The following is a 54,134-nucleotide window of genomic DNA, read 5'->3' on the forward strand; positions in this document are numbered from 1 at the left end:
TCCTTCTTCCCTCTTCCCTCCCCCTTCTCGCTCTTTTTTGCTTACTACCCCCCCCCCCCCCCCCCCCCCCCCCCCGCGGCAGCGGCCCCGACCCCGGCCATCGTCTGCAATTCCGCGACCGCTCGACGGTGCCCGCGCAACAGGGTGTCGCGATCGATCGCTTCAGTGCTCAACAATGGTTGGCCGGGTGCCCAGCGATGTCCGCGTTCGCCGCAGGCGCGGGTGTAGTCGATCACCGATTTCGGCACTCCGACCGCGGTGGCGATCGCTTCCAGGTTTTCCCGGGTGCGGCGCCCGATATCCAGATGAGCCAATGCCATCGGTGACAAGTCCTGATTGTCGCCGGTGCGAGATTGGTCGATCAGGTGCTGGTTGTCGCTGGCCAGGTTCTGCATGGCCTTGAGCAGCTTGGCCTGCACCGGATTCGGCTCGAACATCTCACCGGCCCCGTCCCATGTCGGCATCGCCGCGCCATATTTCGAGCTCGGTGCCTGTGGCGCGGGCAGGTGAGGGGTCTGCTCCCCCACTGGCCAAGCCAGGATCAGCAGCGGTGGGATCGACGTCGTGAACCGCAGTCGCCGAAACCGCGGCCTCGATCCATTCACCGTCCTCGACGATCTCCGCGTCGATAATCGCCTCAGCGGCCCGGCCGCTGGTCGGAGCGAGATAGCCCGCGAGGTAACCGAACTCGTGGTGCAGGTGCGCGTCCATGGTGAGATCGGCGGCTAGCCCGCTCACGTCGTCGACGCCGCGCGGTCTGCGTTGGGACTGATTCGCGGCGTTGCCAGCGAAGTACTCTTCGGGGTCCAAACCGGTGTCATCGATGAACCGCTCTTCATAGGCCCGGCTCGCGGCTTCGGCATCCGGGGACAGGTCGCGGGTGGCGTCGGCTGCGGCGAACTGGGTTGCGGCGGCCTTGGCGGCGCCGGTTCGTTCATCCGTGTGGTGCAGGGTGTCGGTGAATCCCGCTGCGCGGCGGCGAATCTCGATCATCAGCTCCTTGAGCTCGACATCGAGCTCGTGCAACGCCACCTCGCGGGCTTCGCGGTTGGTGTAGCCGGCGATACGCGCGGCATGCACCTCGCTGCACTGCTGCCGGGACAACTCACCGTCAAGCTCACGACGCGCCAAATCTTGTTCAGCCCTGCTGATCTGGCCCTCTTTGTGGCGAACGTCGACCTCGGTGATCTTGGCCGCGTTGTCGATGCGGGCGCGGACCTCGGCGATCTTGGCCATGGCCAGTTGTTGCTCGGTCCCCAGGTTGCCGAGGCGGGCCTGGTGCTCGATCCATGACCGTTGGTTCTTGGCCGCTTCGTTCGCAATCCGCTGGTCGGACTCCGCGCGTGAGCGCGACTCCCCTCCCCTGCTGCGGAACAACGCGTTGGTCGTGTGCGCGGTCTGCAACGCCTGCAGAAACCCCTGCCGGACCGCTTGCCCACCTTCCTCGACAGGATCCCCGCTCATCACAACACCCGCATTTCGGTGACCAACCATGCACGTTCGGCCCCCGCGCGAGTCGACCGCGCGAACACCGAGAAGACGATCGGTGCCCGGTCAGCCGGGGTAGGGGAGACAGAGAAGACCCGGCTCGACGCGGTTGCGGTATCCGGCGGATGGCCGTCGTCAATCGAGTAGGCGTCGGTGCGCAGCGACACTCGGGACTCGACCCAGTCCTGCCACACCTCGGGGGTGATCGGCGCCCACAGCGAGACCCCGATCCGGGCGTCGGTGGAGTACGCAGCCCACATCAGCGGTCGCGCGGCCTCGAACGTCGAACGTGCGTCCACTCCAGCATCCGGATCCAGCCGATACAGCATGGTCACCACGGCCTGGAGAACCGCGGACGCCGAACAGGGCTCGACCTCGGTGTGTGATGGTGGGAACGCCTCGGCGCGACAGCCCGGTTCGACCACCGGTGCATGAGCGGTCGAGCACCAACTCACCATCGTTGTAGTCGCTGTCAGCACGCTGAGGGCAATGCAGGTGAACAGGGCGGGTTTCATGACGCTGCGTCCCAGAGTTCGTGCAGGTCGACGGTGCGCCACCGGACTTGGTCGGGCCAGGTGCATTGCTCGGCGGCGGGGTTGCGCACCGGCACGGTCGCGATGTCGAGGACCAGGCTCGCGGTGGTAGCGATGCTGCGGAGACGCGCAAAGTCCAGGCCGCGGCTGCGCGCCAGATTCAGCCGCAAGACCCCAGCGTCGCCACCCCACTCGACCAGGGCGTGCGCGGCCAACTCGATCGCCTTCTCCGCCGAGAGGGTGGCCGCCTCGACCCCATCGACCATCTCGGCGCCGAAGCGTTCGTGCCAGATCATGCGGCCGGAGGCCCCGCACACGGTGAAGGCGTCCAGGGTCGCCGCCGACCACACCGTCAGCGCCGGGCCGGTCGCGGCCTTGCGCACAAGGTTGGCACCCGATGTGGCCCAGAGGATTTCAGACTGGCGCAGACCGTCGTAATCGATCCCGGCGACATCGAGCAACGCTTGAACGTATCGGTCCGACAAGTCCTCGGTGGTGAAACCGTATTCGGCTGCGAGACTGTCGAATTCGCTGGTGGTGGCGAAGGTCTGTAGTTCGGCTGTCCGGGCGCGGACCATGTCTTCGGGGGCGATGGGGGCGGTCGAGCCGCAGGTGGGCTTGGTCGTCATTGGGGTCTCCTCGCAGCGATCGGGTCAGAAATCTGGTTCGAGCTGGGGGTGCGCGCCCTCTCTGGGCGGGGGAAGGTCGAATAGGTCACCGTCTGCGATGCCGTAGCTGTCCTCGATGCCGGTGGCGGCGATCGCCGCGTCGATCCCGGCGCCACTGTCGGGTTCTAAAGGGGCGGTGTGCCAGGCGTTTTCGGCGGTGGTTTCGAGCAGGTGCGGGGCCGGGGGCAGTTGATGGGGTGCGCTGTCGGTGAGGTCGATGCCGACCATCCGCATCGACGCAACCCGGATCCGTCCTTCCCGCACCCGGCCCACGTGGGTGAGTTCGCGCCATTGACGCCCCTGATCGGGTGCCGACTGTCGCGAGACTTGGTCCAGGCGGGCTCGCCAGTCGGCAGCCTCGAGCGACCACCAACCGATGGTTTCGGCCTCGGTGACGTCCAGGGCGGTAGCGACCATCGCCACCCGCAACCACTGCAACCGCAGATGCTCGGCCAACTTGTCAGCGGCCTGCGGGGTCACCGTGGCATGGTCGCGGCGGACCGGTCGAACCGCGGCCAGGGCCGAGAGTGTGTCGATCTGGTGGTGGAGCTGGGCGATCAGCAGCGACCGTGCCACCGGACGGCGTGGCGGCAGCGAGGCTGCGTCGGTTGCTCGCCGTCCTTGCTGACCAGCCTTCTTCGCGTGAGCGATCCAGTCGGCGGGCACACCGATCGCCACCGCCTGTTCATGCACGACGCGACCGACGACCGACAGATCCCGAAAGGTCTTGGTGCGGTTGTGGGGTTCCCGCGCCAACTGCCTCAGATCGACACTGACGTTATGGATGAGCGCCGCCATCCGACGATGCAGCAGCACCGCACCCCGGCCATCAAGGTGGTGAGACGCCGGAGCCAGCACAGGACGGACCGGGTCGCGGGGTGTTGTGCGCTCAACCATGATCGGTCACCGAGGTGATGCGGTAGCTCGACATCCGCCACCCCTGCGGGGTTTCAGTAACCGTGACGGTCACCCGCATCCGCTGGTACATGGTGGTGGACCCGTCTCGGTGGAGCACCTGTTGGGTCACCGTCGCTGCGACCGTCTGTCCGGACCCGCCGGTTTCCGCTTGCTCGGTGTCGACCAGGGCGCTGACGATGTCGTTGCTGTCGCGCCAGCCCGCCCATTCCGGTAGCGGCGCCAGCACGCTCGCGGGACCGCTGCTCGCCGCCGAGGCGGCCAGTTCGCCGGTAAGCCACGGTGCGGCACGAACCAACCCGGCACCTGGGCCGGGATCGGTGCGAGGCTGCCAGGAGAACATTGCCGCCAAACCCATCTGGGTGACGGTCACTGCGTCGGCGTCCTGCGGCTCGGGTCCCTGCACGTGGGCGGCACCAGGGGTGTGCGTATCGGGCGCGGGCCCGGATTCCTCGGCGCCGCCTGTCAGTACCGTGCTGAGCGCAATCAGGACGGCCGCAATACCGACGATCACAGCGGCGAGAGGGAGACGCTTCATCATGGTGACCTCAGCTCAGCGTCGTCGACATTTCGGTGGCCAACGCGAGAATGCGGGCCACATACGGGCGGGTCTGAATCTCGTAATCCGGTGAGCCCGCAGGGAATCCACCCGAGCGCAGCACCGCGTGTTCGCCGGCGTTGTAGCCGGCGAGATAGAGCTCGGCGGGCCCGTTCGGGGCCACGACCTTGCCCTCTCTGATCCAGGTGTCGACCTTGTCGGCGATGTCGTACATGTAGCGGGCTTGGCCGATGATCGCGTCGCCGTCGTCCCACACCGACGCCACACCATTGCCGTCGGCGTCGATCACATACGGTTGCCCGTCCGAGGCGAGCGCGGTCGCGGTACCAGGCAGGAACTGGGCCAACCCTTGCGCACCAGCCGGGGAGGTCAGCCCTCGCCGGAACCCGGATTCCTGTTTGCCCTGCGCCGCCAGCAACGACGAGGAGATCTGCGGACACACGGTCCCACCCAGCTGATACCAGGCCAGCAGTTCCTCGGGGACCGTGCCGGGGTCCAGGTCGGTGTCGCCGAGGGCGGGCCCGCACACCGTCGCGGTCGCCGCCCCTGCGGAGTCCGTGGTGACCGGGCCGATCGGTGTGCCGTCGGGGTATCCGCCGCCCAGCGTGGTGACATGAACGTGATCGAAGTGGTTCGCCGTCACACTGCCGCGGTCCTCCATCAGGTTGGACTCGCCGGTGGCCGAACGGTAGGTCTGACGCCAGATCAGGTAATCGACGCGCAACGCGGCAGCGTTGGTGATCACGAAGTCGGCGATCCGATCACCGAGCGCTTTGCCCTGCCCCGACAGCGCGTCGGGGATCATGATGTCGATCGCCCGCCCGCTCGGGTGATCGGGCAACGGGTCCTCACGCTGCCCACCGATCTCACGCACCTGCGGAAACTGCTGAACGATGGTGCGGGCCAACCGGATCGTGTCGACCTGCAAACCGCGTTCGGACCCGATCGCCACGGGCATCGCGGGCAGTTCAGACCCTGCCTGTGTTGCGGCTTCGATCACCGAGCTCCCGCTCGGGCCCGGCGTCGTCGATGGGGCGGGGTCGGTCGATCCGACGGAGCTGGTCGGCGCCGACCCACTGTGCAGCCACGGCATCGGATCGACCGCGGTGCCGCCGCCGAATCGTCCTCCGCCGGTCCAGATTTCCAGGTGTAGATGCGCACCGTCCGGGCCTGCGGGGACGGTCTGACCGTTGTAGCCGACTCCGGCGATCAGCTGCCCGATCCGAACGGTTTGGCCTTGTTCGACCTCGATGTCGTCGGCGAACATGTGCCCGTAGACCGAGGACACGGTCTCGCCGTCGATGTTGTGGTCGATGACCACCCAGATCCCGAACCCACTGGCCTCGCCCACCCGCACGACGACCCCGTCGGCGACCGCGTAGATCGGGGTCTTGGGTGCGGCGGCGAAGTCTTGGCCTTGATGCATTGTGTCCCAACGCATTCCGAAACCCGAGGTCAGGGTGTAGGTGCCCTCAGTCATCGGCATCGTCCTCGCCGTACCGGATGAGGGCGCTTGATTCGTCGCTGTGGACGGTGCGCAGCCGCGCTCCTGGGCACTGCCGGCGAACAACAGCAGCACAACCAGCAACACGACTGCGCCGAGGACCGCAGTCGTTGCCCGCGCGGCGCCACTCATCGGCCCTCCAGGTCAGAGCGCGTGGCGCAAGTGCGGGCGGCGGGGGCGCGGTATCGACATGAGCCACGTTCAACGGTGCTCATCGCGAATTCTGTCAGCGTCGCCCGGACGGGATGTTCCACGCGGTGTTTCGTGCGCGAACCATGCCGTTCTCGCTGATGTGTCGAAATTTGGTTTCATTGATTTCTCACCTATCAATGGGTGTGCGAGAATTACTCGTCTACGGTGGCGAAGTGCCAGTTGGATTTCGTCAGGCGAAATCTGGGCCGATTGCGGTGTCGTGGGTAGATCCGGGCGGTGCTATGTCGGCCTCGGTGTGGTCGGGGGACTCGAAATCTGGGCCACCGTCGCCGAGTGCGGCATTCACGGCCTCCGCGATCTCCGGTTGGGGGTCGATAGCGTCAGCGGCGTCGGCTGGCCGGTCGCGTGCGCTCACCACGATGCTCGTGTGGGCCCTCACGGTCGGGCTCGTCTCCGAGGCTGTGGCGTAGGTGACCTCCCCACCGGCGGTGGTGACCACCTCGTTCACCAGCTCACGCACGTCGTCTGCGAAAGGTGCAGCGGTGTCGAATGGTTCGGTGCGTGTCGTGAGGGCGATCGGCCCGGTCCAGCCGGTCGGATCGCGGTATCCGAGGCGGGTCAGGATCTGCTCGCTGAGCGGGTTCGGCCCGTCCGCGTCCGGGACGTACCAGACCTGGGCCCGGTCGGCCAGGGACCATCGCATGCGCAGCCGGTCGACCTCGAGCACATCCATCATGTCCTCGACATCACCTCGCCCGTAAACGGCTGTGCGGTCTGTCTGCAATACGACGAAATCAACTGGCTCGTTCATCGAATTACCTCGTATGTAGTCGGGACGGTGTCGTACTCGTTGTGTGGGCGAAACAAACTGTCCTCCAATGTATTTGAAGTCGGGTAAACGATTTCGTGGCGCTGATATGCCAACCCGGGCCTGCGCCGAACTCGCGGGGCGACAAATGGAGGCCGGTGAATTGCCAGGTCGCCGCGAATCGTCGGACCGGTACTCATGGCGGGTTCACCGACCCGGCGGAGGTTTGGCCGAGGTTGTCGAAGCGGCGGTTGGTGTTGTGGATCTCGGAGTCGCGTTCGGTGGGGGTGAACACCATCCGGAACGGGATGCCGGGCTGTTCGGCTTCTCCGGTCTTGAGCAGGTAACACCCGGTGCCCGGCGGTATCTCGCGCCGAGAGGTGTCGAGGTCGTCGTCACTCGGTGGGCGCGGCGCCGCCCAGGAGGTGACCAGCAGTTTCTCAGTGTCGGTCATCCCCGCCACCGCGGCGATACGGTTCGCTTCTTCGGGGCCGACCGGGCCGATGATCTTCGCCCGGGCACGTTCGAAGAACCCGAGCGCCTTGGCTTGTGCGGCAGGGGAATCGAAGGCAGCGAGGTCTTTGATGGTGTGCGAGCACATGATCAGCCCCGTCGCCAGACCACGATTGAGCCGGGTCAGCGCGTCGACGCGGTCGACCATGAATTCCCCGACGCCGAGCACCCGCCAGATCTCATCCATCACCACCTCGAACGTCCGCGCAGGGGCCAGCCCAGCGTCGGCCAGGGCGTGGGCGGCGGCGACCGCGCCGAAACCGTCGGACCAGCAGGTCATCAGGACCGCGGCCAGCAGTTTGGTGTCGCCTTCGGGGATGCGGGAGATGTCGATGCAGATCGCGGGACTCGACACATCCAGCCGCGTCGAGGTGGGTCCGTTGAAGATCGCCCCGAAAGGGCCTTCGACCAAAGCCCGCATCGACCGGCGCAACGGTTTCGTCGCGGCCCGGTAAGCGAGTTCGTCATCTTCTTCGGCGAACGCACGCAACCGCTCCCCGCCCGCCGAGATCACCGCCAGCAGGTCTTCCAGCAGCGGCGGGTTCTGCTGGGTGAAACCACCGGCCGAGCTGTAGAGCTCGCGCAGACCGGCGGCGAGCAGCACTTCCTCGTAGTCCTCGACCCGCGCACCGCGCACCAGCTCGATCAACCCGGCGACGATGTTGATCTGTCCCGCTTCGACCCGGGCCATCACCTGACGGCGCTGATCGGCATCAGTCAGTGCGGCGATGACGGCGCCGAGGGCGCCGACGTCGAGGGGGTTGATGGTGCCGTGGCCGTAGCCGACATCGACGACTTGTCCGTCGAGGCGCTCGACGAGGTCGCGGTACTCGCCTTTGGTGTCGCCCATGCACAGCACGGTCTCCCCCGCCGCGACCGCGCCCGTCATGATGCGCCGGATCAGCGAGGACTTGCCGAACCCGTTGAGCGCCAACACGAACGCGATCGGCGCGGTGATGAACCCCCGCAGGAACCATGACATCGGGTCGAAATGCACCGGGGCACCGGTGATGTAGTGGCTGCCGACGGGCACACCCGCGGTCGGGGCGCTGGCCCCGACACAGAACGGCCACAAACCCGCCACCTGCACAGTCGTGCCGCGCCACTCCGGGGTGCGCGGCACCACCGACGCACGACCACCACCGGCACCGGCGTAGCCGCGGTCGGTCAACATCGGCGCGGTCAGATCGAACCCATCCCCGGCGTTACCGTCACGCCGCCGTGCCGCGGTCGCACGGCGATGATCGTCACTGGACAGCAGCATCCGTGCCCGCCGACCCCGCAATCCGGCCTGTGTGGCCGCGGCCTTGAGTTCTGCTCGGCGGGTTCTGCTCAGAACCCTGATGCCCTCGATGATTTCGGTTCTCGCGGGCTTGCCTCGGTCGGGCGAGCTGTTCGTGTGCTCGTTCATCCCGAGACCCGTTCGGAGATGGAGGCGTGTTCAGGCAGGATCAGCCCGATCCCGAGCGAGGCGGCGAAACCGGCGGCCTGATAGCCGTAGCAGCGGCGCACCGTCAACCGTGACGCCGCCGCCATCCCTTTGACCGAGGCCTCGATGCCCGGCAGGTCCGCGTCGAGGTGATCGGTCACCGTCACCAACACCCCGAACCGGGTCAACCCCGCCCCGCGAGCTTGCTCCTCCCGGGCGGCGGAGGTGTTGCCGACCCGGATGCGGGCCGCTGCCGAGGAAATCCCCCGTTCGGTCTGTTCGGCGGCGACCGCGTCACGGAAGTCCGAATCGACCAGGGAGGTCGCCTCCGCTGCCGAATGCAGGCGGTAGACGATCGCGACCCGTTTACGTGGGACGTCCGGGCGCGGACGTAGCAGTTCCTCGAGGACGGTTTCCATCACCGCACCGCGCGGTGCGCCGTCCATTTCCCAGGTGATCGAACGGGCACCGTCGTGGACGTAGTGATCCCACCGATCGTGGTGGGCCAGCGGGCCGACCGAGTCCCACGACTGCGACTCCACGATCCGATCCCCGGCCGCCTCCACATCACGCTGCGCGGCCAGGTCGAACCGGCTGCGCACCAATCCCAGCACCTCCCACGCTTGCAGGGGTGTGGCGGGCAGGCCGGCGCGGGCGAGCTGGGACAACACCGATTGCAGGCGTTGCCCGATCTCACGGGCCTGCTCGGCCTGATCACGGCGGATACGGCCCTTGCCGATCGCCCGATAGGTGATCGCGATCCGCGCTTCGATCCGCACCCCGACCCCACCGCTGTCGGCAGCGGCTTCGGTCATCACCGTCTTGGCGAACTCGGGGGCACTCGGGCGGATCAGGCGGGTGACTTCCCGGGTTTGCTTCAACCGGGTTTCCACGACGTTGTCCAGCACCGCGGTCACCGCCACCACTTCTCCACCGCGGCTTTGCGAGGCCAGGAATTGGCCGTAGCCCTCGACCCAGGAATCGATCTGGGCCTGGTCGACGAGTTCTTTGCCGCGCGGGATCACCCGCACGACCACTGTGTAGTGATCGCTGCGCCGGATATGCAGCATCGCGAACCGCTTCCCACCCGGCGTCTCGTACTCGGTCAAACGCGAATCAGCCAGCAACCCCGGCAATTTCGCCAACCCCGGCAGGCGCGAGAACCGACCCGAACGGTAGGTCAGCTCACCGCGAGAACGCGCACGCGCGAACTGAACCCGCAACAGCAACAGTTCCCACCCCGTACGCCCGTTGCGGGTCACCGCCAACGGGATGAACATCACCGCCGACCCAGCCAGGACCGCGCCCGCGAATCCGAGGGAGCGGGTGATCATGAACGACACCATCACCGTGATCACCAGGCCGAGCCCGAGGAGCGACACACCCCAGGTCAATCCGAAGAACCCGGCCGAGCGCGGCTGTTCCCACCGCCCATACATCCGTGTGCTCATCGGCGAACCTCCCCAGGACCGAGCGAATCTGGATCTATTTGTGGCGATTCGGGGACCGAGCGTTCCGTGGCCGAAGCGGTGCCTTGCACCGCGCCGACGGCGAGCTGGGCACCCGCCGATGCCGCCGACGAACCCGCCCCCAGCCCCTCGGGCGCTGCGGGATTGCCCTCACCACCTGCAGTGGGGACCGAAGCACCCCCATTGCCCGAACCCGCTCCGACCGGTGGTGTGGGCGTTGGTGCACTGTTTCCGGACGAGGATGGTGTGCTTCCGGGCGGTGTGCCCGAAGGGGGCGATATCTGGCGGGCGCCTTCGGCTCCACCTGGCGGCGATGGAGGACCCCCTGAGCTGGGCGGGGTGCCCGACGAACCAGAGTTCTCTGCCTCGGACATCTTTCGGGCCTGAGACCCCCCGCTGCCGACTGCCGACATCGCGATACCCGCACCGGCACCGGCCAACGCCGCTGCTGCTCCGCCACCGCCGCCGAGGGTGGCCACTGCCGGGGCGATCAAGCGGATCAATGCTGGTAGGACGATCACGCTCATCAACATCAAGATCATTCCCAGAAGGACCAACTGAGGATCTGGGTCGTCCTCAGTGCCGGTGACGGCGAACGCGATGGCATAGACCAATGCCCCCACCGGCTTCCACAGCACGAACGCCAGCGACCACGCCACCAGCCGTTTGTAGGCTTGTGAACCGGGCCCGGTGCCCGATGCTGCCGCCGCCATCGGAATCACTGCGACAACGACAACGAGAAGGGCCTGTCGGATCACCAGCATGACGAGTTGAACCAGCAGGCTGATCGCGCCGAGAACGCCGAGAACGAGCAGGATCCCGGAGCCGAGATTGCCTGTGATCCGTGGGTCGGCGATGCGACCGACAGCGGTGTCCAGGTCGCCGCGAGCGGCGTCGAAGACGACCCAGGAGGCGAACTCGTCCCCGGCCGTGGTCGCGACGGTGATCAGTACACCGAAGGTCATCGCCCCGAACGTCGCCCGTGCCAACATCAGGAAGCTTTCCTGCGCTTCCCCTGCCGCGGCGCCCCGCTTGGCCAATGCCAGCCGCGCGGCGGCGAACATGATCCCGGCGGTGAGCAGCACCACCTGTAGCCCACTGGTGTATTCACGTATTTGGGCGAGCACCGGGGCGGGCTGTCCCTGGGAGGTCGTCAGTTCCGGTGACGGGAAGGTCGTCCACCACGCCATCACTAACCGCAACCCGCTCACCAGGCTGTCGATGAGATCGGCAGCGATGCTGCCGATCACCGAGTCGCTCGCCGCCTCAGCCACCTCCCCAGCGAGGTCCGCGAGCCGGCATGCTTCCTGTACTCCGGGCACCGCCAGACAGGCGAGATCGGGAACAATTTGGGCATGAACACCGTCTCCCGGTGCGACCGGTGCGGCGAGGACACTCACGACTGCCTCCAGCGGCCGAACCCCGCCATCGAGGCGACGGGTGTGGCTGGACGCCACAGCGTCTCGATGACCTCGGGCGTGCGGATACGCCAATCACCATCGACCCAGACCATCGGCCAGGTCGCGATCGCGTACCCCGTCGTCGAACGGACCGCGAGCTGAACCACAGCGAGGTCGTCGCGGTAGCCGGGTTCAACCCGGACACCTTCAGGGACGGTGACGTAGCGTGCCATTCCTGGGGCGCTGGTTCGGGAGCGGGCGAACTGGTCGATCAATGTGTCCCCGCCGCCGTAAAAGCGCTCCCGTACGACCTTTTGCCAGATCGGCTCTGGTGCGGCGTAGGCCCGCCCGATGGCGTCCATCGCCGCCAGTGCGGCACCTTGCGGTGTGCGTGCGAACCCCTCGGCCACACCGGCGTCGATACGGGCAGGGCCGTCGCTTCCTGAGACCGGCACTGCCGCGCCGTCCCAAATTCGTTGCCACTGCAATCGAGCTGGTGGTGCGCTCAGATAGTCCGGTCGCGTCGGGTCGGTTCGCTCCTCGACGGTCTGCGGCAACGCCGCACCGGCTTGCTCGGCAGGGACTTCGAGCCGGTTGCCGAACATGTCGACCGTCGGCGGACGCGCTGCTGTCGGTGTCGTCGGTGACACCACGATCGTGATGGGTTGCCCGCTCTGACCACGGGGTTCGGTGGTGTTGGTCGGGTCGTCGCCTGTGACGGTCAGGACGAACACGACAATCACCACTGCGGCGATGATGCTGAGCAGTATGAGCAGGGTTCGCATCGAGCGCATCAGAAATTGATCCTCACGGTTTCGGCAGGGCAACCATGTCGTTGGGTATGGAATCCACTGCGGTGACCGGGCTTTCGGTCACCGTGTCGGGCAGTCGCAGTCGCCACCCGTCGGTGGCCCAGATGACGGTGGCGGTGTTGCGAGTGGTCGAGTTGTCCGGATAAATGGAGTAGGTCTGGATCTGGGCTTCTGTGTCGGTGTAGGCGGCGACGACGTAGCCGAGGATCTTGGGCACCGCGTCGGTGGCCGGGGTGGTGATCGAGATCTGGGCGCGTGCTGTGGCCCAGGCATCCCGGCCTGGGCCGGGGGCGATCATGCGCTGCCCGACCGCGGCCCACTGCCCGTCGGGTGCGACCGAGATGCGCACGGTCGTGTGGATGGCGGCCAGGGCGGCACCGGCCGGGGACCGGTCGAAGTCGGTGGCGGTCGCACCGTCTACCACGCGTGGGCCTTCTACCGCGGTGGGCAGGTCGATGCCCTGATAGGTCCGCCAGCTCAGCCCAGTGGGGACCAGCTGTTCTGCGGTGTTGGCGATTGGGAGACGCTGGTCCTCACCGGGCTCGGTGCCGCCACAGGCTGTCGCGGTGCCCGCCGCAGCGAGCATGATCCAGGCGGTGAGCGTCCGGCTGCCGAGTATCGAGAGTTTTTGTGGCATTGCGGTGTCCTGTGGTTTTAGGTGGGCAGGATGGCGATGGCCAGGGCGCTGGCCGAGCCGAGGAGTGCGGCGGCGAGCAGGGATCCGATGAACCCCTCGATCGCTTCTTCGCGGTAAATCCGCAGGGCGAGTTGGCCGCCGACGAAGGTCGCCCGCGCCACGCACAGCAGCAGCACGAACCAGGCCAGCCAGTTCAGCAGCTGTGTCAGCGGCGCCAAGACCTGCGCGGGCAGCGGTGCGGCGATCACCAGTGGCCTCCGAATCGATCGGCGTCGCGGGCCACCCGGATCGCGGAGGACACTGCGGCGGCGGGCAGCTGAGGAAAGGTTCGGGCCAGGTCATGGCCTCCGTCGGGCAGGCTGCTCAGTTCTGCCCACACCGTTTCCGCCAGTTCCGTGACCCGCCCGTAGCTTGCGACGGGGTCTGCGTGCCCGGCCACGATCCAGGTCGGTGTCGCGCGCAACAGGTCTTCGACCACCGCTAGGTCGGCCCCGCAGCGCCGATACGCACGCAGGGTGTGGCGGGCGGCCTCGAGTTCGGCGTCGGTGTGGAGGCGGTGCTCGCCCAGGGCTGTGGAAAGTTGGTGGATGAGACGTCGACCGGCTCGCAGGGCCGCCCCCGTGGGGTGTTCGGTGAGGGCTTTGTCGTGATCGGGTAGTTCTGACACCGGTGTGATCGCGACGATCGCATCGATGCGGGCGGGGTTTCGTCGGTGGTGGTACAGCCATTCCTGAGCGACGATCGCGGCCAGTGAATGCACGACCAGCACCACGCGACCGTCAACCTGGGAGAGGACGGTGTCCAGGTCCTCGACGAGTTGGGCCATTCCCGCCGGGCCGGGGTGCAGCGGCAGGTCGTTGCCGTGGCCACGCTGGTCGTAGACCAGCTGGGCGACCTCGGCGCGGAGGTGTCGGTCGATCAGCGTGATCATCGGCGCGAAATGCGTTGCGTCTGCCAGTGGTCCGGGCAGGTAGACGACGGTCAGCGCGGCGTCCGGTTTCCCGAATCGGGTTCCCATCAGCACTGTGCCATCGGCGGCGGTGATGGTCACAGCGTGTGAATCAGTTGTGGTGCGGCGGGTTTCGTGGCGGTACTGGGGTGCCTGCATGTCAGGACCCTCCGGTGACGGCGGCGTTCATGATGGCGCCGGCGGAAGTGGCGATGATGCCGCCGACCATGGCCGCGAACACGATCTTGGGTGATTCGACCGCGCCGCCGTGCCAGCGTTCCCACCCGAACTTGCCCCCGGCATAGATCAGGGCTGCTACCCCGGCCAAGATGACCAGCCAGGACAGGTAGCCGACCAGGTTGGTCAGCTTGTCTCCGCCCGGCGGGACGGTTGGGTTGATCTTGATCTCTTGGGCCAGCACCGTCACGCTGTCGCCCACGACGGATAGAACCGACATCGTCATTTCTCCGAATCGTGTTGGTCGATAGGGTTTTTGGTCGTGCGGGCGAGGGCGTCGATGAGCTCGCTGCCGACGTGATGAACATCCAGAGGCACCGCTTCGGTCAGACGGGCGCGGCGTTGCGGGACCGGGCCGAAGGGGCTGAACTCGGCGAGTTCGCTGAGTTCGCGTTCGATGAGCTCGTCATGCCAGCCGATCTCCCACACGTGCTCGGCCAGCTCTTCGACTACGGCCCGGTAGCGGCGCACCGATGCTGGGACTCGGCCCGGGCGGGCGGCACTGAGTACGACACCGACGACCTGGACACCTTCGGGTGCTGCTCCCGCGTGCCATTCACGCAACCGGTCCGCGCAAGCGATCAGCCCTGGCAGGCACAACCGTGCCGCCACAACGACACGTTGGGTGGTCTGCGGCGAGCCCGGCCAGGACTGCCCGCAGTCCGCAGCGGGCGCCCACCACCGTGCCAGCGTCGAGGTCCCCGCTCCCCCGTGAGCGCCGACGATCGCGACCGCCGGTGGATGCGCTCGGGTAGTCGGCAGGGGTTGTACGCGGATGCTGGCGACGCGCAGTGGCGGGGTCACCGTGGCCGGGTCCAACCGACAGCCGCCGATCACGGCGAGAGGATGCTCGTGAAGGATCAGCGCGGGCATCAGCTGCCTCGCTTCTGGATGTTGGTGATGACCAATTCGCCAGCAGCTGCGGCGGATACGTTGATCAGCTGCAGGTAGTCGAAGCGGCGGCCGTCGGGATGCAGTTCCACCAGGTGGACCTCGGCGGTGTTCTCCGCAATCGGAGTGATGCCGACGCAGTGGCTGGTGCCGATCGGCAGCGCCGTGATCGCAGCGGCCAACGGTTCAGGCACGATCCCGGCCTGCGGGGTCACCAACCGCAGCGCTTCCTCAGCGCTGCGTGTGACGTAATAGGCGAACTCGAACGCCGCGATCACACCGGCGACGGTCCTGGTGTCCCCGGCGCCCGCTGTCACCGTTTGCGCAGAGAGCCCGGCACAGGCCCGCTCGGTGGCGGCGACAGTAGAGGTAAGGGCGGTCAAGCTGGTTGCGGAGGTGGAGACAGAGGCGGCGGTGCCGGTGTGGTCGCTGCCCGACATGTCCACCGCGACGGCAGCGACCGAACCGGTAAGGATGCCGGCGGCGGCGCTCAGCGCAACGATGCGTGACCGCCGCGTCGGCGCGTGGCGCGGTATTGATCGGGCGTGGAGCTGTTCGCTGACCTGATGGGGTTCGTCGGGGTGGGGGTCCGGGTTGGCGGGCTTGTATAGCCAAGCGGCACCATGGTTATGGCTCAGGTCTTCGGTGGGCATGTTGTTCACCTCCTCGGTTCGGTTGGGTGGTGGTCGGGCCCTTCGGAGCACGCCGCTGGAAGAGCCGCTGACCAGGGGGAAGGCTGGCTGCTCGATTCGTGCTCCGAAGGGGTCTAGGGGTGCGCCGACGGCTCACTGGCCGTGGCCGAGGGCGAACCGGTCTGTGTGACACCGGGTTTCACTGCGGTAGGCGAGGGAGCCGGGTGCGGACTGGTCGGAGTCGTCGCGTTATTCGAGGGTGTCGGTTGCTTCGCCGACGGCGTCGCGGTGGCAGTGAGGTCGTGGGCAATCGCGGTGAACCAAGCGGTCGTCGCGGCCAGCGGGGTATCGCCACCTGCGGTGACCGAGACGGTGCTGTAGCTGCTGCGTCGCCCAGTGGCGTTGCTGTATTGGGCGGTCGCCGAGGTCGTGTAGAGGTCCTGGGGATCGGTGATGGTGGAGGTGATCGCCTCGAACGCGTCGTTGACCCAGGTACTGATCGACTGGGGCGGCACCAGATCCACCACCGCGTCAGCGACTTTCGTGCCGAGCACCGCGACCGCGGCGGCGGGGTTGGACAGACCGACTGCGGCGAGTTCGGCGATTGTCGTGGCGGTGAAGACCTTCTGTGCCACCGACACCACGGCGTTCAAACCGATCGTGCCGATCTTGAACAGCGCCGAGAGCGCGTCGGACTCGGTCGGTGTTGTAGCCGACGGTGAGGACGCGGCAGCGATGCGCTGGCCGAGGGTTTGGTCGGGGGTGTAGGCCAGTTGATCCAGGCTGGTGCCGGTGATGTCGTCGTTGATGACCCCGACCGCGGTGGTGAAGGCGGTGGAGGCCAGGGCTTGGGCGACGGTGGCGATCGCGGCGACCGGGTCCTTGCCCTCGGCTTGTCCGGTGATGTTGGCAACCGCCGTGAGCAACGGGCTCCCGAACTGGACGTCGCAGGTGGCATCACCGGCCACACACAGATCAGCCACCCGACCGACCAGGGACCCGAAATTGGCCGGTGTCTCGTCGGCGGCGATCCCGGCACCGGACAAGCCGATGTTGGTCAGCTTGATCTTCGACACCGCGGTTCCGTGCGTGCCGGAAGGCGCGGACGGGACTTCCGCTTTGTCGGTGCCTGGCAGAGCACCGGTCGCTGCGCGCCGCGACGGGTTGGCCAGCAACGCGATCCCTGCGACCTTCTCCGCAGGGACTCGAGACTGCCCCGACCCGGCCTTTTCCGCGAAAGCGGCTGCCGCAGCAGCACCTTGGGCATAGCCGGCGACCGCGATCTGTGTCGATGGGCACCGGTCGATGACCTCACCGGCGCGCTGTTCGATCTGATCGGCTGCCGCGGTCGCCGCTCCGGGGTAGTTCGTTGTGTTCACCTCGGCGCCAACGACGATGTATGACCGCTCGATCGCCGTGCCCGCGGCGGCACCCAACCTGCCGAAAGCCTGGCCCAGCATTCCGGTATCGCCGGTGTCGGCGGTGGTGGCGGCGCCTTCCTCACCGCTCCTGCACGCCCAGCACATACAAGGCAGGGCAGGCCGAGGTGCCAGGTTCGCCCGACGTCGGCGACGGGCCAGGTGCGCTGGCGGTGGGCTCGGCCAGGGCTGGTGCCGCACCGATGAAGATCACGGTCAGACATGCGGCCGCGATGGCGCAGGCCCTGCGCTGAGTTGTGTTGTGGTTCATCGGATTCGGCTTCCTTTCACCGTCGAGTCAGTGGGCTCGGCCTGCCCGCGCCGGAGGGGGTGGCGCGGGCAGGCGCGTCAGTTGGTCGGGTTCGGGCCTTGATGACGTGGTGGTCGGGCGAATCCCGTGCGGAAGGCGGTCAACACGTCGGGGACCCCGAGGTCGGCCGCGCCGAGATGGGTGACGTCGAATTCCGACCAGGACACGGCGACATCGCGGGCGGTGTACTCGGCGAACAGTTCGCGCCCGGACTCGATCGGGATCAGTCCGTCGAGCAACCCGTGGTAGAGGTGGATCGGCGCCAACGGTGTTGAGGTGCCGAGGGTTTCGTGGGCCAGCACGTATCGCCAGACCGGGTCGTTCCAGGGGTCTGGACGTTCACACCATGCCGAGAGCGGAGACAAGAACTCCACCATCAACGTCGCCAGATCGAGCTCGGAAGCCGTGCGGACCGCGCGCACGCCGGCGTCGGTGAGCACGTGATCGACCGGCAGATGCGCGTATGCCCGGGCCAGCCCGATCATGCCCGCGAACGCCAGTCCCGACCACGGTCCGCCGTCGAGGCTGTTGATCAACGCGCCGGGGTCGCGGATCACCGCACCGGCCGCGACAGCCCGTAGATCCAGTTCGGGAGCGTAGGCAGGCTGGAACTCCGCGGCAGCGGCGGCAACCCGGCCGCCATCGGCGTAGCCCCAGATCGCGACCGGAGCCTCGAGAGTGCCCTGGGCGGGCTGGGACGTGACTGCGCGAGCTATGTCCAGCACCGCATGTGCGCCCGCCTTCTTGGCCAGGAAATGGTGGGGTCCTGCGCCGTGGATGCCCAGCCCGATCCCGTCGGGAACCGCGACCGTCCATCCCTGTACGAGCGCGGCGGCGATGCTGCTCGTGTCGGGTTCGTTCCCGTCGACCAGCAGCTGCGAGGGGGCGCACCGACCACCCAGACCGTGAAAGGTTGGGCAGTACACCACCAGCGGGGTATTCATCACCGCGCCACCGGTCAGCGTGGCCGGTTCCAGCACGATGCCCGAGGCGGGGACCGGAACACCGAAGCTGGATTTGGTCGTGTAAATCACCTGCCAGGCGTTCCGGAGCCCGGCGATGTGGGGCACCATTACCTCACGGGTACGCAGGATGCGGCCGGGGGTGCCGGAGCCGATCGCGGTGTTCGCGCGAAACTCATCGGCCCCGGTGCTGGTCATGAGCGGGCTCCCGCGACGTCGTGGGCCAGCGCGATCATCCACGCGATGCCCGAGTCCAACTGCCCGGTCAGGGCATAGCCGTTGTGACGTCCGACGGTGTCGGCGAACCGCAACCAGGTCGCCGGGTTGACCAGCTCGGCGTTCTGCGCCGCGAGCTGCCCCCACGCGCCACTGAGTTGGGCGAGCAATTTCGGCACCTGCACCAGTGGGCTTGCCGCGACCGTCGCGGTGATCTCGTTCCAGCGCGCCGCCGCTGCCGCTGGATCCGTGACTGGTGTGCGGGGGTCACCGGCATCGACCAACCGCTGCCCCAAATCCGCCTGCGGCGCATAGTCGACACCTCCGGTACCGACCTGGAAGTCGTTGACGATCACGGTGTTCCAGGCCTCACCGAGCGCGTCGGAGAGTGCGGCGCCGAGAGTGGACAGCGCCGCGAGAGGGTTGGTGAGGTCGGCTTGGGCAAAGATCTGGGCTCCCAGTCGCAGGACCGATGCCTGGCCCGGGGCGGAGCAGGCGAGGTCGCCGTCGCTGCAGATGTCGGCGACCCGGCCGGTGAGATCGCCGTATCCGGCGCTGGTGGTCGCGAGTCCCGCACCACCTGCCGGGGCCGCGAGGACTTGCACGGTCGAAACCGCCGCACCCGAGGTGCCGGGTGCAGGGTCGGGCACGGTTTGGCCCGGTCGACCGGGGAAGACTGGTTCGAGTTCGCCACGATCAGGGTTGGCATACAACACGATTCCCGCGATGCGTTCGGCCGGGACGGGGCCGTTGCCGGCACCGGTGTCGCGCGCGAAGCTCGCCATTGCTTGGGCGCCCTGGCTGTAACCGACACCGGCCAGCATCGTGTCCGGGCACGCCTGCACGATTTGTTGCGCCGCAGCGTCGAGGTTGGCCCGGGCCCCCGAGACCGACGCGACGTACGGGGCGGAGCCCCCGCCGGGGACGATGCCGCCGAAGCCCGCGTCGTAGCCGATGTAGGCGCGCTGCACGAGCGATGGCACCGCACCCACGACCGGCCCGATCAGCGACCCGACAACACCGGTGTCCGCGAGGGGGTCCGCGGTCGGCGACGATTGGCCCGTTCCTTGGACACCGAGGATGAACAGCGCCGGGCATCCGTCGATCGGCACTGCGACCGCGGGAGCTGCCGGTGAGGCCGCGGTGATCGCCGCGGCTCCCACCATCGCGGCGGCCACGGCTGCGGCGGTACGGGCTGCGCTGATGGTCATTGACCGACTCCGACGCCGGCGCCGAACCCGGCGCCGATCGTTGCACCGACCGCCCCGCCGACAGCACCGGCCGGTACGCCGAGGATCGCCGCGCCCGCAGCGGCTCCGGCGGCGGCGCCCAAGGCGGTGCCTGCGACTCCGCTGGTGGCTTGTCCGATGATGGGGACCGGGATCATGATTCCGAGTGCGGCACCGGCGATTCCACCGACCGTGCCGCCGATCAGTCCTCCGGCTACCGCACCGACTGCCGCTGCCGGTGCCCCGAGCACGGTCGCACCGGCCGCACCACCCAGTGCGGCGCCACCCAGGGTCGCGCCACTGACGCGATCAGAGCGTCCTGCGGGGATACCGACCGAGTCCAGTGCGGTCGCGACCTGCGCCTCGGCACCTGCTGCGGTGTTGTTGATGGTGTCGCGGACTTCCACCGGGAGCCACTCCGGGCTCGGGGTCTGCCACTCGCCGATCCGAATCGTGTTCTCCGGCGGGGTGATTGGCGCGACGGGCTCGACCGGAACGGGGAGGTGCAGTTCTTCGATGCGCACGGGTTCGACCGGCTCGTCCACTTCGGGGGCAGGCCGGGCTGGGCCGGTGCGTACCTGTTGGGGCTGTTCGTAGTACACCGGCGGTGTCGGTTCAGGAGCCGGCTCCGGCTCCGGTTCTGGTTCGGGAGCTGGTGGGGGCGTGGGTGTTTCGGTGCCGGGTTGGGGCGGACTGGTCACGCCGCCTTGATCGGCAACGGTGGCTACGGCGCTGTTGGCGTGGGCAGGGCCGGCGGCGCCGACTGCCACAGCGACCGGAATGGCGGCAGCGAGCAGCAAGGTGCCGGTGCGACGTGCGCCGGAGATTCCGGATCGACGGCGAGCTGCGCTGCGGCGGGCGGTCGGAGTGTTTTCGGGCATGACTGGTCGACCTCTCTAGTCGAAAGGTGAAGCTGATACATGGGGGCCGCAGCGGGATTGGCTTCGCTTGCGCGGCGAGAATTCAGATCGGTGGGGCTGCCGCCCGGCACCGCCGATCGGTGTACCCGGTTCGGCGGTGCCGCTCGGCGGCTAGGTCAGAGCAAGGTCAGAGCCAGATACAGCACCTGATTGGCCAGGGCGGCGCCGTTGGCCAACAGCGACAGCCCGGCGTTGAGATAGCTCGCGATCACGATCGGATCCACAGGATTTCCTTTCTGGGAGGGAATTACTTTCGCTTTCCATCCAAACCTTGAAACCGACTGTGCCGCTAGAGCATTAACTGATCCAGTTTGGATATATCAAAAAGGATCAGTTAAGGGACCCATGTCAACGCAGGCAGCAACGGGACCGAAACTGACCCATCGGCGACGCGGCTACTCACCCCCGGACGAAGGCGAGCCGCGTCGAAATTGCCTCTGTTGCTGAATTTTTGACGAACGCCGTCGTTCCCAACTCGCCCGGCCGTCGGCAAACTTGCCGCATGAAATCCCTTCTGGTAAACAATGTCCCATCGCCAGCAGGTGACTCTCACTTCAAACCTCTCAGCCTGTGACTTACACCACTAGCTCCCGGGGGGGAGTATGAAAAACGAACGTCCTTCTAGGCGGTTGCCAGATCGTCCACGGCGACGGCGACGGCGCGATCCGACCCGACCCGATGTGTCCATTCCCGACCTCGGCACGACGTGCCGGTGGATCCGGGAGGATCTGGGTCTCACTCGCGAAGAGGCGGCCGACGCGGTCGGGTTCAGCGCGGTCCACCTCGGGCGCATCGAACGCGGCGAGCGCGAGCCATCGCTGAACACCCTCGAAGGGATCGTTCGAGGGTACCGACTCGACCAGGCGATGTCCGCACACCTGCACGACCTCGCCATCGCCGACATCCCGCTGGCCCCGACTCACCACCTGCGCACCTACGTCCAGGCCGAGCCCGCATTGGCTGCCAACCTCGAACGCTTCCAGACACGGGGCGTCCTGGCGGCATACATCGATCCGATGTCGAATGTGTTGTCGCGCAACGACTTGTTTGCCGACATCCTGATCGGCATCGATGACATCGGATCGGTACCAGTCTGGATGTTCAGCGAGCACGTCAACACCGTCCTCGTCGATCCCGATGGCGAACGTTCCTGGATGATCGCGAAGGTCAAAGCCGCACTCGGCAGACACCGCACGTCGGTACAGGCCAAAGAACTCGTTGCCGCCCTGTCCCCGAACAATGATGCTCAACGACTGTGGGCAGCGAGCGTGAAGGTCTCCCTCGGTCGCGACGCGCGGCGCCTGTTGCACGCCCACAGCACTGACCAGAACAGGGTCTCTTACCAACTGTCGCTGACCGACAGCATCGTCTCCAAACACATCCAACTGGTCACGGCCACACCAGAGACCTACTCGGGGCCCGTGCTCGACTGAGCGCCAGCAACATCGGAGCGGCCCAACGGTGACATATCCGCGCGCGTGGGTCGGACAATTGTGAGGCTAAACAATGGGTCGAACCCGAAACACCGTGAATCGCGCCTGATTTCACGGCTAGGGCGAGAAATGGGTGGAAAAAGTCGCGAAGTTCATGTCTTCTAGAAGTTGGAAGAGCCACTGATCGGGCAGAACGAGGTGCCCGATGAAGATTCACGCAGCAACCGCCCCCGCCTACGGGCGCGACCATTCTCCAGCGGAGACATCGCACGCCCCCGTCACCGATCGCCGGTGGACTCGTAGCGCCCGAAGTCGTCCTGGCCGTCGCTATGGCCCTGTCTCGGTCGGGTCATATTCGCACGATGTCCTACATCGCCTTCGTCGCCGACATTGTACGAAGACAGGACCACTTCTCGCCGGGTCCTGCCCACCGCTAGTGCGCGGCACCCGACATCGCGAACCCGGAATCGGCATCGACCACGACCGAGGGCACACCCATGCGCCATGACCCCTCTACTTCCCCTCCGCCGCTTCGCCGGTGGGTCAACACCAAAACGGCGGCCGACCACATCGGCATCCACCCTGAAGTACTACGGCGCTGGGCCCGCCAACCGGGCAAGCACCCGTGGCTACCCAGACCCATTCGAGTCGGAAGACAATTCCGATGGGACATCGACGAACTCGATATAGCCTTGGCGAACGCAGACCGCGAACCGCCCGGGCACCACGGTGAAACCCGGTAGACCACATCACGGCCGCGGGGCACGGCCAGGGCAGGGGCTCGAAGACGCGCCGAACTCCGCCGATCGGGGCCAGGATCCGGACGAGTCTGGCGCCTGCTCTGTGTCACAGCAGCGGCCAACGGTGCTTGGAACACGGCGCCGTCCAGGACACGACCGTGCCCACGGAGACGACCTACGGCTCCGCCCTCTACGCATTCGTCGTCGCCTAGGACTCCCCGACAACTGACTGCCACGTTGCGGGTGGCGCGATTCGCAGACTTGCTGTCTACCGGAATGTGGAAGAGCCGTTGATCGGGCAGAACAGGTGCCCGATGAAAAATCACGACCACCCTCACATTCCTCTCCTCTGGATTGTTCGCATTTCCCCGGTGGCCCGCCCCTCCGGCCTTGCTAGCACGGGCAATCCCCTGAGGAAGGGCAAAACACTCGCCGCGACTGGACCATGTGCAGCAGGTACTGGCAGGGGCGAGCGATGAGCGACCCCAACCACGAGATCGCACGGAAATTGCTGGACCAGCTGGGGATTCAGGTGCAGGATCTCTTGCCGAAGTCGGACCCAGCACCGGTGCCAACATTCGACGAGTACATCCCGCGGATCATCCCCTCAGTCTCGGCCGGAACACTGCGAACCTACGGGACTTACTGGCAGCACCTACAGAATGAGTGGGGAACACGGCGCCTCGACGACCCGACGAGTCTGGAGATGCAGGCACTCGTCGAGCGCATCCGCGCAGGCGCGGTCCAGCGCCGCAATTCCCGCGGCGGGAGGTCCGCCGCCGAGCACATGGTGAGCGCGCTGCGCTACCTGTATCGGTTCGCGGCCAACGACGGCTACGTCCGGACCTCCAACGCTGCTACGGAACTCATCAAGCCGCGTCGACTACCCAGCCCTCGTGGTGCCATCGCAGCCGAGCGGCTCCACGAGGTGATCGAAGTGGTCACCACTACCGGCGACGACGTCGAACTGGACACCCTGCTGCTGCGCCTGCATCTGGAAACCGCGTGCAGGACCGGCAGCGCACTGGCTATTCGGCCGACTGATCTCGATGCCAGGCAGCGCCTGGTCAAACTGCGTGGCAAAGGCGGAACCGTCCATTGGCAGCCGATCTCGACGGCTCTGCTCACCATGCTCACCGCCCACTGCGCGCGGCGATGATCCTGACGGGCAGCTGGCTGCGCTACCGCTACGGGCGCCCGATCACGCGCCGACGCTACGACCACCTGTGGATGCGTGCGGGCCGACAACTGCCATGGGTCGCGACCCAGCAGGTCAACACGCACTGGCTCCGCCATACCGTGCTGACCTGGGTCGAGCGAAACTTCGGCTATGCCGTCGCCCGCGCCTACGCCGCCCACGCTGTCCAGTACACACCCGGCGGTGCGACGCTGACCTACGTTCGAGCAAGCGTCCACGAGGTCGCGGATGCCCTATCGGCGCTCACCAGCGAACTACACCCACTCGCGGTAGGGCAATCCGCAACCAGCCGTGTCCTAACGCCACTGCCGCTGCCAGTCTGGACACCCCAGCATGGCCCGTCGATCCATCCCCCGGTTGACCAGTAACACAACCAGTTACCTGGCCCTGGGCAGGGCGTCACCGCGCATGCCGAGATGCGGGCCGACGGCCTCAAAACACCCACAGCGACGATGCCAGAACTGCGGAATGGGATACAGGTCTCGAACCGCCCACGGAATCGGAGGGTCACGATCCCGGCCAACTGCAATGTCACCAGCGGCGACACAATCGCCGGGCGGATCGGGCTGCGCCACTCAACCTCGTCGAAAGCCTCACTGGGTTCACCTACTGATCCTGCCAGCATGGCCTGGACACGACCGAGCGCACGCCGCGGCGCCAGGAGCAGCCGAAGGCCGCGCGAGCGGCCGGTCTGACTCGTCGCAAGGTCGGCCACGGGCTCGCACCCAGACAGCGCACCGACTCACTCGCTACCTGGACACATCAGCGATCCCATCCTGAGCAGATGAACGTGCTACAGACCTCAAGTGCCCATGGCAGCAGCAGCCAGCACGCCGGTTTCCCCCTGAACCGGAAGGCAATTACGCTCGCCAGCGACCGTGAACCACAGACACAGAGCGAACAGGACCCACATACATGGCGCGCAAAGTTGTTGTCACACTGATCGACGACTTCGACGGCACCTCCATTGCTGAGGAAACGGTCACCTTCGAAATCGACGGCACCGCATACGAAATCGACTTGTCCGCCGACAACGCGGCCACACTGCGCGCGACGTTCGACCAGTGGCTTCCCTACGCACGCCGCACCGGCCGAATCAAGGCATCCCTGCGCCGATCCGAGGCGAAGGCTTCCGCAGAGGCACCGCTACGCCGCACCGACCTCAATGCAATTCGGACTTGGGCCAACAACAACGGACTCTCTGTGTCCGCACGGGGCAGGATCGCCGCCGACGTCATCGCAGCCTACGACAAGGCATCCGCCTGAGCCTCACAACTACCAACCGTCGACCTGCTCCACCGACGACAGGGTCGAAGTCTGTGAACTGCTGAGATCACCGCCGGGCGCGCCAGGTCATATTTCCGGCGCGCCCGGAAGTCGCAGCGATGTCGTCCGCTTCGACAGAGGAGCAGTCGGTCGATCGTCCTGGGCCATCGGTACAGCCGTCTTCTGCGGCGCACTCTCCGCAGCCCGACGCCTGCTACCAGACCATGTTGAACATCTACTCCTGCCACGAACTCCCAAGTCACCGCGAGCAGCAGAACCCATGCCCTGGGTTCGCCTCGCCGTATCTCGAAATGCCGTGACGTCCCAGTAGATACGCCGTCGCGAAGCCAATGAGACCCGCGCCGACGATGAGCACCGAAGTGGGCTCGGACACGCTCAGGGTCGACGCACCAGATCCGCGAGCGGCTCGCCTGCGGCGAAACGGGCCACCAATTCATCGGCGTCGAAGTCGACCCCGATGGGATTGGTATCGAAGGCACCGGACTCGAAGAACTCGTTCAGCTCCGCGTCAGTACTGAAGTTGTCGATCTGCAACTCGATGTGGTTCCCATCGGGGTCCTCGTAGTACATCGAGGTAGTCGGACCGTGGTTGATCGACCAAAACGGCTGTACACCGGCGGCTTTCAACCGCTGGTAGGTGCCAAGCAGATCACCGAGCGAATCGTAGGTGAAGGCGACGTGATGCAGACCCGAATGCGCGTCGGTGGGCCGCTGAGACGCACCGGTCGCCAGAAATGCGACGCGATGATGCTCCTCGTCGTAGGTGATGAACGCCAACATGTCGTTACTGAAGACCAGGCGACCTTCGAGGACCTGCACGTACCAGTCGATCATTTCCGGAAGCTGACCGGTGCGCAGGACGACATGAGCAAGTTTTGCCGGTGATGCCATGAGCGAACTCTCCTTAAGCCGAGCACATCTCGTTAATGGGGTTAAGAGAAAAGCTAGGCGCAGATCCCGCCGAGCGCAGCCCAGAAGGTGACGGAGCGATCAGTTCTCACCGGCGCTGACGCCATCCATTGACGCGAGTCCCGCGATGCCGACCCTGGTCGTCCCCAACAACCGGTGAGGGCACCCGGGTCACCGCCACGAAGTCACCGGGTGACCGGCGCCCCGCCGATAGCTAAGGAGAGGTCCCATCCGTCGTGCCACCGCCGCCACGATTGCGACGGCGGTTTTGACCGCCCTTCTGCTGTGGCGACGTCCTATCGGCCATGACGATTTACCTCCGAACTCATCACGATGGGTCCCGATAGTCCGGAGAAAGTACGTCGACCACTACCGCATGTATCTCGAGACCGGGGTGACGATGACCGGGGAAACCGTCGGCGTCGGCAGCGTGTGCCGGCGCGGCTCCCAGTACGCCGTCGCCGAGGTCATCGCAACCCTCGCCCCGCTCGGCATGCGCCTGCACGGCTTCGGCCTCTCCCTCGGAGCGCTCCGGCTCGTCGGGCACCTGGTCTCGAGCAGCGACACCCAAGCCTGGTCCTACACCGCCCGCCGCCAACACATCCGGCTCCCCGGCTGCACCCACACCACCCGCCCCGACCCGATCACCGGCGCCAGCACCCCGACCGATTGCCGCAACTGCTTCAAATGGGCCCGCGCCTACCGCGAACGCGCACTCGACGCCGTCCGCCACGCGGCGCGCACGGCCGCTGCCAGCCCGGCGTCTGAACTCCCACCACGCTCCCGAGACCGGGCCCACCGCGCTGGCCAGAGACGTCCGCACGCGCCCCGGCGCGGCGGTCTCGCCCTGACCGGCCACCCCGGCGCACAACCGTCGACGACGAGGAGACATCATGCGACCCGAACAGCCATTCACCAGCGGAAACGACACGTCCCCCACCATCGCCGGGCCGGCGCTCGCCAGCTACGACCTCGTGGTCGTCTCGACCAGCGGCGGCAAGGACTCCCAGGCCGCACTCGACGTCACCGCCACCGCTGCGGCTGACGCCGGGGTCCTCGACCGAGTCGTCGCCGTGCACGCTGACCTCGGCCGCGTCGAATGGCCCGGCACCCGTGAACTGGCCGCCGAGCACGCGGCCCACTACGGCCTGCGGTTCGAGACGGTCTCGCGCACCGGTGCCGATCTGCTCGACCGGGTCGCCGAACGCGGCCGCTGGCCCGACGCCGCCCGACGCTGGTGCACCTCCGACTTCAAGCGGGGGCCGATCCGCACCGTGCTCACCCGACTCGTCGCCGAGCTCCGCGACGACGGCCTGGTTGAGCGGCCCGTGCGCGTGCTCTCGGTCATGGGCATGCGCGCCGAGGAATCCCCCGCGCGCCGACGCCTTACCCCCTTCAGCCACGACGCCGGCTGGACCTGCCGGTGCGCGCCGTGCCGAACCGCCCGCGCCAACGGCGGACCCCGCCGGACCGGTGCCTCCAACGGACGCCGCCACGTCGATTCCTGGCTGCCCCTGCATGACCTACCAGTCACCGCGGTCTGGGAACGCATCGCCGCCGCCGGCACCCGCCCCCACCCCGCCTACGCCGCCGGAATGCCGCGCCTGTCGTGCTCGTTCTGCGTCCTGGCCTCCCGCAGCGCACTGATCCGCGCCGCGCAACTACGCCCCGACCTCGCCGCCGACTACGCCACGGTCGAAGCCAGCATCGGCCACCGCTTCCGCCAGGACCTGCCCATCGACGACATCATCACCGCCGCCGCCGAAACCGCCACTCCCACAACAGCAGTCGCCGACTGGGCTGCCTGACCGAACGGAGACGCCCATGACGATCTACCTCCGACCACCCGAGCCGAACCCCGGCGGGCCCGACGGGCAGGGCTGGAACCGGCTCAGCCTCAACGCCCACACCAGCGTCCCGGCCCCGCAGTGCGCACTGCGGCCACGCACCTACGCCGCGCTCTGCGATATTCGCCGCGGCAGCCGCCTGGGGCCCCTATGACCGCTGTATCAGGCCCGCGGCTCGGGGCGACAACTCCAGCCCCGACTGCCACGCCTGCCCGATCCTCACCGCCCCGCCGCGCGAGCTCGTCACCGACGCCGACCACATCCGCGTCCTCGACCGGATCACCATTCGCACTGTCGGCGACGGCCTGTTCGCCACTCAGGTCGAGCAGACCCTGCAGCTCGAGCCGGTCGACGACGCGGCCGCCACCTGGACCTGGGCCGAGCTGGCTCGCCTCCCCGGCTGGGACATCGGGCGTGCTGTCATCGACCACCGCGGGCCCGGTTTTTGGCTGCACCGAAACAACGCTGACCAGTCCCAGCCAGGTACACCAGTCCACCCAGTAGCGCGGCGCCGACGACAAAGATCGCCACCACCTCGACGACGTGCCGAACCCGCCACCACACCCATCCGATGACCCACCCCAACACCCAGAACGGGCTGTACCACCGCAGCTTCCGGCGTCGGGAGGACGGAGCCGTCGTGCGTCGGGGTCGCCGGAACCGGTGCCACCGTGATTTCTGCTCGGGCACCGCGTCGTCCTTGTCAGGGTCGGCGGCAGGTTCGGAGGGCTCCCAGTCCGTGTCCGATACGACCAAGTCCCATGCGTCGAACTCTTCGCTTGCCTCGGTGTCGGGCGTTTCGACCTCCGGGGCGGGCGGGGCCGCCACCGGGACCACCGCGGCGCTCGCCGTGACCGCCGCTGGATCAGCCTTCTCCCAGGTGCTGTTCGCCCCTGGTGGTGTCATCACCCGGCTGGCCACGTGGACAACCTGCCGCCGGGGCGCGAGGCGCCCGGCTCGGTGCACGTGTGGGGAGGGACGGCGGCGCTGCGGCTTATGGGTCGGGGTCGGCGATTCGGGCTCGCTCGGGAACCCGTCGGCGAGAAGGGCGGCTTCGTCGATGTCGCCAGCGATGTTCAGAGCGCGCAGTGCGGCGACGACCTGGGAGGCTGACCAGCGTTTGGGCCCGGTCGACAGCTCCGATACCGCCGAGGCCAGTTTTGCGCCGTCCTCGGCGATCACCAGCCGCGTGCCCGTCAACGGTTCGCTTACCTCGACGCTCACCTGGTGGCCGGTCTTGGGGACAACGACCACCAGGCCCTCGACGAACTCCTTCCGGTCCAGGCGCCACTGCAACGCCCCCTGCAGCGACAAGGCTTCATTCTGAACCTGGTGGAACGCGTTGGGGTGCGAGGCGAGCCCGTACATCGGTGCCGGCTTGCCGTCCAGCGTCCACGCGCCGTTCGCGGTCGCCTTCAAGGCGCCGCCGCGGGCCTCGGTGAGCCCTTTGACCTCGAGCGCGGCAACCCGTTGCGAAGTCCACAGCACGGCGTCGATCTGGACCGGGTCCATGTCCTTCTTCTTGTGGGCGACGACGTTGAACACCACGACGACTGGTCCGTCGAGCTCGCTTAGCCAGCGAAACGCCGAACGTTCTGCGCCCGAACCGAATTCGCCCGCCACGACCGCCCGCACGATGACCCCTCAATGTCGACGACTCCCCTGACCGAATCAGAGTAGGTGTGCCCACCGACACATCGGGAACGAACGCCCGCGCCCTCCCATCCGCGGGCGAGCACCACTGAGAGACTGAAATCTGGGGACGTGTCATCTCCACTGGTCACGAGCATATTTGTGGCACGCTAGTCGGGTCGGGAGCCGTAATATTCGATGGATCCTTGTCGAAGCGCAGGCCTCGCCATGACGGATGGCGCAGCCGCCAGCGGTGCGCTCGCGATATTGAACGTCGCCCATGAGACGTGGGGCCACCCAGGAAGCTTCAGCAGTCACTGTGCGGGGCACGGGGACGTCGAGGGGCGGCTCGTCGATGACCAGTTCGTCGAGTTGTTGCTGCAATGCCCGCCGGGACGCCCCGCTGAATCCTAATCCGACAGCACCTAGCAGCACCAGAGATCCCTCGGCGTCGTGCGCGGCGACCAATAGTGAACCGAATTCGCCAGTCCCCCGCAAATTTTCGAGCCAGACGACGATGACGATCTCGGTCGACTTTCGCAGCGGAATCTTGCGCCACAGCCGTGATCTTCCGGCTTGGTAGACGGAGTTCAGGCGTTGGCGGCCACTCCCTCCGACTCCTTTTCCCCCCGCGACCGCGAGCATCGTGTCGATCGGGACGTCGCTGTAGTAGGGCAGCACGATCACTCTTCGCCCGCGCTCGCCGTTGTGGGACGCCCGAATCCCCCTGTTCGAATGCCTCGAACCGTCCACGCGCACCCGGCGTCTGACTGATCGCATCCTGGCCTTGCGGGCGTCGCCAGGTATACACAGTGCTGCAGATCATGAATCGCCTGGCATTACGGTTAGCACCCCTAAAATCAACGCTTCCGTACACGCACGAAGAGTGGGAATTAGGTTCGGAGAGAAGAACTGCGAGTGGTTGGTGTTGGTTGCGACACTAGGCCGATTCGAATCGCTCAACGACTCCGTGATATCCATCGCGCCGACAAGCCACATCACCGTGGGTAGCTGTTGACCCGTTTGGGGGAGCCCGAAAAGTCCGAAGTCCTCGCTCGCGGGCATGAGACCAGGCAGCACCGAGACGACGTCATCGCCGAAGTACGAACGATGCGTGGCAAGGATGCTTTGGGTCAGGCTCGGATCGTTCACCAGGACAGGTCCCTTCGATAAGCTGATGACTTCGGGTACTGCTGGCGCACGCGCAGAGACGGCCTCGCTGTGCACGATCCTCTCGACCGCATGTCGCAGGTCGGTTTGCAGGTCGTTATCGGATGCCCGTGTGCTGATTTCGAGCCGGGCTTCATCGGCAATGATGTTGCCGGCTGTTCCTGCGTGGAGCGATCCGACAGTGATCACGGCGGATTTGGAAGGATCAACTTCGCGCGCGATGACCGATTGGAGACGGCTGACGACGTTTGCCGCCATCGGGATGGGATCAATTGTCGTGTGCGGCATGCCGCCATGTCCTCCGACACCGAACAGTCGTACAGTCAGAAGCTCAGCCGCGGCAAACAGTTCGCCGCAGCGATGATGGATGGTCCCAGTGGAAAACGGGGCGACATGTTGTGCGAGTGCTACATCGGGTCGGCCGAATCGCTCATAGAGGCCGTCGGCGAGCATCGCTCTGGCTCCCGACAGCGTCTCTTCCGCCGGTTGTGCAATGACCATGAGCGTTCCACGCCATGTCGAGCGTGCGCGTGCGAGCAATGCCGCGGCTCCGATCAGGGCGGCGATATGGACATCGTGCCCGCAGGCGTGCATGACCGGAACCACGTTACCCAAGCCATCGGTAGAGAGGGCGGTACTGGCGTATGGCAACCCTGTTTCCTCCCGAACAGGCAGAGCATCGAGTTCTGCCCGTAGCAGCACTCGTGGGCCGGCCCCGTTAGGTAGTACGGCAACAACACCAGTCCCACCGATCCCGGTTTCGATTTTGTAACCCAAGTCCTCGAGCCGATCTGCCACAAGAGCGGAGGTGCGGACTTCCTGACCGGATAGTTCAGGGTTGCGATGCAGATCCTGGTACATCGACAGGAGTCGAGGAAGCAATCCATCCAGTCCGGACAGGACGATGTGACCTCGCTGTACCGATTCCGGTGAACAGGCAGGGACGATCTCGTTCATAGGCTTCCTCCGCCGGTGGCCGAGGCGCTGGGTTGCCGGATCGCCGCCTCTGTGCCTGTCCGACCATTGAGAAACTGCAGTATCGGTGCGGTCATGAATGTCGTAATGACGGCCATCAGGACCATCGCGGTGTAGACCGTCGAGGTGATGATGGCGAGTTCGAGCCCGACAGTGAGGATCACGATTTCGGTGATGCCGCGAGTGTTCATCAGAACCCCGATCCTCAGGGCGTCAGGCCAGCTTTCACCAGCGCACCGTGCAGCCACCGCGGATCCGCCGAGCTTGCCTGCTATCGCGATCGCCGTGGCACCAGCGAGAAGGACCAAACCTGCCATGGTCAGCTGATCAACTCTCGTAGCTACCCCCACCACCGCGAAAAAGATCGGCAGCAGGAATATGGAGACGACATGCCCCAACCGTTCCGTAATGTGATCTCGCCATTCGGCGCGGCGCGGCATCGCCAGGCCTGCCAAGAATCCGCCGATGATCGCATGAGCTCCGCTCTGTTCAGCGATCCACGCGCTCGACAGCGCCAGAACCAGAACCATCCATAGTGGTGGAGCATCCATCGCACGCACCAGCGGTCCGATAATCAGCAGCATCACCGCAACGAACGCCGCACAAAGGGCCGCGGTGAGCAACGCGTGCCCAGGACTCCCCGACAACACGGCAACGACCACACCGACCAGTAGCCATGCCGCAAGATCGTTGACTGCGGCACAAACGAGCGTGACCGATCCGATGCGATGTTTCGACAGCCCTGATTCGATGAGCAACCGGGCCAGCACGGGAAACGCCGTGACAGCCATGGCAGCACCGAAGAACACCGAGAACGCGATCTTGCTGGTGCCGTTACCGAATGTTGGGTAAACAGCCCATCCGAATCCTGCCGCTAGCAGGAACGGCACAAGCACAGATGTCGGCGCTACGATCGCGACGGTGCGACCGCTGCGCCGCAGCACTCCCGTATCGACGTCGAGTCCGATCAGGAACATGAAGATCACCAGCCCGAACTGCGCGACGGTCCGCAGACCGTCGACGACCGGATCGGGAAATAGGTACGCTTCGGCAGTCGGGATCAGTACGCCGAGAACGCTGGGCCCCAGCAGAATCCCCGCGACAATCTCGCCCACTACGCGTGGCTGTCCGAGTCGTCCGAAGACCCACCCGGCCATACGAACAGTGACGATAATGACGCCGGCGGCGAGAAGTATGCGGATGTTGATCTCAGCCGAAGTCACGCCGAATCCCCCAGTCTGCCGCTTCCTCGAAGGGACCGTAGTGATCACTCATTGTTTCTCGAACAGGAAGGCGCCCCATCTGTATCTGGCGTCGGTCCAGTAGTTCACCCTCTGACAGCCGAGTTCGCATATTTCGGCACTCAGCGCATCGATTTCGAATTTGCACGAGTAGTCCACGACGATGGAGTCGCCCTTTTTCAAGGTCAAAGTACGACCCACTCGACCCAAGTCGATGACCTGTTCCTCGGGACTGTACAAGTGGACGACAATTGCGTCCATGTCGGTGTCATAATGCGCGTATTCATAGAACCTGTCCGGCCGAAATGATGCGCCGAATATTCTATTTATATGAATGAGCCTGTTGAGTCTGAAGTCGGTATGTGTTCGGTCCGTAGGCGGGTCGTTATACGCGGCTTCCAGGAGCTGTTTCGATTTCGTCAGATCCGCCGTCACGAATAGGAGCTCTCCGCGATTTAGATTGGAACAGAGAAGTTCGAGGAGGCTCAGCCGCTCGTCTGGCAGCATGTTACCGATGTTGCTTCCGAGCGCGGTCACACACCGCCGGCCAACATCCTGATGCGAAATTATCGGGAAGGTCTTTTCGTATCGACCGACCACTCCGGTGACGCGGAGCCCGGGCACCAGCGAGGACAGCGTCTCATAGCTGTGCTGAATCATCGCCGCGTCGACATCCAGCGGCATGAAGTGTGGCGGGGCGTAAGTTGCGCATGCCCGCAGCAGGGTGCCGGTCTTTTTACCGCTACCACTGCCGAGCTCCACCAGCGTGCACTGCGAGATTTCTGGGGCGATTTCGCTTGCGATTTCTTCGAGCAATGCCTGTTCAACCCGCGTCGGGTAATATCGCGGCAATTTTGTCACCGCCTCGAAAAGCCAACTTCCTTGCGTGTCATACCCGTAGTATTCCGGAATGCGCGGTTGCGGCTGGAAGAGATACCTGGCGAGTTCTTCCGGATCATGCAACAGCGAGCCTTGAGATTCGATCGCCATAAGCGTGAACGAGGATGTGGACACAGGGGTTCTCCTGTTCAAATCAGTTTGTGATGCGAGGTGTCCCCGGATGGGTGCTGTCCAGCCGGTACTCAGTGGTGGGTGGGGTTCCGGATAGCCAGCAGTGGCCGTCGAGATCAGTCCAGTCGCTCAGACCAGCCAACTGCGCCGCGTATGCGATTGCCCGGGGCGGTTCCAGATAGCAGCCGAGCATCCTCGTTCGGGCACTGGCACCGAGCACTTCGAGCGCGTCTCGTGCGGCCAGCAGACCGCCGAACCGCATGAGTTTGATATTCGCGCCGTCAGCGAGACCTACAGCACGTTCGACATCGGCTGAGCCGACTATTCCTTCGTCGAGGATGACCGCGGTTTTCGGCAGCGCTGCCCTTATCTCCGGAAGCAACCGTTCGTCGCGAACCGGATCTTCCAGCACCGCCGGTGCAATCTTTTGCACCAGCGAGCGATACCGATGCCAGTCCCGTGCGGTCCAGGCGCAGTTCACGTCCAGAACCAGTGGTCCGGGTAGGCCTACGAGGCGTCGCAGCGTCGTCAGATCGTCGGAATCCCCGAGTTTTATCTTCAAGGGCCGCACCTGATCCGCGAGCGGCGCGCCCAGAGGCACAGTGTGCATCAGCTGAATGCGCCCTGGAGCCGGCAAACCCAACAGCTCCCACACCGGCAGCCTTGCACGTCGCGCTGCGAAGTCCAGGAACGCCATTTCGACGAGCATGCGAGCTGGACCCGATACTTGGTCAGCGCATTCTCTCAAGATGGAGTCGATCTGCCGAACGTCTTCGGCGGCATCCATCGATGCCACTCGATCGGCCAATGCCTTCGATTCGGCCACGATCGCGGTCGTATCTTGGCCGTGCTCGATGCCTGCGGCGATCTCTCCGGTGCCGTACTCACCGTCGTGCTCAATGTGCAGTTTGATGACGTCGACAGTCCGAATAGTGGCGTGTGCGAATCGGAATTCGCGGGCCAACGGCTGCGGTATAACGCTGACGGTGGTCGCGATGGAGTTCGCGCGCGGGGCGACCATCTCAATCCTCGCAGTTGGTGGCGTCATCACGCACCTGGTACACACTGGCCGACAGCTCACGCACGATGCGATAGTCGGCGTTCAGTCGCGCGGGATCAGGTGCTGTCATGAAGATGCGCACCGGGCTTGTCAGCAGGTCCACGGTCGGCCGGATACGTTGGCCTGGTGACAGTTTGACTTGCAGCGCATACACGCTGGAAACCGACGAGATCGACTCGACTGCTGTGTCTTCGACGGCGGTGATCACTCCGTCGTGGCTGGTCGCTGCGTTGTAGACGATGGCCGGTTGTTCTCGCTTGTAGGTATGGTCGCCGAATCGCTGCAAAAACTCGGCAGGACGTGCGTAGGCCAGCGCTGTGAGATCGGCCTGGTTGTGCCCGAGGCAGCGATGATGGAAGTCGGGATGCATGTTTCCGTTGAGACGGGCGCCGATCTCGACCAGCGCTGGCCCGTCAGGGGTCATGATGACTTCGGCATGAGCCGGGCCGTGCCGAATGCCCAGTGCGGCCAGTACCTCGTCGATGTATTCGATGAGGTCGGGGACAGGGGCCTCGTCGGGTGCGAGCAAGATGTCGCGGTTGTAGACGGGCCTTCCCTCCGGTGTCGTCGTCTTGTCGTATTGCCATACGCCGCAGACGTATCGGTGACCGTCGACGCTGACGGTATCGACTATGTACTCGACTCCGGGTAGATAGGTTTGCACCAGTACGTCCCGGTTGGTGCTGCCGAAGATATCGGTCGATCCCAGGATCGCGTCAGCTGCGGCGATGACTTCAGCCGAATCGCGGCATATCCATACATGGTCGGTCGAGGCTGAACTCAACGGCTTCACGACCACGGGAAAGGACTCGATGCCTTGCGCCCAGCCGACGGCCTCCTGTGTGGTAGCGCATTTGGCTTGACGTGCGCACCGCAGCCCGGCCGCATGCAACGTTGCGATCATGGCGAACTTGTCGCGACGCGCCGGTGACCCTGTCGAACCATTGGTGGCAAGACCCAAGCGCTCGCTGAGAAGGTCAGCCAACGGCACTCCCGGCTCCTGCCCGGCCAGGACCGCTAGGGGAGATAGAGCAGTCAGACGCGAGTAGGTGGTCTCGAGATCTGCCGACGTCGCCGCAATGAAGTTGTCGTCGTAGTCGTCCAGAGACGGTGCCAGTAGTCGCGACATCGGTTCGGCCGAACTCATGACATGGACTGTCCGGACACTCAAGCGGGCAAACGCCGCAGGAAGAAAGTTGCCGGTTGAATAGCCGTCGACGATTACCGCGGTGGGTTCGGTCGAAGGTGGGGGTGCACTCGACCCCGTGGTGGGCTGTGCTGAGGAGGGAGCAGGGTGATGCGGCATAGCGGCTGTCGGTGAACCGCGCATGGTGGATTCCTCTCGATTCCAGGTCAGAAAGAACAGCAGTCGACGAAGACCGTCGGAGAATCAGTTCGTGCGTGACTCAGGTGATCTCAGCGAGGAATGGGACCAGAACCGCCAGGACGGCACTGGGGTCTTCCTCCTGTGGAAAGTCGCCGCATTCAGGCACAATCACCAGGCGTGAATCGGGGATCAGCGACGCGAAGCGCTGTCCCGTCGTGGGTGGCACCAGCCTGTCCGCGGCACCGAACACGAGCAAAGTGGGGATAGCGAGCCCATTGAGCGGCTCGGCCAACGCGTCGAACGCGGTCCCGTAGCTCGACCTGATAGCCAGCGCGAACCGGGCCATCGCCGGGCCGCGAGTCCGCAGTTGCTGGTGGTAGTAGCGCGTCGGTGTGTGATCGAGCTGGTGTCCGGGACTGTGTGCGGCAGCCCATTTCGATGCGAACAGCCGGTAGGGAAACAGCCGCGCCAGTATCGGCCCGAGGATTGGTGCCGTGAGAGCGCGATACAGCACCATGTTCCCGGCGCTCTCCCCCAGCGCGCCGGCAGCCATCACGACCAGCCGGGAAACTCGGTCCGGATGTCGTGCGGCGAGCCAGGCTGCCAAGGAGCCGCCCATTTGCGTGCCCACGACAACCGGCGCCTCAAGTCCGAGGGCGTCGAACAACTCGATGATCAGATCCGTCGCCCGCTGGGCGCTCCAGCGCCGGGCTCGCGGCGGCGGCGAGTTGCCGCACCCTGGCAGGTCCACGACGATCAGTCGATATCGATCACGTAGTGCCGGGACAATTAATCGCCAGGTCATTGCCGAGGTCAGGAACCCGTGAAGGAGAACCACCGGTGCTCCGGAGGGGGATCCGAGCTCATAGACGTGCACGTCCGCGTCACACAGCTCTACTGCGCGGCCGGTGCCGAGTGTATCGAGCGCACGGCTGCTCATCGTCGGACTCCGAATGTGTCGATGACCAACTGGTTGAACGGCTTCGCCGCCTCGACCGGCGGTATGTGTGCAGCGGGCAGCAGCTCCGTCCGTGCCCCCGGCAGCAAGTCAGCGAGCGCATGTGTGAGCACGGGTGGGAACAAAATGTCTTCAGCCCCGCCGACAACCATTGTCGGACACACCAGCTTGCCGAGCCATTCGCGGCTGTCGTGCTCGAGTGCTTGGCCATAGATGCTGGACAAGGCGGAGACGTCGTATTGGTCGAACATTGCGCGCCGCAATGTGGTTTCGTGCCGCAGCATGGTCGGCGCGCCGGATGCGGAGAACAGCAAGCTCTTGAGCACCTCCCAGAACCCGGGCAGGTCACCACGTTCGAGGAACCCGTTCAGCATCTGCAGAAGCATCGACGTAGGGCCGTGTGGCGCGGCAAACGTTGCGACCAGACCGAGACCGGACAAGCGACCAGGGTGTCGTGCGGCGAAATGCTGAGCTACCAATCCGCCGTGGGACATCCCGACAACGATTGCGCGTTTGATGGATAGATGATCGAGCACGCCGACTAGATCGTCGGCATGCTGTGCGTTGGTGGGGTACCCCGCCGACGAGGGTGAGTTGCCGAACCCACGCATGTCATAAGTCAACACACTGAAATGTCGGCTGAGGATCGGTACCTGGCGCAGCCAACTGCCCATCAAGGTGCTCAGCAGGACCAGCGGTGGGCCTCCGTTACCTTTGAGGCGGTAACGGATAGTTCCGGTGGTCAGGTGGACTGTGCTTCCCGACCGAGGAAGACTGCCGCTTCGAGTCGAAGATTTCATCGCTGCCCCGATCCGTTGGTCGTGATCGCGCCACGTTGGCCGGGGATGAGCGAGTGCCACCGCGCTGCGGAGCCGTGCAAGGCTTCGATGGCGTGGCGGCGTGGTTTGCCTGTCTCGGTAACACACCCTTCTGCGACGGTGGGCAGTGCCGCGACTGTGGCATACACCTTGACTCGTTCCCACGGATGCAGCGCACGGTTGATTTCAACGAGTGCGGCGCTGACAGTGGTGTGATCGGGCATCGATCCATCGAAGAACAGAAGGGCTCCCAAGAGTCCGTCGGCGGTGCGCAGGATCTGACACAAACCTGCACTGATCGCCTCGGCCAGCATGGTCTCGATCGGTGCGGCGAAGACCTTTTCACCGCTGGGCAGCACGATGAAGTCGTGTAGTCGTCCGAGCACCGTCAGGTATCCGTGCGCGTCGAACTTTCCGACATCACCGGTCGGGGTGAACCGATCGGAGTCCCACGGGTAAGGCTCGATCCGGTCATCGACGAGGTGCCCGTGCAGGAACGGTGTGGGCGTGCGGACCTGCACTTCCCAGTTGTGGGGGTCGATGCGGACCTGCCCCCACGGGATCGGGTGACCCGCAGTGCCAGGGTTGCGGTGCTGCGGGGTGTTGAGACAAACCATGCCGAGCTCGGTGGTCCCATATACCTCGTAGATCGGAACCCCGGCGTCTAGGAGCTCCGACATCAGCGTTTTGTCCGTGGGGGCGCTGCCGACGAAGACAGACCGAATGCCGGCACCGAACATGCTGCGGTATGCCTCGGTTTTCGAAATCGCGTCGTTGCCGCGGATCGTCGCGCCGACCCGCCAACGCAGGTGCTCGAGGACCCGAGGAACAGTCACGTGCAGAGTCGGTTCGAACGCGGCGCTGTCGGCGACCATATGTACCGGGGAGGAAAGTATAAAATCCATGCCAGCCCGCAAACCCCAGTACAGCATCATTCGCTGAGGCAGATGCGAGAGCGGTAGGTACAGAAGTAGCCGATCATCGGCGCCGAAATCGTAGAGCTCGGCAAATCGATCCATCGTGAAGAGCAACGGTTCGGCGATCACCGAGAACAGTTTCGGTTCGGAGAGAGTTCCGCTGGTGGAAACGACGGTGAATGGCCCCTGCCTCGACAGCGCGGCGCCGATCGGAGCGCTCAGTTCGGCACGTTCGATCAGCACAGACACCGAGTCGGTGCCGACTGGGCTGTCTGTGGCGCCACCAAGAAAGATCACGTCACATCCGGACTCGCGCAGTGGCGCGACGGCGGATGCGACATCGGTCAACACCGTCGTGCAGCGGCTCTGCTCCGCCACCGAGACTACTCGAGGTATCGGTGCACTGGGATACAACGCGACCGATATCGCCCCGATGGAGAGGCAGGCCAGATCGGCGAGGACCCACTCGTAGCTTGTCGATCCATGGATGGCGACTCGCGATCCTGGTCCGACACCGCGGGCGTGCAGAGCCCTTGCCAGTGCCTCGGCCTCTGCGCGGCACCGCGCATGGGTAATCCGGTGAGTCACAGCGCTACCAGCTGGTCGGCAGATGATCGCCGAGGAGTGGTTTTCGGCCATCGCGTCGAGCACAGCGGGCAGTGGACAGCTCTGGGAAATGATGGCCGCGTTCATGCGCTCGGCCTGGCGCGGTCGATGGCGTCGGAGAACAGCTGGCCGTAGGCCCGCAGGGTGTATCCCCAAGTCGTGACCATCAGCTCATAACGGTTCTGGTCGACCGCGGCTCGGTCGAAAGCGGTGCGGACCAGGTTGATGTGTTCTTGATCCTCCTCCGAGTGCACCTTGAGGAAGTTGAGGGCGCGCTGAGCGAAGGGGTAGCGCGCCATGGCGGCGGCGACCTTGGGACCGAGGGAAGCACCAAGTCCTTCGGTTGCGGCAGCGAATCCGAGTAGCGCGGCCGGGTCTTTCATCGTCACTGCCCAGTGGTTCTGTCCGATCATCGTCCATGCTCCGAGTCCGGGCTGGCTCGTCAAATATGTACCGGTGTCGTAGCCGAGTCGTTTCAGGTCTTGAATGCATAGCCGGTCGTGGTGGCGTTCTTCGATCGCGAGGTTCAGGAAGAAGTCTTGGAGCCACCCGTCCTTGCTCCGAGATGCCGCCGCCGACAGGAAGTAGGGGGTTTGGTTCACCAAATGGTAGGTTTCGCGGAGGTAGGCGGCGTAGACGGCCTCGGTGAGTTCGCCGTCGACGATCGAGTCGATGAATGGGTGACCGACGACATCGGCCTGCAGAATCGAATCTGTCGCCTCGAGTGCTTTTTCGTAGAAGCTGCTCATGCTGCACCGTCCTGAATACCGATCTTGGCCATGACGTCGTCGAATCGTTGGCGTGTCCGTTCGGTGTAATCGGTAGACACGAAGCCGGCATCCATCGCCCAGGCGATGGACTCTTTGAGTTGGCCACCGAGGTAGCGTTCCATGTGGTCGCGGTACCACTTGCTGTGCTCTACCGCACGCTTGCGTGCTTCTGCGTTGGCGTCGAGCACCTGATTGGCGACGGTGATTCCGAATGCGACGTGGCGGCGTTCTTCTCGTTCGATTCGGTCGAACTGATAGAAATATGGTGATTCGCTGCGCGCCAATTGGAATAATTCTTCCATGGCGAGCACGCCTTCGGCATAGAGGTTCAGGCCGATAAGGACCTCTATTTCGTCGTCGCTGTAGAAGAGCTTGGCGAAGCGTTCACCGATATCGTCGATACGATACTGGTCGTGGTCGAATTCATGCCACGGTTGACCGAGGCGTTCGACCCCTTCTCGGAAGAGCCTTGCATGGACTACCTCATCTGCTGCATGCCTGATCAAGTAGTTCTTCTCGCGCAATCCGGACCGCCTGGGTAGCCAACGTGCACAGAGGTCGATGATGTCGAGTTCGGAGTAGTAGAAGTTCACATACACGGTCAGGACGAGGTCCCACGCATTTCGGCCGTATCGTTCGATCAGGTCGTATTTGAGAGTTGTCGTAGAATCCGAATCTACCGTCATGTCTGTCATTGTTCTATTCCTTTTCGGTGACCGAAGCGCTCGCCGGTTCAGCATCGAAGATGTTTTCGACTTCGATGGAAAGCGCTTTCAGGAATCGGCTGGTAAGGTTGTACATTCCGATAGCCAGGATGATGGTGACAATCTCGTCGGCTGCGAATTCCTTCACGAGCCGGACGCGTAGTTCGTCCGTGATGCCGTCCGGATCGCGGGTCAGCGTGTCAGCGGTTTCCAGAATCAGCGCTTCGCGCTGATCGAAGACCGTAGACACGATGGCGGGGCTTCCGACGGCGAAGATTTGTTCGTCGGCTATTCCGGCGCGCCGTGCCGACGCTGTCATGTGCGCGACGCAGTAGGTGCATTCCTGCGCTTTGGCCGTACCCAGAGCCGCTAGGGCCCTCAGCCTCGGTCCGATCGCCGGTGATTTGTAGACCTGTGCCCACAGGGGCACGAACACGGTGAGCAGATCGGGCGAGTGCGCCATCGCGCGCAGGATGTTCGGTACGAAACCGTATTCCTGTGCTACCACGTCGAGTAGGTGCGCAGCTTCTGGTGAGACGTCTGCGGGGTCGAGCAGGTCGATCATTGCCATGACTTGACTCCCTTGATTCGGGTTGTCGATCAACGAGCCGGTAGCAGCAAGCCGTAGCTGAGCGCTTCGTGGACCAGACTCTGTGCCGCATCGCGGCCGCCGATCGCGTGGCCGGCGAATTCGTCGATCAGCGAAGCACTGCTCTTCGTGCCGTCCGCAAGCTCGAGCAGGGTCTCCAGTTGTGGTGTGACGGCGATCGTCACCCCACTCGAAGTGACAACGGACCGACCGTGGCGTAGGTGAGCTCCGTCGATAGCGAGGTCGTCGATGTATTGGGTGTCGGCGGCACGTTCGACGAGAGCGCTAGGATCAATCCCGAGTCCCGCTGTTTTTCCCTCGAAGATGCCCTCGATAGTGGAGCGCAATTCCGAGGGAACATCGAGGCGCTCCAGGTATCGGCTGTACCATGAGCGATGCTGGAAGGCGCCGGCGATAAGCGAAATGAACGCCTTCTCCGGGTCGATATCAGGTACCTCGAATTGGCTTCGCGCATGCCAAAAATAGGAGTCCTTACTTCCGCCGTGGCCGCCGTATAGGAAATATACTTGCGCCCGTAGACGGGCAAATTCTTTGCGGTAGGCCGACTCGTAGAATTCCAGCGCATCGGCGGTGCCGACATCCGACCGGTCGAGCAAAGTGTTGATAGTGACTGCGGCCAGGAATCCGCTCAGCATGGCCAGATGCACCCCGGTCGAGAACAGGGGATCGATGAAACACGCCGCGTCACCGACAGCGATGTAACCGTCGCCGCTGAACTTGTCATAGGTATAGGACCAGTCGCGCGCGGCGTGGACCTCGCCTGTTCGTGTGGCCCCGTTCAGCCTCGCGGCGAGCTCTGGTGTGCGCGCGAGGCATTCCGAATAGTACTTTTCAAGCCCTTCGGCCTTGTGCTGACGGTAGACCTCGCTGTCGACGACCATCCCGATACTGGTGCGGTCGTCACGAAGGGGGATGAACCACCACCAGCCGTCTTCGAACGCCGGCAGGAATGTGTTGCCCGAATCCAGGCCTGGCGGACGCTCCGCTCCAGTCCAGTAGCTCCAAACGGCCAGGTTCTTGAGGTAGGGATCCCACTGTTGCTGGTGTAGCCTCTTGGTGACGAGCCCACCCTGGCCCGACGCGTCGATGATCCATCGTGTGTTGACTGTGGTCCGAGTCCCCTCGACGCCTTGGAAGGTCACTGTGGTCGCGGCATCGCTGCCGATCTCGAAGTCGACAACCCGGTGTTCCTCGAGAACCTCGACGCCATGTGACCGTGCGTTGTCGAGCAAAAGCTTGTCGAACTCAGCGCGCTCTACTTGATACCCGTAGTCGTAGGGCATCGCGAGCGCATCCTTGAAATACACGGTCCAGGGTTCACGGTTCTCACCCCACACCCATTCGACACCGTGCTTCTTGATGTACCCATCGCCCTCCAGTCGGTCCAGAACTCCGACCTTCTTCAAAAGATCAGCCGTGCCTGATAGGAGGGACTCGCCTATGTGATATCTGGGGAACTTGGCCGATTCGATTATCAGCACTCGCTTGCCGGAATCAGCCAGGAGCGTTCCCGACATGGATCCACCTGGACCACCTCCGATAACAACTACATCGTAGATTTCACTACTGGCAGACATACTTCTCCCTAGTTCGAAATTCATGGTGCCGGCGAGACCGTGGCGGTCAGCTATAAACTGCGATCGACCGGTCGGGTTTCATCAGATACTGATAGAAGGGACTGTCACTTCGGAAGGAACGCGAAAAGAGCTCTCCTACATCAAGGATCAGCGCGGTGCTGACGCACGGTTCGTCGAGTTCGGTATCGACGAACTCGATTCCGGTCTCCGAGAAGCCGAGCGCTAGGAGCGGGTCGATCGGCGTGGTCGGCGTTTCCCTAAAAAGGTCAGCGATGATGTGTGAGTAGTTGTTTCGTATGCACCAATGCAGGCAGCCTTTGACGAGAGCACCGAATACGCCGTACGGCATTTCTGGTTGCACCTGATTACGATAGTGACCCAAGACCATGAGGCGTTGACACTCCACGAGCCGACGCGATGGTTCACGAAAGGCATCAATCGAGGCAAATTGCTCAACCGGAAGCTTATCTTCTGAATCTCGAACAAGTCGCATCGTGCCTACTATGTGGCCGCGCACAACCGCAAGCAAGAAACTGCCGTGTTTGAAGTATCGGTCTCTAGCAGTAGGAATATTTTCGGATGACAGCCAGCCAAGCTCTTTTCCATATACAGCCAGCCAGACTCGATCTACATTGTCGATGTCCGCATCTGATTCCGCCAGATAGACTCCGGTGTCATGCGGCCGAACGGATTCGAACTCGTTGAAATGCCAGTTCAAGCATCCCCCTAGAATGCCTCATTTCAAAGGTGCCCCACTCCCCCGTTGAGCGTGGCCTTCCCCTTAGACGATACCAGTCGGATTACAGCTTCGCTAGTTCTATTTAGAAGTTTCATCTATGTTAATTGCCGCAGCCGATTGCACATTCCCACCGTCTGAGCGCAGGCGTCATCCATGCACATCCAAAATAGCTAAACCTTCCAGTCGGTATCTTCGAGGCGAAGCTCTACCCCTCCGCGCCTACGATGCCGAAATCTTCATGATCGTCCCATACAGCTTCGTTGTTGGCCCGTAGAAATTCCTCGATGTCGACAGCGACCGCAGTGGTCCAGTCGTCGCGGATCCGATACAGGTTGCCCGAGTGCGGCGGGTCGACGAAGGCGGCAAATGAAACCCGGTCCCCGTCCGGGTTTTCGGAGGGGAACGTCCTCACACGATGCATTGAGGCGTCTACCTTGTACGCGAGTGACGAGGTAAGGACATCCATCGACTGGCCAAAGTTCACGATAAAGTGCCCAGGGAGAGGATCGACAGACACCCATTTCCCCGCCCGGTAGACCTCGAGCCCAGGTTGATCGGCGTAGAGTACCGTGACAAATCCTGTGTCCTTGTGAGGCGCGCACCCCATTTGATCACGGTTACCCCGATAGTGGTGCGCAACGAACCAATGGGCACCGTGCCCATCCACAGCGCCACTCGTCGCGCCGGCCCACACACGCTCGGGAATACCCAGTTCAGACAATGTCGACCTGAATATCAGAAGTGCAATATCCGTCATCATTTCAGCCATCGCACACACGTCGGCTGGTAGATACTTCTTGCGATTTGAGCCTTCGGTGAGTACGTGCTCAATTTGGAAGTTCTGACGAGAGAAATACACTTCAGATCGTTCCCGAAAGCCCCTATAGGCATCATTACAGCTATTTCCCTGTAGTGGCAGATGGAACTGTCGACAGAACCTCTTGCCGGGGTCGACATCCAGATTGTCCGGTATCGCCAGGGCGAAGAATCCGTCCGAAAGCGCGGTCTTGAATCCGTCGACGGTATCGAACATGATCCGATCCGGGGTTGCAATTGCCCGCTGTAGCTGTATTGACGATGTCATAACTTCCCTTTCGGGATCGTAATTTTCTATGTTTCCATTTGCGCCTTTTCGGCGCAGCGATCTGCGTCCTCGGCGGTGCCCCTCCCCAATATTTCCGCAGCGACAGTAGCTACAATCATGCCCGCACCGATGAGGACGATCAGATGAAAAGGTTCCCCGAGAACACACACCCCGAAGAAGTAGGCGACGACCGGTACCGCGTAGGCGTAGGTACTCACCAACGACACAGGAGCACAGCGCAGCAACCAGTTATATAATGCGAATCCGGCCAGGGAATCTACCAGGACAAGGTAGAGCAGCGCCAACCAAGAACTTGTGTGCACCTCAGCTGCCGAGAGATCGCGTAGCTGTCCGCACGCAATCCCGATCAATAGAAGAGCCGAACCCCCGACGAGTAACTGCACTGCGGTCGCCGCACCCGGCGGCGGGAGATGGACGGAGCGTGAGGACCACATCGTGCCGACCGCCCAGCTCACCGCGGCAGCGACTACCGCCAGGCTCCACAGCGACCAGCCCATGCGTTGATCAGCATCGGCAAGTAGCACCACTGCGACGCCGGCGAACCCGAAAGCGATTCGGCTGATCCCAGCGAGAGACGGTCGGTCGCCGACGACGAGTCCGAGGAACAGGACCCATAGAGGCACGGCGGCTGCCAGCACGGCAGCAGTACTGGCGTAGACGTGCTGTACCGCAATAGATATGCCTCCCTGCGCCCCCAGAAATGTCACGCCTACTCCGGCGGCAGTTGCGGCTTGACGGCGAGTCAGCGCGCGCAAGTCCGAGGAACGCACAGTCGCCAGCACTGCACCGGCGATAAGGAATGCAGTGCCTGCCGCCAGCAGTGGCGGGAGCGTCCGCACCATGATCCGCATAGCCGGAAATGATGTACCCCAGCACAACCACAAAATCACCATCGCCGCAATAATTTTCGGCGTGGCGCCAAGGTCTGAGGTCTGTCGCGAAACCGACATGTACTGATCAAACCCAGAGCTCGGTCATAGGTCCAATGACGGCTGGTCATACCAACCATGCCGTGAGATCATGAGTCGATGGACGTCACCGTCGGGCAACTCGAAGCATTGCTCTCGGTAGATGAACACCGAAGCTTCACCCGTGCGGCAGATGCCCTCAATCTGACACAATCGGCGGTTAGCCGAGCGATCGCTACACTAGAGAAGCAGCTGGGTAGGCAACTTGTCCACCGTAGCCCGCGCGGGGCAACGCTGACCCGCGCAGGCCGTGAAGTCGCTGACCACGGCGCCAGCATTATTGCACGTCTAAGCATGATCGAAGCGCTCGCCGACAGCTCCGAACCACCGCAACTTCGAGTCGGGGCAGTCGGCAGCGCCATGGCGCGACTAGTCCCCCAAACACTCGAACGTCTCCGCCGCGATCATCCCGGCCTTCGGGTACTCACAGTTGAGGGTGACGACGACGAGCTCTCTGCATGGCTAGACGCGGGCACGATCGATATGAGTATCTCCACAATCGACCACATCGGAACCAACCCGACCACGACTCTTGAGGATCAGTTCGTCGCCGCGGTTCCGCACGACCACAGGCTCACTCGGGACGATCGGATCGACCTCGCCGACCTGTCCGCGGCAGGAATCGTCGATCCTGGTGGTACCTGCGGTCCTCTGCTCGCCCACCAGTTCGAAGATCACGGCGCACTATGGCGACCCGACCACACAGTCCGAGGCACATCTACAGCGCTGGCCATGGTTGCCCACGGCATCACTGCCGCCATAGTCCCTGCGATGGCCGTACCTGATCCCCTGCCCGAAGGGGTCGCGCTACGCGGACTGCGACCACCGCTCCACCGCAGGCTCTACGTTCGTCACGAACCGCACAACAAATACGCCACCGAACTGGCTCGCCTTCTCGACACCGCCAACAGCGTTCTAGCAGAACGATTCCTATAGTCATCCCAGCGGCTAGATGTTGTGATTCCTGCCGTATCGGACCCTGCTGGAATCGCACCGGGTTTGTCGCGCACCCGTTGTCAGCCTCCAACTCGCTGCTGGGACACTTTCGCATCGTAGTCGGCCTCGTACTCGACCGACGGGCTTCTCTCGAGTCGTTCCATCATCCGGTCTCGGTTGTACCAGCCCACCCAGTCGCATGTGAGTTGCCGCCCGGACCGACCTGTGGTCCTCGTCGTGGTGTGCGCCGAGGATGGTCGCATGACGTCTCGAACAGTGACTCCAGGCGATGGGTGAGATCCGGTGCGTGGTGTCCGTCGTTACCTGCCCGATGTTGTGCGCCGTGACGGCCGGCAAGAGCAGGGTGAGCGTGCCGCCGAAGCCTATGCCGCCGACTCGAACACTCACCGAACGGGAGACACCTCAGGCTTGGTGAGCACGGTTGCGGCAGTGCCAGTAGCAACGCACCCCCGGACTGGTCTCGGCCTGACCCACGAAGCACGCTGCGTTGGTAATCAGTGAACTCTCATGAGATGTATTGATCACCGCGGTGCCGGTTGAGACTCCGGCGAGTTGCGGGCGGGGTCCCGCTGTCCCGACCAGAAACATCAAGCTCTGTCGACCAGGTCGTAGCCGACACCTACCAGGATGACCCCGATATGCCGTAGGTCGAATCGCAGCTCCAGCCCAGGTGTCGGGCCCGACATCGTTGTCGAGCTCGAGACCATTTTCGTGCGCAACATTCGTCGGGCGGCACCCACGATTCGCGCCAGTGCCATAGCCGTGGACCACCGAGCAGATCCAACCACCGTCATCTTCTGGTGGAGGTGTGAATGCCGTTAGCACTAAAACGATACGATGCATGCACTCGCAGTTCCGCGAGACGTACCGCAAGCCGCTCAAGGCCGATACCCCAGCTGTGGTGCATGCTGGCTCGGCCCGCAACCTACGGGCCGAGCCAGCGCTACGACTGGCCGGACCCCTGCTCCACTTACTATCGCTTCCGCCGCAGAACGGTACATGAGACACCCTCACTCCGGATGTCAGCAGCGCGCTGGAATCGGTCCTCACGATCCTAATCCTGCATGAGCAGATCGTCCCGGCCACTCTGAATTCGACAACGCGCGCGCGATCGATCTCGACATCGTCGCCGGCGCACCACGGTCACACCGGATCGACCACGCCCTCAGCAACTCGTTCGGTTTCGGTGGCCGCACGTCGCACTCGCGTTCGGCAAAGCCTATTCAAGCGCACGCAGTAATACGGCCGAGAAAGCCGAAACCCTCGGTGGGATTCCAATATGTCGGGCCATCGATTTCGCCTGCTGGATAGCAGTAAGTGCGACGGGGTCTTGGCTTGGCTCGATGACTACCGATCAGCCCCCGGTGTGTGCGTTTCAGGTGCCGTGGTCGGGGTGGGGGTGCCGCGCTGCAGATTCTGACAAAGCCATCGCCTACTCCCGGCACGTTCGTGCTGTGCCGACCGGTGGATCTCGCGAATTGGCTCGACGGCTTGATAGCTGACCACGTGGGCTCGTGAACTCGGCACGAACTTGGTACTTCATAGGGCAGAAGCCAATCCGGAGATGGCATCGAATCCCATATGCCGAGCTCGGAACCTGCCGTGTTCGCTGGAGGGCGGCGTCGATCCGGGAGAGTTTTCGTCGACACCGCTTAGCTCACTTGCAGACCCCCGACTTCGCCGAGCCGACCTTCGCGTCGGCCACGATGATGCGGGCCTCGAGACTTCGAGGATGTCTTCGAGCCTGGCTCGTTCGCTCAATCGAGATCGCCGCGGCCGTGGATGGCAAACCACTCCGCACGACCGGTTCCACACCACGGGTGATCAGGCGGCTCCAGTACCGGCCGCGGTACCAGCGCTGCGGGCAACACATCTAAGTGGTTGGCATACAAGAGCTCCGCGACATCACGCCCATGTGAGTGCGATAACGCATACACAGTCACGAGTGTGCGTGCCCGGTCTCGGCACTCGGCGCTCACGCCCGCCTCCTTGCGCAGATCGACCATGCCACAGAGTATCTGTTGCGCGGGCAGCGCCACCCCAATCGACTCACAGTTTCCCGAGAGCGCCAATAAGCACATTTGACATGCTCGACGCCTGCGCTGGGTGACCAAACCTCTACCAAGTCCTACAGCCACGCATCGCCTGCAGCACAAAGGCATCCAGGTCAGCGAAGCGGTTGCGCGCATCCTGCTCGGCCAGCCAGCGCTCTACGGTACGCGCAACAGTGAAGCTGTCGGTACCCCAGCCTACGATCTGACAACCAGCCGGTTGCTCCGGCGCGGCTCGACCCATCCCGCGGCCCGAATCATGAAGGACACATCCGACGTGGCGATAATGGACAACGCCTTCAACAACGAAGAGTCCCGGTTGCGCCGACTCCTCACCACCATCGCGCACCTGATGCTGTACGCACTCGCGGCAGTCGCTGCAGCGCGCGTCGCGACCTATTTCGGCTACACAGGCATCCTCGTCGAACTCACACTCCTCATAGGCAACGTCATCCTGATCATCGGACTGACGCACAACGACTTCCAACGACTGTGCGTGCAGTGCATGCAGGAAGTGCCCGCCGACGCAGGCCCTCGCGCCGAACGCCAGCAGCGACTGCTGTGGCTGCGGCACTGGGCAAGCACTACCCCTCGGCTACTCATCGTCCTGGCGATGATCAGCGTGCCGGTGTTCCTCGTCCACTCCGTCGGCCTACCGCGGGTGGTATCACTGCCGGTCGATGCGCTCTGGGCGACCTTCATGTACTCGATCTGGTTGCATCACAGGCTGCGTCCGTGGTGCCCGTACTGCCGGGATTGGGACCAGGACGGTTCCCCCGAACCCGCGCCCGATCCGGTCAACAAGGCGACGCTGTGACAGCAAACCCGCACCGCACGCCGAAATCCGGCAAACGGCGTAGATCTGGGGTCCTGGGCGTCCGCAGTCTGCAGCACGACATCTTCGTCATCCCGGCATGCCTGCAAACGGTATCCGTTGTCGACCTCCAGGTTTCCAACCGAAGGCGCAGCCAGATTTCGCTGCGGATGGGCTGCGCGAGTAGCGTCGCCCGCGCAGAGCTCGGTCGGAGGGGATGCAGGCATGGTGGTGTCGCTGGGGCGGTGGTGGCGCTGTGTCACCTTCTGGCGCGTGGTGACCTTGATCTTGGTCGCAGTACCACAGGTGTTATATGCGGACTTTCCGGAGCTGCGCGACAGTGACGCCGGGGCGGACCACAGCGAGGCCACGGTGGTCGTCTCAGAGACCGTCGTCGGGGTGGGCTACCTGCCGGCGCGGCCGTTGCTCGAGCAATTGCTCGTATTCGTCGCAGAGTCCGGCCTCGTGGTGCTGCTGCCCGCAGTCGTCTTCGCGCTGCCGCGCAGGCATGTCCGGCGCGGAACACGCTGGGCCGCAGGAATTCTGGCCGTTCTCGGCACGGTAGACGGATATCTCGGGATGAAGACGCTCGAGCACAACGACACGGCGGGATGGGATTTGCTACTCCCGTCGCCGTTCTACCTGCTAGCAGCGGGCGCGCTCGTGCTGAGCCAACGGCAGCACCGGCCCGAGGCGAGTGAGCCCGCGACGAGCTAACGTGACAACGACACAACCGACAGCTGGGTATTGCCATGTTTGTGACAGCAACTCGGCGCCTCACGCGCCTTCGCCCCCGCTCGCGCGGGGAGCACACGTCGACCCACTTGTCCGCGGCCATCCAGGTGGCTCATCCCCGCTCGCGCGGGGAGCATGGCCGCTGGGGTACCTCCCGGCGGCCGAACTCGGCCGGAGGGTTTCGCTCTTTCGGAGAATCGACTCTTTCGGCCAGATCCCACAGAAAACCCAAGTTTTCGGACGTCGCGGCCTGCCGGGAACAGGCGGCGAGCGTCGGGACTCACGGAGGTAGCCTGCGAACGCGGATCCACTGATTTCACCGTCATGTAGTTCGGGTGCTGGCAAAGCCGCAGGGACAGCGAGGACCTGGCGCGTCGGCGGCCGACCTGCCACCAAAATCGCCTAGGGTCGAGGTTGCGCCCGCGACGTGGCGGCGGCGCGTGGTGCACGGGGAAGGACTCGCCTCGATCGGCCGGTCCGGTCGAGGCGAGCCTTATCAGACCTGACGTTTGGCGTCATCGCTCTTCGATGACTATGCGACGACAGTCCGGGTCGTTCCGATCCCTGTTCAGCCCATCGTGCCTTCGGATCTACGTGTGCCCGAGCCTGAAAACAAACCGGCCCAGAAGGATCTTGCGCGCACCATGGCCAATAGGCCAAGGACGGACAAGGTCTGATCGAGTACGACATTGAACCGTCACGGGTAAGGGACCGGCTTCTGATTCAGACCAGCGCCGGTCGGCGTGGTGGTTGTTGAGAGTAGTACGCGGCCTCGTATTCGGTCGGGGTCAGGTAGCCCAGCCGCGAGTGCAGGCGGGCATTGTTGTACCAGTCGGCCCATTCCATGAGCGCGAACTCAACCTCGGTGAGCGTCTTGAACGGGCCGTGGCGGTTGACGACCTCGGTCTTGAACAAGCCGATGATCGATTCCGCCAGAGCGTTATCATAGGCATCACCAACCGAACCTACGGACGCTGAGAGCCCTTGCAGAGCAAGGGATTCAGTGAATTTCACCGACGTGTATTGCTCAGGTTCAACCGGTGGAGGCAACACCCGAGGTAACGGAGGGTGTTATGGGAAGACCGTCGGACTGGATGCGGGAAATCACCGGACGAGCACCGATGCGCTCACCGGGAGCGCCCGGGACGCCCCGTTCAGTAGAGCGCCTGTTCTGGGACAAGATCTCTGAAGGTTTGCTGCCGACGGAAGCTGGTGTCGCAGTGGGGGTATCGCCCGTCAAGGGCAGTCGATGGTTCCGCGATGCTGGTGGGATGTCACCGTATTCCTGGCCTGCGCCCGGCAGCCGCTACCTGTCTTTTGCCGAGCGTGAGGAGATCGCCTTTCTGAAGGCCCAAGGCAGCGGTGTGCGGGTGATCGCGATGGCGCTCGGTCGTAGCCCGTCGACGATTTCGCGGGAGTTGCGGCGCAATGCCGCGACCAGGAGCGGGAAACTGCACTACCGGGCCTCGGTCGCGCAGTGGAAAGCCGATCTGTTCGCCCGCCGACCCAAGACCGCCAAACTCGTGGACAACCCACGACTACGCAACTACGTCCAGGCGCATCTGTCCGGCTCGATCACCGACGAGCGCGGCAACACCGTCAAAGGCCCGATGACCCACACGTGGACCGGCCGCAACAAGCCCCACCGCGCCGACCGCGCGTGGGTGCAGGCGTGGAGTCCCGAGCAGATCGCCAAGCGGCTGCGGATCGACTTCCCCGATGACGAGTCGATGCGGATCAGCCACGAAGCCATCTACCAGGCGCTATACATCGAAGACCGAGGCGCGCTCAGTCGGGAACTGATCTTGAACTTGCGGACCGGACGGGCGTTGCGGATGCCTCGGGCCCGCTCCGAACGCGTGGCCTGGGCACATGTAACCCCTGATGTGTTGATCAGCGAGCGCCCCGCCGAGGCCGACGATCGTGCGGTTGCCGGGCACTTCGAAGGCGACCTCATCATCGGTGCCGAACGCTCCGCGATCGCGACCCTCGTTGATCGGAGTACTCGATTCACGATGCTGGTTCACCTGCCCCGCGAACGAGGATGGCGCGAGAATGCCCCGGTGAAAAACGGTCCTGCGCTCAGCGGTTACGGAGCGACGTCGATGAACACCGCACTCGCGGTGGCGCTGGGGAAACTGCCCGTGCGGATGGTGAAGTCGCTGACCTGGGACCGGGGCAAGGAACTGTCGGCTCATGCGGCGTTGACCTCGCAGACCGGAGTCGCGGTCTTCTTCGCTGATCCGCATAGCCCGTGGCAGCGCGGGACAAATGAGAACACGAATGGACTGCTGCGCCAATACTTTCCGAAGGGGACTGACCTATCGCGGTGGAGCAAACGGGACCTGGCAGCGGTCGCTGACGCGCTCAACATGCGACCGCGGAAGGTCCTCGGGTGGCGCACGCCGGCCGAGGCGATGGAGCAACATCTACAATCGCTTCAACAACGAAACGTTGCGTCGACCAGTTGAATCCGCCCTTTGATCCGGAATCTGTATGCGAGTCCCCTCTTGCCCACCTTCGTCGCTTTTCGGGCGGTTTTTATTCCAAAAGCGGTAATATACGTAACTTGCGTCACTCATGCTTCGATTGGGCGTGCGCGAGTGGACTACGCAACTCCTCGCACACGAATCATGGTTCGCTGCACTCAGCCTTCCCCAGCCGCCGCTACGCGTGGGTGAATCGCGATCGGATCCGGCATTGCAACGAACGCTGTCGGATTCGGGAACCGAACCAGCCCAACCACATTCGGGAGCCCGCCACCACGGGCGTACCCACCCGAGGACCCCGAGCCGTGCGGCACTCGCGATGCCACGAGCGACTGTCAAGAGCACTCACATACCGTGTCCACGGATGCGGTCGGCTTCGAATACCTCCGCACAATCATCAGTCCGCGTCCCAACGCAGCTGCGGACACTCAGGATTCGGAGGCGTTGAGGTCATCCCACCGTCCTCTCGTCAAGATCCGCAGGCGACTCCTCTGGGGAATCAGGAGCGACGAAGTCGGCTCCATCGTTTTAGGAAAGTTGTAGCGGGTACAGTCCCCGGCAGATCCTGCAACTACCCGGGAAGTCGCAGCGATCGAGAACGCGCCGGTTTAGGCGAGTAGTCGGCGCGTTCGACCCCTACCTCTGTGACGCGGCCTCGGTACAGACCGCGACCGCGTTCGATCATCTGCTTCTGACCTGCCACGAACGATTACCAGCACCACCGAGGCGTGGGCCGGGGGCTTAGTACTGCAACGGCACTTAGGTCAGCAAGTACCCTCGTCGCCGGTAGTGGGATAACCGTGCTTGGTGTTGGCGTCGGCGGCGCCAGTCCGA

At 64.3% G+C, this 54,134-nt stretch carries 54 protein-coding genes; 11 read left to right on the forward strand and 43 right to left on the reverse strand.

Annotated features, from left to right (window positions below):
* Positions 1-44 precede the first annotated feature (44 nt).
* The 23 genes from ACWEVR_RS31720 to ACWEVR_RS31830 form a co-directional block, all read right to left on the reverse strand.
* Positions 45-464 carry a hypothetical protein gene (locus tag ACWEVR_RS31720; protein ID WP_452469901.1) on the reverse strand — a complete coding sequence of 140 codons (420 nt, stop codon included), beginning with the start codon at positions 462-464 and terminating at the stop codon, positions 45-47.
* A complete protein-coding gene (locus ACWEVR_RS31725; RefSeq protein ID WP_452469902.1) occupies positions 439-1,464 on the reverse strand; it encodes a hypothetical protein in 1,026 nt (341 codons plus the stop codon). The genes ACWEVR_RS31720 and ACWEVR_RS31725 overlap by 26 nt, the downstream gene beginning before the upstream one ends.
* On the reverse strand, positions 1,464-1,787 hold the full coding sequence (locus tag ACWEVR_RS31730; protein WP_452469903.1) for a hypothetical protein: 324 nt from the start codon (positions 1,785-1,787) through the stop codon (positions 1,464-1,466). The genes ACWEVR_RS31725 and ACWEVR_RS31730 overlap by 1 nt, the downstream gene beginning before the upstream one ends.
* Before the next feature lie 212 nt (positions 1,788-1,999).
* Positions 2,000-2,650: a hypothetical protein gene (locus ACWEVR_RS31735; protein WP_452469904.1), complete on the reverse strand. Its 651-nt coding sequence runs from the start codon at positions 2,648-2,650 to the stop codon at positions 2,000-2,002.
* A 24-nt stretch (positions 2,651-2,674) separates the two neighbouring features.
* Positions 2,675-3,505, reverse strand: coding sequence for a hypothetical protein (locus ACWEVR_RS31740; protein WP_452469905.1), 831 nt, complete (start codon positions 3,503-3,505; stop codon positions 2,675-2,677).
* 73 nt (positions 3,506-3,578) lie between these two features.
* On the reverse strand, positions 3,579-4,142 hold the full coding sequence (locus ACWEVR_RS31745) for a hypothetical protein (protein ID WP_452469906.1): 564 nt from the start codon (positions 4,140-4,142) through the stop codon (positions 3,579-3,581).
* A gap of 10 nt (positions 4,143-4,152) precedes the next feature.
* Positions 4,153-5,643 carry a peptidoglycan DD-metalloendopeptidase family protein gene (locus ACWEVR_RS31750; protein ID WP_452469907.1) on the reverse strand — a complete coding sequence of 497 codons (1,491 nt, stop codon included), beginning with the start codon at positions 5,641-5,643 and terminating at the stop codon, positions 4,153-4,155.
* A 406-nt stretch (positions 5,644-6,049) separates the two neighbouring features.
* Positions 6,050-6,631 (reverse strand): hypothetical protein, encoded by a 582-nt coding sequence (locus ACWEVR_RS31755; protein WP_452469908.1) that lies wholly within the window; start codon positions 6,629-6,631, stop codon positions 6,050-6,052.
* 193 nt (positions 6,632-6,824) lie between these two features.
* Positions 6,825-8,552 (reverse strand): hypothetical protein, encoded by a 1,728-nt coding sequence (locus tag ACWEVR_RS31760; RefSeq protein WP_452469909.1) that lies wholly within the window; start codon positions 8,550-8,552, stop codon positions 6,825-6,827.
* A complete protein-coding gene (locus ACWEVR_RS31765) occupies positions 8,549-10,021 on the reverse strand; it encodes an SCO6880 family protein (protein ID WP_452469910.1) in 1,473 nt (490 codons plus the stop codon). The genes ACWEVR_RS31760 and ACWEVR_RS31765 overlap by 4 nt, the downstream gene beginning before the upstream one ends.
* Positions 10,018-11,313 carry a hypothetical protein gene (locus tag ACWEVR_RS31770; protein ID WP_452469911.1) on the reverse strand — a complete coding sequence of 432 codons (1,296 nt, stop codon included), beginning with the start codon at positions 11,311-11,313 and terminating at the stop codon, positions 10,018-10,020. The genes ACWEVR_RS31765 and ACWEVR_RS31770 overlap by 4 nt, the downstream gene beginning before the upstream one ends.
* Before the next feature lie 122 nt (positions 11,314-11,435).
* A complete protein-coding gene (locus ACWEVR_RS31775) occupies positions 11,436-12,233 on the reverse strand; it encodes a hypothetical protein (RefSeq protein WP_452469912.1) in 798 nt (265 codons plus the stop codon).
* 13 nt (positions 12,234-12,246) lie between these two features.
* Complete coding sequence (locus ACWEVR_RS31780) at positions 12,247-12,888, reverse strand: hypothetical protein (RefSeq protein WP_452469913.1); 642 nt, start codon at positions 12,886-12,888, stop codon at positions 12,247-12,249.
* 17 nt (positions 12,889-12,905) lie between these two features.
* Positions 12,906-13,136: a hypothetical protein gene (locus ACWEVR_RS31785; RefSeq protein ID WP_452469914.1), complete on the reverse strand. Its 231-nt coding sequence runs from the start codon at positions 13,134-13,136 to the stop codon at positions 12,906-12,908.
* Positions 13,133-13,996, reverse strand: a complete 864-nt coding sequence (locus ACWEVR_RS31790) for an alpha/beta fold hydrolase (RefSeq protein WP_452469915.1) — start codon at positions 13,994-13,996, stop codon at positions 13,133-13,135. Before ACWEVR_RS31790 ends, ACWEVR_RS31785 begins: the two co-directional genes overlap by 4 nt.
* A gap of 1 nt (position 13,997) precedes the next feature.
* On the reverse strand, positions 13,998-14,294 hold the full coding sequence (locus ACWEVR_RS31795; protein ID WP_067641759.1) for a hypothetical protein: 297 nt from the start codon (positions 14,292-14,294) through the stop codon (positions 13,998-14,000).
* 2 nt (positions 14,295-14,296) lie between these two features.
* Positions 14,297-14,947 (reverse strand): DUF6668 family protein, encoded by a 651-nt coding sequence (locus ACWEVR_RS31800; RefSeq protein WP_452469916.1) that lies wholly within the window; start codon positions 14,945-14,947, stop codon positions 14,297-14,299.
* Entirely contained in the window at positions 14,947-15,618 is a 672-nt protein-coding gene (locus tag ACWEVR_RS31805) for a hypothetical protein (protein WP_452469917.1), read from the reverse strand. The genes ACWEVR_RS31800 and ACWEVR_RS31805 overlap by 1 nt, the downstream gene beginning before the upstream one ends.
* A 113-nt stretch (positions 15,619-15,731) precedes the next feature.
* Entirely contained in the window at positions 15,732-17,123 is a 1,392-nt protein-coding gene (locus ACWEVR_RS31810) for a cutinase family protein (protein WP_452469918.1), read from the reverse strand.
* A complete protein-coding gene (locus ACWEVR_RS31815) occupies positions 17,098-17,286 on the reverse strand; it encodes a hypothetical protein (RefSeq protein ID WP_452469919.1) in 189 nt (62 codons plus the stop codon). Before ACWEVR_RS31815 ends, ACWEVR_RS31810 begins: the two co-directional genes overlap by 26 nt.
* Before the next feature lie 77 nt (positions 17,287-17,363).
* The gene (locus tag ACWEVR_RS31820) at positions 17,364-18,485 is read right to left on the reverse strand and encodes a lipase family protein (RefSeq protein ID WP_452469920.1); all 1,122 of its coding nucleotides are present in this window, start codon (positions 18,483-18,485) and stop codon (positions 17,364-17,366) included.
* Entirely contained in the window at positions 18,482-19,714 is a 1,233-nt protein-coding gene (locus tag ACWEVR_RS31825; RefSeq protein WP_452469921.1) for a cutinase family protein, read from the reverse strand. The genes ACWEVR_RS31820 and ACWEVR_RS31825 overlap by 4 nt, the downstream gene beginning before the upstream one ends.
* Positions 19,711-20,613, reverse strand: a complete 903-nt coding sequence (locus ACWEVR_RS31830) for a hypothetical protein (RefSeq protein ID WP_452469922.1) — start codon at positions 20,611-20,613, stop codon at positions 19,711-19,713. Before ACWEVR_RS31830 ends, ACWEVR_RS31825 begins: the two co-directional genes overlap by 4 nt.
* Before the next feature lie 641 nt (positions 20,614-21,254).
* Between ACWEVR_RS31830 and ACWEVR_RS31835 the strand changes: the two genes are divergently transcribed.
* The 4 genes from ACWEVR_RS31835 (at position 21,255) to ACWEVR_RS31850 (ending at position 25,289) form a co-directional block, all read left to right on the forward strand.
* Positions 21,255-22,085, forward strand: coding sequence for a helix-turn-helix domain-containing protein (locus tag ACWEVR_RS31835; RefSeq protein WP_452469923.1), 831 nt, complete (start codon positions 21,255-21,257; stop codon positions 22,083-22,085).
* Positions 22,086-23,300: 1,215 nt separating this feature from the next.
* Positions 23,301-23,984, forward strand: coding sequence for a hypothetical protein (locus tag ACWEVR_RS31840; protein ID WP_452469924.1), 684 nt, complete (start codon positions 23,301-23,303; stop codon positions 23,982-23,984).
* Positions 23,981-24,391 carry a hypothetical protein gene (locus tag ACWEVR_RS31845; protein ID WP_452469925.1) on the forward strand — a complete coding sequence of 137 codons (411 nt, stop codon included), beginning with the start codon at positions 23,981-23,983 and terminating at the stop codon, positions 24,389-24,391. The genes ACWEVR_RS31840 and ACWEVR_RS31845 overlap by 4 nt, the downstream gene beginning before the upstream one ends.
* Before the next feature lie 547 nt (positions 24,392-24,938).
* Positions 24,939-25,289, forward strand: a complete 351-nt coding sequence (locus ACWEVR_RS31850; protein WP_452469926.1) for a histone-like nucleoid-structuring protein Lsr2 — start codon at positions 24,939-24,941, stop codon at positions 25,287-25,289.
* 259 nt (positions 25,290-25,548) lie between these two features.
* Here ACWEVR_RS31850 and ACWEVR_RS31855 read toward each other — a convergent pair whose 3' ends face one another.
* Positions 25,549-25,683, reverse strand: coding sequence for an FAD-dependent monooxygenase (locus ACWEVR_RS31855; RefSeq protein WP_452469927.1), 135 nt, complete (start codon positions 25,681-25,683; stop codon positions 25,549-25,551).
* Between the two features lie 2 nt (positions 25,684-25,685).
* Positions 25,686-26,201: a VOC family protein gene (locus ACWEVR_RS31860; RefSeq protein ID WP_452469928.1), complete on the reverse strand. Its 516-nt coding sequence runs from the start codon at positions 26,199-26,201 to the stop codon at positions 25,686-25,688.
* Positions 26,202-26,487: 286 nt separating this feature from the next.
* Between ACWEVR_RS31860 and ACWEVR_RS31865 the strand changes: the two genes are divergently transcribed.
* Genes ACWEVR_RS31865 through ACWEVR_RS31875 form a run of 3 tightly spaced genes read left to right on the forward strand, consistent with a single transcriptional unit; the run spans position 26,488 to position 28,220 of the window.
* Complete coding sequence (locus ACWEVR_RS31865) at positions 26,488-27,264, forward strand: deazapurine DNA modification protein DpdA family protein (RefSeq protein WP_452469929.1); 777 nt, start codon at positions 26,488-26,490, stop codon at positions 27,262-27,264.
* Positions 27,161-28,027, forward strand: coding sequence for a phosphoadenosine phosphosulfate reductase domain-containing protein (locus ACWEVR_RS31870; protein WP_452469953.1), 867 nt, complete (start codon positions 27,161-27,163; stop codon positions 28,025-28,027). The genes ACWEVR_RS31865 and ACWEVR_RS31870 overlap by 104 nt, the downstream gene beginning before the upstream one ends.
* Positions 28,028-28,043: 16 nt before the next feature.
* Positions 28,044-28,220, forward strand: a complete 177-nt coding sequence (locus ACWEVR_RS31875) for a hypothetical protein (protein WP_452469930.1) — start codon at positions 28,044-28,046, stop codon at positions 28,218-28,220.
* Between the two features lie 266 nt (positions 28,221-28,486).
* Here the strand turns inward: ACWEVR_RS31875 and ACWEVR_RS31880 are convergent, their stop codons facing one another.
* The 17 genes from ACWEVR_RS31880 to ACWEVR_RS31960 all read right to left on the reverse strand — a co-directional run bounded on the left by ACWEVR_RS31880 (position 28,487) and on the right by ACWEVR_RS31960 (position 46,236).
* Positions 28,487-29,701: a nuclease-related domain-containing protein gene (locus ACWEVR_RS31880; RefSeq protein ID WP_452469931.1), complete on the reverse strand. Its 1,215-nt coding sequence runs from the start codon at positions 29,699-29,701 to the stop codon at positions 28,487-28,489.
* A 132-nt stretch (positions 29,702-29,833) separates the two neighbouring features.
* Positions 29,834-30,379: an ATP dependent DNA ligase gene (locus ACWEVR_RS31885; RefSeq protein WP_452469932.1), complete on the reverse strand. Its 546-nt coding sequence runs from the start codon at positions 30,377-30,379 to the stop codon at positions 29,834-29,836.
* A gap of 141 nt (positions 30,380-30,520) precedes the next feature.
* Entirely contained in the window at positions 30,521-31,825 is a 1,305-nt protein-coding gene (locus ACWEVR_RS31890; protein WP_452469933.1) for an amidohydrolase, read from the reverse strand.
* The gene (locus ACWEVR_RS31895) at positions 31,822-33,066 is read right to left on the reverse strand and encodes a cation:proton antiporter (protein WP_452469934.1); all 1,245 of its coding nucleotides are present in this window, start codon (positions 33,064-33,066) and stop codon (positions 31,822-31,824) included. The genes ACWEVR_RS31890 and ACWEVR_RS31895 overlap by 4 nt, the downstream gene beginning before the upstream one ends.
* A 48-nt stretch (positions 33,067-33,114) precedes the next feature.
* Positions 33,115-34,098, reverse strand: a complete 984-nt coding sequence (locus ACWEVR_RS31900) for an L-histidine N(alpha)-methyltransferase (RefSeq protein ID WP_452469935.1) — start codon at positions 34,096-34,098, stop codon at positions 33,115-33,117.
* A 19-nt stretch (positions 34,099-34,117) separates the two neighbouring features.
* A complete protein-coding gene (locus ACWEVR_RS31905) occupies positions 34,118-35,116 on the reverse strand; it encodes an enolase C-terminal domain-like protein (protein ID WP_452469936.1) in 999 nt (332 codons plus the stop codon).
* A gap of 1 nt (position 35,117) precedes the next feature.
* The gene (locus ACWEVR_RS31910) at positions 35,118-36,485 is read right to left on the reverse strand and encodes an ATP-grasp domain-containing protein (RefSeq protein ID WP_452469937.1); all 1,368 of its coding nucleotides are present in this window, start codon (positions 36,483-36,485) and stop codon (positions 35,118-35,120) included.
* 76 nt (positions 36,486-36,561) lie between these two features.
* Positions 36,562-37,422 (reverse strand): alpha/beta fold hydrolase, encoded by an 861-nt coding sequence (locus tag ACWEVR_RS31915; RefSeq protein WP_452469938.1) that lies wholly within the window; start codon positions 37,420-37,422, stop codon positions 36,562-36,564.
* Positions 37,419-38,240, reverse strand: coding sequence for an alpha/beta fold hydrolase (locus ACWEVR_RS31920; RefSeq protein ID WP_452469939.1), 822 nt, complete (start codon positions 38,238-38,240; stop codon positions 37,419-37,421). The genes ACWEVR_RS31915 and ACWEVR_RS31920 overlap by 4 nt, the downstream gene beginning before the upstream one ends.
* Positions 38,237-39,868: an AMP-binding protein gene (locus tag ACWEVR_RS31925; protein ID WP_452469940.1), complete on the reverse strand. Its 1,632-nt coding sequence runs from the start codon at positions 39,866-39,868 to the stop codon at positions 38,237-38,239. The genes ACWEVR_RS31920 and ACWEVR_RS31925 overlap by 4 nt, the downstream gene beginning before the upstream one ends.
* Positions 39,865-40,530 (reverse strand): iron-containing redox enzyme family protein, encoded by a 666-nt coding sequence (locus tag ACWEVR_RS31930; RefSeq protein ID WP_452469941.1) that lies wholly within the window; start codon positions 40,528-40,530, stop codon positions 39,865-39,867. Before ACWEVR_RS31930 ends, ACWEVR_RS31925 begins: the two co-directional genes overlap by 4 nt.
* Complete coding sequence (locus ACWEVR_RS31935) at positions 40,527-41,246, reverse strand: hypothetical protein (RefSeq protein ID WP_452469942.1); 720 nt, start codon at positions 41,244-41,246, stop codon at positions 40,527-40,529. The genes ACWEVR_RS31930 and ACWEVR_RS31935 overlap by 4 nt, the downstream gene beginning before the upstream one ends.
* A gap of 4 nt (positions 41,247-41,250) precedes the next feature.
* Positions 41,251-41,826, reverse strand: coding sequence for a carboxymuconolactone decarboxylase family protein (locus ACWEVR_RS31940; RefSeq protein WP_452469943.1), 576 nt, complete (start codon positions 41,824-41,826; stop codon positions 41,251-41,253).
* Between the two features lie 29 nt (positions 41,827-41,855).
* The gene (locus tag ACWEVR_RS31945) at positions 41,856-43,466 is read right to left on the reverse strand and encodes a tryptophan 7-halogenase (protein ID WP_452469944.1); all 1,611 of its coding nucleotides are present in this window, start codon (positions 43,464-43,466) and stop codon (positions 41,856-41,858) included.
* 22 nt (positions 43,467-43,488) lie between these two features.
* Positions 43,489-44,160 carry an N-acyl amino acid synthase FeeM domain-containing protein gene (locus ACWEVR_RS31950; protein ID WP_452469945.1) on the reverse strand — a complete coding sequence of 224 codons (672 nt, stop codon included), beginning with the start codon at positions 44,158-44,160 and terminating at the stop codon, positions 43,489-43,491.
* A gap of 226 nt (positions 44,161-44,386) precedes the next feature.
* Positions 44,387-45,214 (reverse strand): 2OG-Fe(II) oxygenase family protein, encoded by an 828-nt coding sequence (locus ACWEVR_RS31955; RefSeq protein ID WP_452469946.1) that lies wholly within the window; start codon positions 45,212-45,214, stop codon positions 44,387-44,389.
* A gap of 77 nt (positions 45,215-45,291) precedes the next feature.
* Positions 45,292-46,236: an EamA family transporter gene (locus ACWEVR_RS31960; RefSeq protein WP_452469947.1), complete on the reverse strand. Its 945-nt coding sequence runs from the start codon at positions 46,234-46,236 to the stop codon at positions 45,292-45,294.
* 78 nt (positions 46,237-46,314) lie between these two features.
* Here ACWEVR_RS31960 and ACWEVR_RS31965 point away from each other — a divergent pair, with 78 nt between their 5' ends.
* The 3 genes from ACWEVR_RS31965 to ACWEVR_RS31975 all read left to right on the forward strand — a co-directional run bounded on the left by ACWEVR_RS31965 (position 46,315) and on the right by ACWEVR_RS31975 (position 50,793).
* Entirely contained in the window at positions 46,315-47,190 is an 876-nt protein-coding gene (locus tag ACWEVR_RS31965; RefSeq protein WP_452469948.1) for a LysR family transcriptional regulator, read from the forward strand.
* A 2,331-nt stretch (positions 47,191-49,521) separates the two neighbouring features.
* A complete protein-coding gene (locus tag ACWEVR_RS31970; RefSeq protein ID WP_452469949.1) occupies positions 49,522-50,079 on the forward strand; it encodes a hypothetical protein in 558 nt (185 codons plus the stop codon).
* A gap of 222 nt (positions 50,080-50,301) precedes the next feature.
* The gene (locus ACWEVR_RS31975; RefSeq protein ID WP_452469950.1) at positions 50,302-50,793 is read left to right on the forward strand and encodes a hypothetical protein; all 492 of its coding nucleotides are present in this window, start codon (positions 50,302-50,304) and stop codon (positions 50,791-50,793) included.
* Between the two features lie 741 nt (positions 50,794-51,534).
* On the opposite strand, the gene ACWEVR_RS31980 is transcribed toward ACWEVR_RS31975, so the two are convergent.
* Positions 51,535-51,825 carry an integrase core domain-containing protein gene (locus tag ACWEVR_RS31980; RefSeq protein WP_452469951.1) on the reverse strand — a complete coding sequence of 97 codons (291 nt, stop codon included), beginning with the start codon at positions 51,823-51,825 and terminating at the stop codon, positions 51,535-51,537.
* 80 nt (positions 51,826-51,905) lie between these two features.
* Here ACWEVR_RS31980 and ACWEVR_RS31985 point away from each other — a divergent pair, with 80 nt between their 5' ends.
* On the forward strand, positions 51,906-53,282 hold the full coding sequence (locus tag ACWEVR_RS31985) for an IS30 family transposase (RefSeq protein WP_452469952.1): 1,377 nt from the start codon (positions 51,906-51,908) through the stop codon (positions 53,280-53,282).
* Positions 53,283-54,134: the final 852 nt, after the last annotated feature.

The sequence above is a fragment of the Nocardia sp. NPDC003979 genome (assembly GCF_053605015.1).

Coding starts and splice junctions, on each gene's coding strand:
- ACWEVR_RS31790 (WP_452469915.1), bottom strand. CDS start 13,996: ATGCAGGCACCCCAGTACCGCCACGAAACCCGCCGCACCACAACTGAT.
- ACWEVR_RS31735 (WP_452469904.1), bottom strand. CDS start 2,650: ATGACGACCAAGCCCACCTGCGGCTCGACCGCCCCCATCGCCCCCGAA.
- ACWEVR_RS31765 (WP_452469910.1), bottom strand. CDS start 10,021: ATGAGCACACGGATGTATGGGCGGTGGGAACAGCCGCGCTCGGCCGGG.
- ACWEVR_RS31965 (WP_452469948.1), top strand. CDS start 46,315: ATGGACGTCACCGTCGGGCAACTCGAAGCATTGCTCTCGGTAGATGAA.
- ACWEVR_RS31795 (WP_067641759.1), bottom strand. CDS start 14,294: ATGTCGGTTCTATCCGTCGTGGGCGACAGCGTGACGGTGCTGGCCCAA.
- ACWEVR_RS31935 (WP_452469942.1), bottom strand. CDS start 41,246: ATGACAGACATGACGGTAGATTCGGATTCTACGACAACTCTCAAATAC.
- ACWEVR_RS31845 (WP_452469925.1), top strand. CDS start 23,981: ATGATCCTGACGGGCAGCTGGCTGCGCTACCGCTACGGGCGCCCGATC.
- ACWEVR_RS31780 (WP_452469913.1), bottom strand. CDS start 12,888: ATGCCACAAAAACTCTCGATACTCGGCAGCCGGACGCTCACCGCCTGG.
- ACWEVR_RS31760 (WP_452469909.1), bottom strand. CDS start 8,552: ATGAACGAGCACACGAACAGCTCGCCCGACCGAGGCAAGCCCGCGAGA.
- ACWEVR_RS31810 (WP_452469918.1), bottom strand. CDS start 17,123: ATGTGCTGGGCGTGCAGGAGCGGTGAGGAAGGCGCCGCCACCACCGCC.
- ACWEVR_RS31720 (WP_452469901.1), bottom strand. CDS start 464: ATGCCGACATGGGACGGGGCCGGTGAGATGTTCGAGCCGAATCCGGTG.
- ACWEVR_RS31755 (WP_452469908.1), bottom strand. CDS start 6,631: ATGAACGAGCCAGTTGATTTCGTCGTATTGCAGACAGACCGCACAGCC.
- ACWEVR_RS31920 (WP_452469939.1), bottom strand. CDS start 38,240: ATGAAATCTTCGACTCGAAGCGGCAGTCTTCCTCGGTCGGGAAGCACA.
- ACWEVR_RS31910 (WP_452469937.1), bottom strand. CDS start 36,485: ATGCGCGGTTCACCGACAGCCGCTATGCCGCATCACCCTGCTCCCTCC.
- ACWEVR_RS31960 (WP_452469947.1), bottom strand. CDS start 46,236: ATGTCGGTTTCGCGACAGACCTCAGACCTTGGCGCCACGCCGAAAATT.
- ACWEVR_RS31905 (WP_452469936.1), bottom strand. CDS start 35,116: ATGGTCGCCCCGCGCGCGAACTCCATCGCGACCACCGTCAGCGTTATA.
- ACWEVR_RS31775 (WP_452469912.1), bottom strand. CDS start 12,233: ATGCGCTCGATGCGAACCCTGCTCATACTGCTCAGCATCATCGCCGCA.
- ACWEVR_RS31890 (WP_452469933.1), bottom strand. CDS start 31,825: ATGAACGAGATCGTCCCTGCCTGTTCACCGGAATCGGTACAGCGAGGT.
- ACWEVR_RS31970 (WP_452469949.1), top strand. CDS start 49,522: ATGAAGGACACATCCGACGTGGCGATAATGGACAACGCCTTCAACAAC.
- ACWEVR_RS31820 (WP_452469920.1), bottom strand. CDS start 18,485: ATGACCAGCACCGGGGCCGATGAGTTTCGCGCGAACACCGCGATCGGC.
- ACWEVR_RS31830 (WP_452469922.1), bottom strand. CDS start 20,613: ATGCCCGAAAACACTCCGACCGCCCGCCGCAGCGCAGCTCGCCGTCGA.
- ACWEVR_RS31745 (WP_452469906.1), bottom strand. CDS start 4,142: ATGAAGCGTCTCCCTCTCGCCGCTGTGATCGTCGGTATTGCGGCCGTC.
- ACWEVR_RS31835 (WP_452469923.1), top strand. CDS start 21,255: ATGAAAAACGAACGTCCTTCTAGGCGGTTGCCAGATCGTCCACGGCGA.
- ACWEVR_RS31750 (WP_452469907.1), bottom strand. CDS start 5,643: ATGACTGAGGGCACCTACACCCTGACCTCGGGTTTCGGAATGCGTTGG.
- ACWEVR_RS31975 (WP_452469950.1), top strand. CDS start 50,302: ATGGTGGTGTCGCTGGGGCGGTGGTGGCGCTGTGTCACCTTCTGGCGC.
- ACWEVR_RS31955 (WP_452469946.1), bottom strand. CDS start 45,214: ATGTTCGATACCGTCGACGGATTCAAGACCGCGCTTTCGGACGGATTC.
- ACWEVR_RS31815 (WP_452469919.1), bottom strand. CDS start 17,286: ATGAACCACAACACAACTCAGCGCAGGGCCTGCGCCATCGCGGCCGCA.
- ACWEVR_RS31825 (WP_452469921.1), bottom strand. CDS start 19,714: ATGACCATCAGCGCAGCCCGTACCGCCGCAGCCGTGGCCGCCGCGATG.
- ACWEVR_RS31915 (WP_452469938.1), bottom strand. CDS start 37,422: ATGAGCAGCCGTGCGCTCGATACACTCGGCACCGGCCGCGCAGTAGAG.
- ACWEVR_RS31930 (WP_452469941.1), bottom strand. CDS start 40,530: ATGAGCAGCTTCTACGAAAAAGCACTCGAGGCGACAGATTCGATTCTG.
- ACWEVR_RS31945 (WP_452469944.1), bottom strand. CDS start 43,466: ATGAATTTCGAACTAGGGAGAAGTATGTCTGCCAGTAGTGAAATCTAC.
- ACWEVR_RS31925 (WP_452469940.1), bottom strand. CDS start 39,868: ATGAACGCGGCCATCATTTCCCAGAGCTGTCCACTGCCCGCTGTGCTC.
- ACWEVR_RS31800 (WP_452469916.1), bottom strand. CDS start 14,947: ATGCCCGCGCTGATCCTTCACGAGCATCCTCTCGCCGTGATCGGCGGC.
- ACWEVR_RS31860 (WP_452469928.1), bottom strand. CDS start 26,201: ATGGCATCACCGGCAAAACTTGCTCATGTCGTCCTGCGCACCGGTCAG.
- ACWEVR_RS31850 (WP_452469926.1), top strand. CDS start 24,939: ATGGCGCGCAAAGTTGTTGTCACACTGATCGACGACTTCGACGGCACC.
- ACWEVR_RS31805 (WP_452469917.1), bottom strand. CDS start 15,618: ATGCCCACCGAAGACCTGAGCCATAACCATGGTGCCGCTTGGCTATAC.
- ACWEVR_RS31985 (WP_452469952.1), top strand. CDS start 51,906: ATGCGGGAAATCACCGGACGAGCACCGATGCGCTCACCGGGAGCGCCC.
- ACWEVR_RS31725 (WP_452469902.1), bottom strand. CDS start 1,464: ATGAGCGGGGATCCTGTCGAGGAAGGTGGGCAAGCGGTCCGGCAGGGG.
- ACWEVR_RS31875 (WP_452469930.1), top strand. CDS start 28,044: ATGACGATCTACCTCCGACCACCCGAGCCGAACCCCGGCGGGCCCGAC.
- ACWEVR_RS31940 (WP_452469943.1), bottom strand. CDS start 41,826: ATGGCAATGATCGACCTGCTCGACCCCGCAGACGTCTCACCAGAAGCT.
- ACWEVR_RS31840 (WP_452469924.1), top strand. CDS start 23,301: ATGAGCGACCCCAACCACGAGATCGCACGGAAATTGCTGGACCAGCTG.